Below are 57671 nucleotides of genomic sequence, written 5' to 3' on the forward strand. Positions count from 1 at the left end.
CGTCCTGCTCGCCGCACATCAGCGACAGCGGCACGGTCAGGCCGTGGTCCACGTCCATCTTGTTGACGATGGTCAGGTCGAAGTCCTGCTGGATCACCGACTGCGCAATGTGGCTGGCCAGCTCCGGATGGCCGACGACCTTGGGCACGGGGCGCGGGCCCCAGCCTTCGTCGGCGGGCTGGTATTCAGCGGCCGTGCCGATGGCAAACGTCGGGATGAAGTCCAGGCTGAACGCCGTCGCGTGGTCGTTGTAGACCAGGAAGATCACGTCGGGCTTGTTGTCCTTGAGCCATTGGCGCGAGTGCTCGAAGCCCTTGAACAGCGGCTGCCAATAGGGGTCGCCCACCTTGCCCAGGTCCATGGCCGCGCCGATGGCGGGCACATGCGAGGTGTAGACGGATGCGGTGATGCGTGCCATCAGATGCCTTTTTCCTGTCGTTCCTGCTCATGCAGGTAGCGGTTTCCATTGATGCTGCGTCCGCCGCCCAGCATCATCTGCCGGTAGTCCTCCTCGTTCATGCCGCTCATGGTCGAGACCATGTTCTGCACGCTGACGCCGTCGGTGGCGCCGATCTTCACAAGGAAGTAGATGTTTCCGCCCAGCGCAATGCAGCGGTTCAGGTCGCGGTCCAGCACGGCCTGTCTTTGCTCGGCCGTCATGGCCCATTCGCCCAGATAGGCGCGCTCGTCAGCCCGAAAGCGCTCGCGGTTCTCGGCCTTCATCAGCGACATGCAGAACTGGTTGAGCCAGTAGCCCTGGCGGGATTGCTCGGCGTCGAAGACCGTGGTTCCCGGTACGTCGAGATAGGGTTTGTCCAATGCCATGGAAGTGTTTCTCCTGCGCTTGAGCGCTTGAGCGCTTGGGCGCTCGGGCGCTCGGGCGCGTGCTCACGGATAGGGGTTCAAGGATCAAGCACCAGGCGCTCGCAGCGCGCCACCCATCGGCGCCAGGGCGCGGCCGGCACCCGTGGCCCACACGGCCAGCGCAGCGGCAATCAGCGGCAAGGCAAAGACGTAGTACAGCGAGGCAGGCTGCCAGCCACCGTCCAGCAGCAGGCCGGCCATGGTGGGCGCCACGATGGCGCCTATGCGCCCAATGCCTATGGCCCAGCCCATGCCGGTGGCGCGCACCTGGGCCGGATAGGTGGCCGGCACCAGCCCGTACAGCCCGGCCATGGAGGCGAACAGGAACACGCCCACGCCTACCGCTGCGGCGAACGCCCAGCCCAGGCTAGCCGAGGCCAGGCCGAACAGCGCGGTGAACAAGGCATTCAGCAGCAGGCTGCCCATGGCCAGATGCCGCAGCCTCACCTTCACTGCCAGCAGGCCGAACAGGCTGCCGCCGGCAATGCCTCCCAGGTTGAGCAGCACGCCACCCGTCACGCCCTGCTGTGCCGACAGGCCGGCCTGCACCAGCAGCTTGGGCGTCCAGCTCAGCGAAAAATAGACGCTGAACATCAGCAGGAAGAAGCCGGCCCAGAGCATCAGCGTGGGGCGCGCCAGGCCGTTCCTGAACAGGGCAGCCACGGTGTTGCCCTGCCGGAATTCGCCGCCGGCCTGTGCAGGCAGCTGCAGCAAGGCAGGATGGCCCATCAGCGCCATCAGCCGGTTGAGCTTTTCCAGCGCACGTGCCGGGCGGCGGCCCAACAGAAAGTCCACCGACTCCGGCAGCCGCCACAGCACGATGGGCACCATCAGCGCCGTGGCCAGGCCGCCGAACACGAAGACCGAGCGCCAGCCATGGTGTGTCAGCAGCCAGGCGGCCATGAGCCCGCCCAGCGTGGCGCCAATCGGATAGCCCGTGGCCTGCAGCGCAATCGCCGTGCTGCGCCATTTGTTCGATGAATACTCCGAGGTGATCACCCCCACGCTGGCCAGCATGCCGCCAATTCCCACGCCCGTCATGGCGCGCAGGGCTGCCAGTTCCACATAGCTGCGCGCTGCGGCAGAAAGCAGCATGCCCACGGACACCACGACCAGGCACAGCACGATGACGGGTTGCCGGCCACGGCGGTCGGCCACGGGCGCCAGGAACAGCGAGCCTATGGCCATGCCGATCAGCCCGGCACTGAACAGCACGCCCAGCTGCGCCCCGTTGAGCTTCCACTCGGCAGCGACGGCCGAGGCGGTGAAGGCCATCACCAGCACATCGAAGCCGTCCAGCATGATGAGCAGGATGCAGATGGCCACGGCGAGCCACTGGAACGGCGCCATGGCGCCCTCGTCCATCGTCTTGCGGATATCTTTCATACAAGTCCTTGTCGGAGCAGGTTGTCTCTTTGCCCTGGCAGGCGCTTTGCACCCAGGCCAGGTTCTGTTGTGGGGAAACTGGGGGTGGCCTGCGTTCGGAGCGCACAGCGCCGACATTTCCCAGTGCAAAAAGTATCTCCACGCCAGCCTCTCCAGGCCAATGCCGACGGACGCGCAAGCTATGCGTTCTATTGATGGCTAAATGCAAAAAGGCCGGCCACCCAGAGGTGACCGGCCTTCGTTCATCAAGAATCCAGGGCCTGAGCGGGCTGCCTCAGGTGCACTCCCCTGTCATGCCAGCCTCCCCAGCCCCGCCAGCAGCTTGTCGAGCGTGACCGGATAGTCACGCACGCGTACGCCGGTGGCGTTGTAGATGGCGTTGGCAATGGCCGCGCTCACGCCGCAGATGCCCAGCTCGCCCACGCCCTTGGCCTTCATGGGCGAGGCCATGGGATCGACCTCGTCCAGAAAGATCACTTCCTGGTGCGGGATGTCGGCATGCACGGGCACCTCATAGCCCGCCAGGTCGTGGTTGACGAACAAGCCCAGGCGCGTGTCCACGGCCAGCTCTTCCATCAGGGCCGCTCCCACGCCCATGGTCATGGCGCCGATGACCTGGCTGCGGGCCGTCTTGGGATTGAGGATGCGGCCGGCCGCGCAAACGGCCAGCATGCGGCGCACGCGGACCTCGGCGGTGAATGCGTCCACGGCGACCTCCACGAAGTGCGCGCCAAAGGTGGACTGCTGCATCTTCTTGTCGAGCACGCCGAATTCGATGGCATCCTCGGCCGTCAGGTCGCCGTCGCCGTCGCCGGCAGCGCTGGCCAGGGCCCGGCGCTTGCCGCCCGCCTGCACATGCCCATCCGCGAATTCGGCCGTCCCCGGGTCCATGCCCAGCTTGCGCGCCACGGCCTCGCGCAGCTTCACGCAGGCGGCATAGACGCCGGAGGTGGCACTGGCCGCACCCCATTGCCCGCCCGAACCGGCCGACACGGGAAAGCCGGAATCGCCCAGCCGCACGCGCACCTGCTGCAGCGGCAGGCCCAGCATCTCGGCCGCCGTCTGGGCAACGATGGTATAGCTGCCCGTGCCGATGTCGGTCATGTCGGTTTCCACGGTGAGCATGCCCTGCCTGTCCAGGCGCACGCGGGCGGCGGACTTCATGACAGGCGCGCCTCGGTAGGCGCCGGCCATGCCCAGGCCGATCAGCCAGCGCCCTTCGCGCCGTTGGGCCGGCTGGGGATTGCGCTGGCTCCATCCGAACCGCTCGGCGCCCGTGCGCAGGCACTGCACGAACTCACGGCGGGAAAACGGCTTGTGCTCCTGGGCAGGGGTGCCCTCCTTCGCCTCGGGTTGCGGCTTCTTGCCGCTGTCCGGCACCACCTGGGTGTCGTTGCGGATGCGCAGCTCCACGGGATCGATGCCGAGCTTTTCCGCCAGCTCGTCCATGGCAACTTCCAGGGCCATGTGCCCCGTGGCTTCGCCGGGGGCGCGCATGGCATTGGCCTCGGGCAGGTCCAGTACGGCCAGGCGCGTGGCGGTCATGCGATGGGTGCCGGCATACATGCGGCGGGTCTGGTCCACGGCACCGTCCGCCGATCCTCCGGGCTGGTCGCCCGACCAGCTTTCGTGGCCGATGGCGGTGATCCTGCCATCCTGCCCTGCCGCGATGCGCACACGCTGGATGGTGGCCGGGCGGTGCGTGGTGTTGTTGGCCATCAGCGGGCGCTGCAGTGCGACCTTGACGGGCCGGCCTGCCGCGCGCGCCCCCAGTGCGGCCAGCAGTGCATCGGCCCGCAGGAACAGCTTGCCGCCAAAACCGCCGCCAATGAATGGCGAGACCAGGCGCACCTTGTCCTTGGGAATGCCCAGCGTCTTTGCCAGCTCGCCCTGCCCCCAGGCAATCATCTGGTTCGAGGTCCATACCGTGAGCTGGTCGCCCTTCCATGCGGCCAGCGTGGCATGGGGCTCCATCATGGCGTGCGACTGGTCTGGCGTGGTGTATGTGGCGTCCACCTTCACGGGGGCCGAAGCGAAGGCGCCGTCGAAATCGCCAATGGCCGTGTCCGGCGCATCGCCATTGATGCTGTCGGGTGGCACGGCGGAGTCCTTGGCCTTGGCCAGGTCATAGGCGCCGTTCACCGGCTCGTAGTCCACCTGCACCAGTTGCGCCGCGGCACGCGCCTGCTCGAAGGTCTCCGCCACCACCAGGGCCACGGCCTGGTGGTAGTGGGCCACCTGGGGGCCTGCCAGCAGCGGCGCGGTATTCATCTTGCCCTGGCCCAGCTTGCCAGCGGTCTGTGCCGTGACGATGGCCAGCACGCCGGGCGCGCGGCTTGCCTGCGCCAGCCCGATGCTGCGGATGCGGCCCTTGGCGATGGCCGAACCCACCACATAGCCATAGGCCGGGTGCTGGACCACGTCATGCCGCTCATAGGCATACGGCGCCGTGCCGGTGGTCTTGAGCAGGCCGTCGATGCGGTTCATCGGCTGGCCGATGATCTTGAGCTGGTCAATGGGGTTGACCGTTGCGGGGGTGTCGAATTTCATGGCGTCAGTTCCTGGCCTGGTCCAGCACGGAGGCAAGCGTGCGCTCGGCCAGCGTGAGTTTGAAGGCGTTGTCGTGCGTGGGCCGGGCGCCTGCCAGCAGGCGGTCGGTGACGGCCTTGGCGCCCTGCGGCATCAACGCTTCGGCAGCCTCCAGACGCCACGGCTTGTGCGCCACGCCGCCCAGGGCCACGCGCCCGCTGCCGTCGCGCTGCACGATGGCGGCCACAGACACCAGTGCAAACGCATAGGAAGCGCGGTCACGCACCTTGTGATAGATGTGCGTGCCGCCCGGCGGCGGCGGCAGGGTGACGGAGGTGATCAGTTCGCCGGCCTGCAAGGCCGTCTCTACATGCGGCGTGCTGCCGGGCAGCCGGTGGAAGTCGGCAATGGGGATGACGCGGGCCTTGCCGTCGGCCTGGACGGTTTCCACCGTGGCGTCCAGCGCGCGCAGCGCCACGGCCATGTCGCTGGGATGGGTGGCAATGCAGGCCTCGCTGCCGCCGATCACCGCATGCTGGCGGCTCACGCCGGCAATGGCCGAACAGCCGCTGCCCGGCACGCGCTTGTTGCACGGCATATTGGTGTCGTAGAAATACGGGCAGCGCGTGCGCTGCAGCAGATTGCCGCCTGTGGTGGCCATGTTGCGCAGTTGGCCCGAGGCGCCGGCCACCAGGGCGCGCGTCAGCACGCCGTAGTCGCGGCGCACGCGCACATGGGCGGCCAGGTCGCTGTTGCGCACCAATGCGCCAATCCGCAGCCCGCCTTGCGCGGTGGACTCCACGGTATCCATGCCGGTGCCGTTCACATCGACCAGATGCACGGGGGTTTCTATCTGCAGCTTCATCAGGTCCAGCAGATTCGTGCCCCCGGCGATGAAGCGGGCGCCCGGCCGGGCCGCCACGGCGGCGGCAGCCTGCGCGGGGGATTGGGCGCGTTCGTAGGTGAAGGCAATCATGTGCGCCCCTCCCCCGCCACTTCGGTGATGGCATCGACGATGTTGGAATACGCCCCGCAGCGGCACAGGTTGCCGCTCATGCGTTCACGCAGTTCATGGGCCGACACCAGGGGCTGGGCCACGATGTCTTCGCTGGCATGGCTGGGCATGCCTTGCCGGATCTCGTCGAGCATGCCCACGGCCGAGCAGATCTGCCCCGGCGTGCAGTAGCCGCACTGGAAACCGTCGTGCCGCACGAAGGCGGCCTGCATGGCATGCGGGGATTGCGGCGTGCCAAGACCTTCGATGGTGGTCACGGCGGCGCCCTGGTTCATCACGGCCAGGCTCAGGCAGGACACCACGCGACGGCCATTGACCAGCACCGTGCAGGCCCCGCACTGGCCATGGTCGCAGCCTTTCTTGGTGCCGGTCAGGTGCAGATGCTCGCGCAGGGCGTCGAGCAGCGTGGTGCGGGTGTCCAGGTCCAGGCGGTGTTCCTTGCCGTTGACTTGCAGGGTGACGGGCAGCTGGACCCCTTCGGGGATGGAGGGAGGCTGCACTTGCGCGCCGGCCGATCGGGGCACGGCCGTTGCCGCAGCCGTGGAGGCACCTGCAATCAGCAGGTCCCTGCGCGAAACGGAAAGCTGGGTGTTGTGTTCCATGGGGCGTCCATCGTGTTGGCTCTTCGTGGGGCGTGCGCACTGCTGCGGACACGCCACTCCAAGCATCGGTTCGGGACGCGCCCCGGGTTGTAGGTGATGGTCCAACGTCCGGGACATCGGGTTGTCCGATGACGGATCAGCGCATGCAGACGTGCGAGGGCCCCCGGCCCATGCAAAGGCAGCGCCAGCAAGGCGCCCCGGCCTTTGCCGATGTGCCCTGCCCCGGCTTTGCTCCGGCGCTGCGCCTAGGCCGCAGGCGGCACGTCGCCGCGCTGCATGCGCTCGAAGGCCTTGTCGATTTCCTCGGAGCGTATGGCGCCCGCAGCCGGCACGGGACGGCCCGCGCGCTGGGCGTCGATCTGCTCCTGCATGCGCGTGGCCACCTGCATCAGCACGCGGTGCAAGCCCAGCTGCTGGCGGCGGGCCTGGTCCAGGTGCGTGACCACGGGCTCCAGGGACTGGGCCAGCGACCGGGTCAGCAGTTGGCCCAGCATGTGGACCAGGGCCTGACGGTCCTGGGCGGCCTGCACCTCCGACGGGGTGCCGGCCTGGGTGCTGGCGGGCTCGCTGGCCGCCCTTTGCGCCATCAGCTCGCGTATGCCGTGCAGCGAGTCGCCTGCGGCGCTTTGCGTCTGCAGCAGCCGGGCCAGCAGTGCCTGCAGCGCTTGCAGGAGCTGGGACTGTTCAGCGGCGCCTTCCTGCATCGCCTGCTGCTGGGGCTGGGCCACCGACTGGGCCACCTCGCGCGTGGCGGCGACCAGATCGACCAGCTGCGCCGTCACGCGCGTGGCAGCGTCGGCATTGGCGCCGCCTGCGGCCTGGCGGCGCAGGAACTGCTGGCGTATCTGCTGCCAGCGGGCGCTGTCCTCGTCGCTCATCTGCCCGCGCAGCTCGGCGAGCTTGAGCAGGTTCTCCTCGGCGCCCGTGGTCAGCATCTGCGCTTCGCCCTGGTAGTGGTCGGCCAGCATCTGCTGCATTTCCTGGTCGTTCATCACCGGGGTGATTTTTTCGGCCAGCTTGTTCATGTTGCGGTAGCTGCCCTGCAGCCTGAAGGCGGGTTCGGTGCGGTAGCCGTCGTCCTGCGCGGCGCTCTGGATGTACTGCTGGTTGACCTTGAACACCAGCTCGCGCACCTGCACCATGCGGGCCAGCACGGCCTCGATCTCGCGCAGCTCGGCCGATGAATAGTCGTGCGACAGCGCGTTGCCCGAGACATCCCTGCCCTGCGCCTTGTCCAGCAGCAGGTACAGGTCCTGCAGGCTGCGCGTGGCCATCGGCGCCAGCACGGCGTTCGAGGTCATGCTGTTTTCGATATAGCTGAGCTTGAACACCTCCTGCATGCCGCCCAGCACATCGCCCAGGTTGTAGATGTCGGCACGGTTGGCCAGCATGTCTGGGATCTTGAAGACCTCGCCCGACTCGGTGTACGGATTGCCCGACATGACCACGCAAAAGCGCTTGCCGCGCATGTCGTGGGTGCGGGTCTGGCCCTTCCACACGCCCTCGATGCGGCGCGTGCCGTCCGACAGCGAGATGAATTTCTGCAGGAACTCGGGGTGCGTGTGCTGTATGTCGTCGATGTACAGCATCACGTTGTTGGCCATCTCCAGCGCCAGGTTGAGCTTTTCCAGCTCCTTGGCCGCCGTGGCGTCCGGCGCCTGGGCCGGGTCCAGCGAGCGCACCGAGTGGCCCAGCGCCGGGCCGTTGATCTTCATGAAGATCAGGCCCAGGCGGTTGGCCACGTACTCCATCAGCGTGGTCTTGCCGTAGCCGGGCGGCGAGATCATCATCAGCAGCCCCATCTGGTCGGTGCGCTTGTTCTCGCCAGCCACGCCGATCTGCTTGGCCAGGTTGTCGCCGATCACGGGCAGGTAGATCTCGTTGATGAGCCGGTTGCGCACAAAGGACGACAGCGGCCGGGCCTTGAATTCATCCACCCGCACGCGCGAGCGCCAGTCCTGCAGCAGCTGCTGGCGCAGCGCCTGGTAGCGGCCGAATTCGGGGACAAAGCTGCGGAAATGGCGCGCGGCGCGCTGGCCCAGGTCGTCGATCTGCAGCCACATGCGGCCGTCCGCAATGCGCGGATGCTGGCCCAGCAGGCCCGGCACTTCATGGCGCAGGTCCACATTGCTGACCTTGCAGGGCAGTGGGCCGGCGCAGCACAGCCAGGCGGCGGCTTCGCCGCAATAGGCCAGCCAGGCCTGCCCTTGCCCGTCGTCCAGCGCGCGGCAGGCGGTCTGCAGCCAGTGCAGCGCGCTGCGCCAGCGCTGGTCCAGCGGCGCCAAAGGCTTGTCGTGCCGGTCCTCGCCCTGCCAGTAGGCCTGCATTTCCTCCCAGCGCTGCAGCGGCTGGGCCTGCTGCTGCACGGCGGCCTGCAGTGCGGCAATGGCCGACTGGCTGTAGCTGGAGAAGGAAAAGCGCACGGCCTTTTGCGCCAGCTCGGCCTGCAGGTAGTCGGCGGCGCCGTGGATGAGGCTGTCGATATCGCTGTCTGCGGGCGCCGCCTGTCCTGGCAGCAGGTCGCGCAGCAGGCCCCGCTCGTCGGCATAGGCGCGCAGGCGCTCGGCAATGTCGGCGCGCAGGCTCAGCTGTTCGGCCTCGCTGCCGAACATCTGCTGCATGGCCTGGGCCTGCTGGGCGCGCAGCGGCCACTGCGCCATGGCGGCAGCCAGCTGCGGCTGCTGCACCTGGGCATGTGCGCTCCAGAACAGCAGGGCCAGCGCGCGGGCACCGGGCGCAAAGCGCAGCACGCCGGCGGCATCGCGCAGGGGCAGCAGTACCTGCAGGATGCGGGCCGCATCATGGTCGTGGATACCGCGCTCATAGCCTTCGCGGTAGCGCGGCGCGGAAAATTCGCGGATGGCCTGGGTCAGTGCCGCCTCGTCGGGCAGCAACTGGGCCAGCCGGGCCTCGCTCCAGCCGTCGCGGCGCTGGCGTGCGGCCTGCACCACTTCCAGGGCCAGGTATTCACCGCGATAGAAGTCTGCCGATTCGGCCGGCGTGGAGGCATCCCAGTAGGCCTGCAAAGCGGCCAGCTCGGGGTTGTCCACGGGCTCGAAATACTCGGTGCCGACCAGGTGCAGGAACAAAGCGCCGTTGCGCGGCAGCAGGGTCAGGTCCAGTTCCTGGTTGCCCACGCTGAAGCGGTGGCGGCCCAGGCGAATGATGGCGCCGCCGCCTTCGTACAGCTCGCTGCGGTCCTGCAGCGCGCGAAACGCCTGGTCGCGCAGGTTCTTGACGCGGCCGTCGATATCGTCGGCCTTGACCGGGTCGTGCAGTTGCTCTCGCAGGCGCTGGGACAGCTCCTTGAGCTTGCCGATCAGCGGATCGCCTGCAAAGAACGCATGCAGCGCGTCGGCACTGGCCAGTTTCTCGGTGCGCTTGGGCAGGCTCTGCACGATGCGCAGGGCCGCGTCCAGCACGCCTTGCGCCTTGCGCTGGCGCTCGTCCTGCAGCGACTGGCGGCGCGCCTCGAAGCTCTCCAGCACTTCCTCGCGCTTGGCCATGATGTCGCCGAGGAACTGCTCGTGCTCGCCGAAGCGGCTTTCGATCTCCTCCAGCTGCACCAGCAGGCGCGCCAGCTGCTCGTCGCATTTCTCGGGCGTCTGCGCCAGGCCCAGGGCGCTGACGATGCTTTGCGAGAACAGCGCCAGCTGGGCCGCGAACTGGGCCACGTTCTCGGCGCCGCCCAGGCCCGACCTGCGCTGCTCGGCGCGTGCACGCACCTGGTTCAGGCGCGCATAGACGGCCGAGATGCGGTCCACCACCTGGGTGCGCTGCGTGGCGTCGTCGATGGACAGGCTGCCCATCAGCTCGGACAGCATGTCCAGCGCGGCCGCCATGTCGGCCATGCGCGCCAGCGGCTCGTTGATCTGCGCCACCGTGGCTGCCGCCTGCGCAGCCTGGTCCAGCGCCTGCAGCTGATCGGCATAGGGCTGCATGGCCTCGTCGGTGGCAATGAAGGCGGCCGTGCGCTGGGAGACATCGGCCTGGGCCTCGTTGACGCCCTGCACCATGGTGTCGATGGCGGCCTGGTCCACATAGCGCAGGTCGCGCGTGGCCATGAGCTGGCCGCGCAGCTGGCCCAGCTGGGTGAGCGCATCCACGTATTCGCCAATGCCCTTCCAGTCCGCCAGGCGCAACTGCTTGAGCAACCGGCCATGGCGGCCGGACACCTCGCCCATGGCCTTGGCCGAGGCATTGCGGATGCTCTCGACCTTTTCGTACTCGTCGATGACCGCATCACCCGTGGCGACGATGCCCAGCAGGGTCTCGTGCACCCCCTTGAGCTGCGGCGCGCCCAGCCAGTGGTAGCGCTCGAACAGGCGGCGCGCGGCGTCGATCAGGCGCTCGTAGCGCGGCAGCGAGACCTCGGTGGCCGCGATTTCCTTGCGCACGCTGTACAGGTCCGAGATGCCGCTGACCAGCTCGGCATTGCCTATGCGGCCCAGGAAGCTGTCGCGCTGCGGCTGGCGCGCCGCGTAGTCGTCCGAGGCGAAGGGCGTGCGCCAGACCTGCATGGGGTGCACGCGCGAGGCTTCGTTGCTCTCGGCCGCGAAGATGACGATGCGCCCGTCGTCCATGCGCGCATGGCCGTGGCCGATGATGGGCGGCTGCAGGGCGCGCTCGATCAGGTTGTACTTGAACAGCGCCATGCGCCCGCTCTCGGGCTCGTAGAACACGTAGAGCACGTCCTCGCCGTTGGGCGATCGGATGCTGCGCCGGTAGCGCATGCCCTGCATGTTCTGCTCGAACGAGCGGTTCTCCCCGCTTTGCAGGTAGTAGCCGCCCGGGAAGATGATGCCGTGGTCCTGCGGCAGCTGGATGCAGGCCGCGCCGATGGCATCCATGCGCAGCACCTGGCGGGAGACGGTGTTGAAGATCAGGTAGCGCCACTGCTCTTCGCGGTAGGGCAGGATCTTCAGCAGGATCAGGCTGCCGACGGCGGCGTACTCGAACACGGCGTCGTCCAGCGACTGGTTCTTCTCCTGCACGGGCTCGCTGTAGATGCCCAGTCCGTCGTTGGTGTTGTTCTCGACCTTGATGGTCAGCGTGCCGCCCAGGGTCTCGACGAAGACCTTGTCCAGCACGTTGATGTGCGGGTGGCGCCCCTGCACCAGTTGCTCGCGCCCGGCGCGCTGCCATTCGAAGTCATGGGGCGCAGGCAGTTCGATGTCGCGCTCGCCGCGGTTGTCTATGTAGCGTATGGGCTGGCCGTCCACGGGCACGGACCAGCGGAACACGCGCACATCGGACAGGCGCTCGCCGATCTGGAAGCTCGCCAGCAGCTTGCCGTCGCGCACGGCCAGCTGCATCAGCCGCGTGTTCTTGTAGTAGGCGTACAGCTCCTGGAAGTCCTGCACGAAGCTCTGTATGCCCAGGAAACTGTCCTTGAGGTCCACGGGAGTGACCTCGTAGCCCTGCTCTCCCTCGTGCAGGCGGTACAGGCCGAACACGTCTTCCACGCGCGTGGACTGCTTCAGGCCCATGAAGACGTTGTAGCCGAACAGCAGGTAGCCGCCGACCTGGGCGATGTCGCGGCCCAGGCAGTTGTTTTCGGTGCGCACGCGCATGCGCCCGATGACTTCCATCTGGCTGCGGCCGAATTCCTCCAGCCGCTCCTCGTTGAGCTGGCGCACCAGCGCCTCCAGCGCCTGCCCCTGGCCGTCCAGGCGCTTGGCCAGCACTTCGTAGGAGCCGCCGCTGGCGACTGCCTGGTCCACGGCGGAGGCGGCAGTGTCGGGGGAGAGGGGCGGTGAGGACGGTGTGGACGATGGGGACGGTTGGGACGGTTGGGACATGGGCGTCACGGGCTTTCGCGTGTCAGGGACCATTCACGCCTTTCCCCGCCGGCCGGCAGACGGGCGGGCAGGCAGGCGAAGACGAAGGCGGATGCGGGAGGCTGGGCAGCCGGCGGAGGGAGCGGCCGGGCGGCCGCCCCGTTCAGTCGGCCGTTGAATCGACCGTTCAGTCGACCCTCTGCGTGGGCGGCAGGCCCTTGCCGTCGCCCAGCGCGTTGAGCAGCGATGCGCCGCCCTTGCCGCTGAGGAACTTGCCGATCAGGTCCTGCACGATGGGGCTCTTGCCCGCCACGCCTTCCACGGCCTTGCCCACGGACAGCGCCTTGGCGAAGTTGTCGAAGAAGGCGCCCTCGCCCCCCACGATGTCGATGTTGGCCTTGCTGAGCGCGGCCGACAGCACCTCGGACTGGTCCTTGGCCACGCTCTTGTTGGCTTCGATGGCGGCCAGCGCCTGCTCGAAGTTCTTCTCCAGCTGCATGCGGAACTCCTCATGCGAGCGCGCCTGGTCGGACAGCGAGGCCAGCGCGGTGAACTTTTCGGTCAGGCCCTTGGCCTCGGCGAAGAGCTTGTCGCGCAGCACATCGGCCTCGGACGTGCCCACGTCGCGGGTGACCAAGGCCTTGGTCGCGCCCACCTGGGCCTCGCCGCGCGCCTGGGCCAGCAGGCGCTCTTCCAGCACCTTGGCATCGGCCAGGCCCTGCTTTTCGTTGGCGTCGGCCGTGGCCTCGATGACGCGCGCCTCGGCCAGGCCCTTTTCCTGCTGGCCCTTGGCCTCGGCCATCATCTTCTCGGCGATCACCCTGGCCTGCGCCAGGCCTTCCTTTTCCAGGGCGGCGGCCGTGACTTCGCGCACCTTGGCATCGGCCAGGCCGGGCGCGGCGCGCTCGACCTCGATGGCCTCGGCCAGCTTCTTCTTGGCCTCGGCGGTCTTGCTGGCCGCCTCCAGCTCGGCCTGGGCCATGGTCGTGACTTCCACGGCCTTGTGGCGCGAGGCGGCCTCTTCGGCCTCCGCCTTCTTGACCTGGCGCACCAGGTCTTCCTCGGCCTGGGCCTGGGCAGTCAGCACGGTGACCTGCTTCATGCGCTCGGCCTCGGAGACCACGCGCACTTCCTTGATGCGTTCCTCTTCCTGGGCCACGGACTTTTCCACCACCACGCGCTCGCGCACCACATTGGCGATGTTGGCCTTCTCGACCTCGATGGCCTTTTCCTTCTCGATGCGCTGCAGCTCCACCTCGCGCTGGCGGGCCACGATCTCCAGCTCCTTGGCGCGCGTGACCTTCTCGACCTCGATCACCACCGCACGCTCACGGTTTTGCTGGGCCACGGCCACTTCGCGCTGGCGATTTTCCTCGCGGATGTCCAGCTGCTCCTGGGTCTGGATGCGGGCCTGCTCGGCCTTCAGGCGCTCTTCTTCCTGCACCTTCTGGGTCTCGGCCTGCTCGCGCGCCTGGATGGTGGCGATCTCGCGCTTTTGGCGGGCCTCGGCGTCGGCCTGCTGGCGCTCCAGCGCCAGCATGGCTTCCTTGGTCTCCACGTTCTTCTTGGTGATGGCCAGGTCGGAGTTGCGCTCGAGCTCGTTGGTGACGATGTTCTGGTTGGCCGTCAGCTCGGTGATCTTGCGGATGCCTTCGGCATCCAGGATGTTGTTGGGGTCCAGCGAGGACTTGGGAGTCTGCTCCAGATAGTCGATGGCCACGTCCTCCAGCACATAGCCGTTGAGGTCGTTGCCGATGACATGGATGATCTGGTCGCGGAAATCCTGGCGGTTCTCGAACAGCTTCACGAACTCGATCTGCTTGCCCACGGTCTTGAGCGCCTCGGAGAACTTGGCGTTGAACAGCTCGTTGACGGCCGTCTTGTCCGAGGCCCGGTCCACGCCGATGGCCTTGGCCACCTTGAGCACGTCCTCGGCCGTTTCATTGACCCGCAGGTAGAAGGCCACGGTGATGTCGGCGCGCATGTTGTCGCGGCAGATCAGGCCTTCCTTGCCGCGCCGGTCGATCTCCAGCGTCAGCAGCGAGATCTGCATGAATTCCTTCTTGTGGATCACCGGCAGCACCAGGCCGCCCGTGAACTTGACCTTGGGCTGCGAGGTGGTGTCGTTGATGATCAGCGCCGTGCCCTGCGGGACCTTGATGTAGAAGGCCTTGACCAGGGCGAACAGCCCGAGGATGACGACGAAGACGGAACCGATCACCACCCCGGCGACGATGTACCACTCCATGTTGCTCATGTTCATGCGAATCTCCCCTGTGAATTGCTATCTGTGAAAACGCTGAAAAACGCAAAGGCCGCGCCCGCCGCACGGGCGCCCGGGCCAATGGGAATCAATGGGAACGAATAGGAAGGAATTCCTGGAAATTCCTGGAGCTAGCGCGGCAGCTCGGTGCCGTCGAACTCGGCCTTGCTGACCACGCGCCAGGCGTTGTGCTCGGGCAGGTGCTCGATGAGCACGATCTCGGTGCCCCGGCCCAGTGCGCGCTCGGGCGAGCGCATCTGCACGTTCAGGCCGGCGCCGCCGTCCTCCACGCTGCCGTAGCCCTGCGTGCCGTCCACCACGGCGCTGCGCACCAGGCCGGTGCGGCCCAGCAGCACCTTGGGCTCCTCTGCAGGCGCCACCTTGTTGACGATGCCCCGCAGCGGGCGCAGCACCAGCACCGTGGCGGCAAAGCCCAGCACGGCAGCCGCCACGGCCACCAAGGTGCCGGTCAGCAGGTTCACCAGGGTCCAGCCCTGGGGCATGGGCACGAAATGGCACAGCACATAGGAAGCCAGCCAGGACAGCAGGAACAGCGCGGTGAGGATGACCGTGAGCGGAATGCCGCCCAGGCCCACCTTGAGCAGCAGCCCGGCCAGCGCGCTGGCCGAGTGCTCCACGCCGTGCGCATGGTCGCTGCCGTCGAACAGCACCCAGTGGTCCAGCGAGTCCACCTCCAGCAGGCCCAGCATGGCGATCAGCCAGTACAGCAGCATGAACAGCAGCAAGGCGCCGAAGATGAAGGTCGGAAAGCCGAACGCGTATTGCAGGAATGCAGACATGTTTTATCTCCTCCCTTCAAACCCGGCAGCCAGGACGGCGGGCACGACGCGGCCTGCCCGGACCACGGCCGCGCATCAAGCGCTTTTTCCGCCAGCGGCTGCGCGCTGCGCCTTCAGGCGTTCCAGCACCGATTGCGCATTGCCCGCCTGGGGCGTGATGCCGGCGGCACGCAGCTTGGCATCCAGCGCGTCTTCGCTGCTGTCGCGCGCCAGCTCGGCCGCGCTTTCCATGCGCGCACCGCGCTCGGCCTGCTTTTGCTTGATGCGTTCCAGCGAATCCAGCGCGCTTTGCACGCGAGTCTGCGATCCTGCATAGCGGCCGGCCACCGTGGCCTGGGCGCGCTGCACGCTTTCCGTGGCCTTGACGGTGTCGGCCTGCTGCTTGAGGCGCTTGATATGCGTTTGCGCCGTCTGTATGGCCACGCGCAGCTGCTCCACGCTTTGCGTGTAGGCATCCAGCTGGGATTGCTCCTCGTCGCGCTGCGTCTCCAGCACGGAGACCTTGCCGGCCACTTCCAGCGCCAGCGCCTCGTCACTGGTGTCCAGCGCCTTGACGGCATAGCCCTCGTACTCGGCAATGCGTTCCTGGGTCTGCTTGAACTTGCCGGCCGCCAGCTTTTGCTTGGCCATGATGTCGGCCAGCGCTTCCTTGGACTTGTTCAGGTCGCTGTCGGCATCGCGGATTTCCTGGTCCAGGATGCGCAGGGCCTGGCTGTCGGTCACCGCCTCGCCGGCCTCGTGCGCTGCGCCGCGCAACGCGGTCACCAGCTTGTTCCAGATGGTCATGATGATCTCCTTGGGGCTCAGTGTCTTCAACGGGCAGGCTTCAGGCCTGCACTGGCGCGGGCACCGGCGCAGGGGTCAGATAGTGGGCCAGCGCCTCGGTGGCCTGGATGACGCTGTCGGCCAGGGTGAGGATTTCGGAAATGATGTCGCCCTCGCTGCTGCTGGCATGCAGGGCGGCGAACATCACATAGCCCTCGCCGCCATGGGCCTGGGGTTCCAGCGCCATGGTGGTGAAGGGAAACAGCTTTTGCAGGCGCAGCATCTGCTCGTTGAGGCCGGCGCGGTCGTGCACCTGGTCGGCGGGCCAGAGAAAGGCCTCCACCACGAGCTGGTCGCCCGACAGGGCCACGTGGACCGGCAGATCGCCGAATTCGGGCAGGCTGATGAGCAGACTGGCGTCCGCGCCTTCAAGCACCTCGATATGGAGCCGGCCGCCCTGCACCAGCGTTGATTGCTGCAGATCGCCCGCCAAGGCGTGAATATCCCGATATGCCTGTCTGCTGTTGTCCATGCTGCCCTCCTTGTGGATGAGAACCATTGAATCCGGTTGCAAGCCGGACACGCGCATTTGCTTTTCCAATTGCTGCAATGCAGCACCGTACTCTGGAAGAATCCAGACCTCCTTTTTCACCAGCCCCTGCTCGCGCAGCCGTTGCCGGTGCAGACGCTGGTAGTGGGCTGATGTCTTTTGTTCCATGCGGACACCATAGCGACCATTACATGTGATGTCTACATGTAATGAAGATCAATTTGTAAACGGATATGTAAAAGGAGTGCCGCAATGGAAGGCATTGCAGACGCACTGACCATGCCTTTGCGTTGCTGCAAATGCCCGTTCAGTATTCATTTTTTCTACTGAAAATCATTTATCGACAATTTTTCCTATCACCCACGGGAGAGCTCCTGCACAGGGGCGACAGCTGCCGCGAAAGGCTGCCGAGGCACTGCACAATGGCCGCTGTCGCAGGCAGACCCGGCCCTTGGCTGCCCGGCGCACGCTACGGAAACCTCTGCATGCCCGCCTTTCGGCTCTCACTTCGCACGGCAGTCACGGCCCCCTTCATTGCGGTGTTTGTGGTCACGGCCGGGCTATTGGCGGCTTGGCAGCAGCGCCAGGTGGACCAGCTCATCAATCGCGAAAGCCTGCGGCTGCTCGACTCCCTGTCCACCACCACGCGCCACCAATTGGCCGACTATCTGGAGACTCCGCTGCGCGTGCAGCAGGCCCTGGCCGAGACCGTGGCCCGGCAGGCGCTTTACACCCCCGGAGACCTGCGGCCCATCTATGGCTATCTGACACGCTCATTCACCGAGCTCTATGCCCAGCACCACCAGATCAGCCTGTTGAGCTTTGGAGGCGTGCAAGGCGAATACACGGGGGTGCGGCTGGAGCCCGATGGCCACTACCGCCTGATTCTTCAGGACCGCAGCACCCAGGGAACCTTGCAGATTTTCGAGGGACTGCAGCCGGGCCCGCCCATGTCCAGCCTTGCCGGCTACGACCCCCGCGTGCGTCCCTGGTACCAGCCCGCCATTCGCGAAGACGGCCCGCACTGGTCGCCCATCTACACGGTGACGGGGGACCGGGGTGATGCCACGATTTCCGCAGCCACTGCGGTGCGTGTGTCCGGCCAGTTGGCCGGCGTGCTGGCCGCCGATGTGCGGCTGAGCAGCATGAACCGCTTTCTGCGCGACGAGCCCCTGCGCGGCAATGGCCATATCGCCGTGGTCGATGCGCAGGGCTACATGGTGGCGCACTCCTCCGAGCTGTCGGTACTGAAACGCCGCGAAGGCCCCTATGACCCGCCCGTGCGCCTGCGCCTGTCCGAAAGCCCCGACCTGGCGCTGCGCTCGCTGGCAGCCCGGCTTCCCGAGCACCTGCCCGGGCATGCGCGCGAGGGCTCGACGCCAGCCCGGACAGGCCCTGACCGTGTCATCAACCTGAGCTTCACGGAGCAGGGCCAGATCTACCACGGGCAGGTCACCCCCTTCCACGATGTGCGCGGCATCGACTGGCGGATCCTGGTGCTGCAGCCCGAGTCCGATCTGGTCAGCAGCATGCGGGAGGACAGCCGCCAGACCCTTTTCCTGGCTGTCGGCCTGGCCTTGCTGGGGCTGGCGCTGGGCCTGTGGTGCCTGCGCAGGGCGCTGCGCCCCCTGGCCGTGGCGGCCGACGCGGCCAACCGCCTGGCCCAGGGTGACTGGAGCGCGGTGAAGGCGCTGCCGGACACGTCCGTGGTGGAAACCTCGTCCCTGGTCTCGGCATTCCACAACATGGCGCAGCGGCTGCAGGAATCCTTCGAGCACATGCGCACCCTGCTGCAGTACGACAGCCTGACGCAGCTGCTCACGCGCGCCGGCCTGATCGAGCGGGCCGACGCGGCCGCCAACGCCGGCGCGCCCGTCCCTGCCGCGCTGTGCCTGCTGGAGCTGCAGAACTTCCGCAGCGTGCGCGACGATGTGGGCCATGGCACGGGCGAGCAGTTGCTGCGGGCCGTGGCCGAGCGGCTGCTCAACCACCATCTGCAATTTCCGGCCCTGCTGGCGCGCACGGCCAGCAATGAATTCGCCGTGCTGTGGCTGCACGAGTGCACGCCGCTGCAGGTACAGGACAAATGCCGCCATCTGCTGGAGATCTTCGACCAGCCATTTTCAGTGGGCAAGGACGACATCGTGCTGCGCGCCTGCGCGGGCGCCGTCAGCGGCGAGCTGCTGCCGGGCGCGCTGCCCGAGTGGCTGCGCAACGCCAGCATTGCGCTGGGTGAGGCGCAGCGCGGCTCGCACCCCTTCCTGCTGTTCGAGCCCAGCCTGGCGCAGAAAATGCTGGGCCGCACCCAATTGGCCATGGAATTGCGCCAGGCGCTGGAGCGCAACGAACTGCGCGTTTTCTACCAGCCCGTGGTGGATCTGGCCACGGGCCGCATGGTGGGTGCCGAGGCCCTGGTGCGCTGGGAAAGCCCGACGCGCGGCAGGGTGCCGCCGGGCGTGTTCATCCCGGTGGCCGAGGAGTCGGACCTGATCCTGAGCGTCGGCGAATGGGTGCTGCGCACGGCGGCGCACGATATTGCCCTGCACCTTGCACACCTGCCGGCCGACTTCGAGCTGCACGTCAACATGTCGGCGCGCGAGCTGATCCAGTCCGACTTCGCCTGCACGCTGGAGCAGGCGCTGGCCACCAGCGGCCTGCCCGCCCGGGTGCTGACCCTGGAGCTGACGGAGTCCATGCTGCTGGACGACAGCGACGCCACGCTGCAGCGCATTGCCGCCATCCGCGCGCTGGGCGTGAAGATCGCCATCGACGACTTCGGCACCGGCTACTCGTCCCTGGCCTACCTGAGCCGCCTGCGCTTTGACTGCATCAAGATCGACCAGAGCTTTGTGGGCCAGCTGCCGGCTTCCGAGTCCGACAAGGCTATCGTGACCGCCGTGCTGCGCATTGCCCAGGGCTTTGGCGTCAAGGTGGTCGCCGAAGGTGTGGAAGAACAGGCCCAGGCGCAGCTGCTGCACGAGCTCGGCTGCGAGCATGCGCAGGGCTATCTGTTCGAGCGGCCCGTGCCGCTGGCGCAGATGCTGGACTACCGCGCCCCCTGGCGCGAGTGAACAGGTACAGTCAGCAGCCCGCAGACTGTCGGCTTTGGCTGACGCGCACCGCTTGCATGATCCGGTGCACCGGCAGGTGCCATCCACGGAACAATCGGCGCCTGTTCCAGCCCGCTTCCTTCCATGACGCCCTCATCTTGCGACAACCAGCCGCCCAGGCTTGATCCCGCCGGCCCCATCCACCTGATCGTGCCGCTGCGCCCCGGCGCCGACCTGGAGCAGCTGCGCGCCCGCCTGACCGGCGTGCCGGCGCTGCAGCAGCGCAGCGTGCATTGGCATGTGCCGGGCGCAAGGGCCGACATCGTGCAGTTGGCCGCCAGCGCCGTGGACAGTGCCCGCAGGGACGGCGGCCTGGTCGTGGCCGCCGGCGGTGACGGCACCATCAATGCCGTGGCCTCGGCCGCCTGGTCGCGTGGCGTGCCCATGGGCGTGGTGCCGCTGGGCACCTTCAACTACTTCGCCCGCGAGCAGGCGCTGTCACTGGAGCCGGCCCAGGCCGTGCAGGACATTCTCCAGGCGTTGCAGGCCGGCCAGATGCGGGCCGTGAACGTGGGCCTGGTCAACGAACGGCTTTTCCTGGTGAACGCCAGCCTGGGCCTGTACCCCCGCCTGCTCGACGAACGCGAACGCGCGTCCACCCGCTTCGGCCGCACCCGGCTGGTGGCCATAGCCGCCTCCATCTGGAGCATCCTGCGCGGCGGCAGCGTGCGCCGCTGGCGCGTGGCCCTGCGCCCCGACCGGGATGCGCCGTTGCAGCAACAGGAGCACCTGGCCACCACCCTGTTCGTCGGCAACAACCCACTGCAGCTGGAGCGCGTGGGGATTGACGAGGCCCGCGCCGTGGCCGATGGCCGGCATCTGGCCGCCGTGCTGCTGCTGCCCCAGGCCAGCGAGGCCCCGGCGCGCGTGGTCTGGAATGCGGTGATGGGACGGCTGGCCCAGGACGATGCCGTCGCCAGCCTGGCCTGTACCGAGCTGGTGGCGGAGCCAGCAGGACGGCGTCCTCGCCGCATGAAGGTGGCCTTCGATGGCGAACGCGAATGGATGGCACCGCCCATCCGCTTTCGCCTGGGCGAGAAGCCGCTGTGGCTGGTGGTGCCTGCCCCGGCAGAGCCCGCCTCCTCCTGACCGCCGAATGAGGAACAAGGAGCGCCCATGGCCTTGCTCATGCATTTGTCGGACCTGCATTTCGGCGCCCACGATCAGGCCGTATGCGCCGCCGTGGCCAGACTGGCGGCCCGGCTGCCGGTAACGCTGCTGGTGGTCTCCGGCGACCTGACCCAGCGCGCCACGGCCGCGCAATTTGCCCAGGCGCGGGAGTTTCTCGACAGCCTTTCCGTGCCCCGGCGACTGGTGGTGCCCGGCAACCACGACCTGCCGCTGCTCGCCTGGTGGGAACGGCTGGGTGGCCACGCCCACGACCGCTATGTGCGCTGGATCGATTCCGAACTGCAGCCCTGGTGCGCCGTGCCAGGCTTTTGCGTGATCGGCGTGGACACCACACGCTGGTGGCGCCACCAGCGCGGCAGCCTGTCGGCCGGGCAGATCCTGCACGTGGCGCAGCGCCTGGAGCAGGCCAGCCCCGCCGACTGGCGCATCGTCGTCAGCCACCACCCGCTGGCTGCGGCCCACGAAGAGGACCGCAGCCACCGTCCTCACCGCGCCGCGCAGGCCCTGGCCCGCTGGCGCGATGCCGGAGCGCAACTGGTGCTCTCGGGCCATGGGCATGACCCCGGCCTGGTCCAGCCCCTGCCCGGGCTGTGGGCAGCGCAGGCGGGCACCGCGGTCTCGGTGCGGCTGCGCGCCCATGCGCCCAACAGCCTGTTCACCCTGGAGCATCGGGATGGCGCCACAGGCCAGGACTGGCGCCGGCAGCTCACGCGCTGGGACTATTCGCGGCAGGCCGGTGAATTCCTGCCCGTGCAAAGGCATGTGCTGGATCCCCTGCCCACTGTCCGGACTTGAGATCGCACAGGCCGTTCGTGGGACTTGCCTTTGTATTGCACAATCCATCGCCTGGCACGCACAGAAGGCAACCGTCGACCAAGTTTGCATGCTGTCCTACGTGATGGAAGGCGGCGGGTGTGGATGATCAGCCCTCGTCCATGCTGCCTTTTTGATAGCAGCATGACGCACTGCAACAAAGAGATATGCGAATCCTGTACGTTGAAGACAATGCCGACCTGCGAGAAACCATTGGCCTGCTGATGGAGAGCGAATCCCGTTTCGTGACCAGTTGCGCCACTGCCGAGCAGGCCCTGGAACTGGATGCGGGCCAGCCTTTCGACGTGGTGGTCTCCGATGTCAGTCTGCCGGGCCTGTCCGGCACCGATCTGGCGCGGCAGCTGCTGCAGGCCGATGCGCAGCGCTGGATCATCCTGTGCTCCGGCTACGATCTGGGGCCCTACCCGGCCGCCTGGGGTCCCCAGGTGCGGACCTTGCTCAAGCCCTTCGAGATCGAGGACCTGGAAACGCTGCTGGACTCCATACAGGAAGCGCTGCACACCAGGCCCGTCCACTGAGCCCATTTTCCCGAGACCGGCCTGCCGGTCCATCGGCTCCCGCCGTCACAGCACGGCCTTGGAGCCTCCCGCTGCCATCTCGCGCGGCAACTCCACCCTGAAGCTGGTCACGCCATCGGCGGAGTGCACATCGATGCGCCCGTTGTGCGAACGCACGATCTGGTGCGCGATGAAAAGCCCCAGGCCCAGGCCCTGGTGCTGGCCCGGCTTGCGCTCTCCTCCGCGAAACGGGTTGAACAGGGTGGGCATCAGCTCCGCAGGAATGGTGCCGCCGTTGCGCACCGTGATGACCACGCAATGGTCCTGCCTGCCATCGGCCGTCACCTGCACAGGCTGCGCCGGATCGCCATGGTGCATGGCGTTGCCCACCAGATTGGTGAGCACCTGGCACAGGCGTTCGCCATCCCAGGTGCCATCGAGATTGCCCAGCATCTCGCTGTCCAGGCGCCGCTGCGGAAAACCCGTCTCCACTTCCTGCAGCGTGCGCTGCAGCAGCGCTTGCAAGCTGGTAGGCCGCGGTGACAGCGGCAGGCCTTCCGCCTGGCGGATGCGGGTGACGTCCAGCAGGTCCTCGATCATGCGCGACATGCGCTGGCTGCTGCTGAGCATGCGCTCGGCCATGCTGGCCACCTTGCCCGTATCGGGCTGGCGCGTGAGCAACGTGGCGGCGGCCTTGATGGATTGCAGCGGCGTGCGCAGGTCGTGGCTGAGCACGGCCATGAACATCTCGTTGATGCGCAGCGCCTCAGTGCGTTCCTGCAGCTGATGGGCCAGTGCCTGCTTGCGCTGGTGCAGCTCGAAGAACACATTGGCCTTGGTGGTCAGCATGTGGGGATCAATGGGCTTGTACAGGAAGTCCACGGCGCCGCTCTCATAGCCACGGAACTGCCAGTTGTGCTCGCGCGAGCCGGCCGTCATGAAGATGAGCGGGATATGGCGCGTGCGCTCGCTGCCGCGGATCAGCTCGGCCAGCTCGAAACCGTTCATCTCGGGCATCTGCACATCCAGCAGGGCCAGGGCCACGTCGCTGTGGTTGAGCAGCAGCTCCAGCGCCTCGGGGCCGGACTGGGCCTTGAGGAATTCGATGCCGTCGCGTTGCAGCAGCGCCTCGATGGCGATCAGGTTCTCGGCGATGTCATCGACGATCAAGCATTTGACGCGATCTGTATGGGGCATGGATTCTCTCTCGGTATTTAGTCTTGTGGGGGCGTGCCGGCTGGACATTCAAAGCCTTCCCTGGCGGTGCAGCGATGCAATGAGGGAGGCAATGCCTTCGGGCGCCAGCGCCTGGGCCTGCGGCACGCGGGCCAGCGCCGCCAGCGGCATGGTGGGCATGCGGGCGCCGTCGGGCGCCTGCACCACGGCCAGGCCACCGGCGGCGTGCACGCTGGCCATGCCCTGCGCGCCGTCGTCATTGGCGCCGGACAGCAGCACCGCCAGCAGCCGCTCGCCATAGCAATCCGCAGCGGACTCGAACAGCACGTCGATGGAGGGCCGCGAAAAATGCCAGGGCGCATCCAGCGACAGCGCCAGCCGGGGGCCGCTGTCCACCAGCAGGTGATAGTCGGCCGGGGCGAAGTACAGGCACCCAGGCTCGATCCATTGCTGGTCCTGCACCTCGCGCACCGGCACGGCGCAGCGCGGGCCGAAGAGCTGGGCCAGCAGGCTGCGGCGATCGCGCGGCAGGTGCAGCACCACCAGCACCGAGGCGCGCAGGCTGGCCGGCAGCGCGGGCAGCACCACCGATAGCGCGTCGAGCGCGCCGGCCGAGCCGCCGATCACGATGGCCTCGTAGGCTGTGGCGGCGTCGGAGGCGGGTGTGTTCGTGGTCACGGGCATCACAGCCCGGCCTTCTTGCGGTAGATGCGGTCCTCGAGCACGAAGTCCTCGAAGGCCTCCGAATGCCCTGAAAACCGCAGCGACTCCTTGGAGCCCAGCCCCAGGAATCCGCGATGGCACAGCGCTTCGCGGAACAGGCCCAGCGCCCGGTCCTGCAGCTCGCGCTCGAAATAGATCAGCACGTTGCGGCAGGACACCAGGTGCATTTCGGCGAACACGCTGTCGGTGGCCAGGCTGTGGTCGGAGAACACCATGTGCTCGCGCAGCCCCTTGTCGAAGACCACGCGGCCGTAGCGCGCCGTGTAGTAGTGCGACAGCGAGCTGTGCCCGCCCGAGCGCGCATGGTTGTCGGTGAAGGCCGCCACGCGCGACATGTCGAACACGCCCTGCTCGGCCGCGCGCAGCGCATGCGGATTGATGTCGGTGGCATAGATCAGGGTGCGGTCCAGCAGGCCCTCCTCCTCCAGCAGGATGGCCAGCGAATACACCTCCTCGCCCGCACTGCAACCGGCCACCCAGACCTTGAGCGAGGGATAGGTGCGCAGCAGCGGCACCACCTCGGTGCGCAGCGCCCGGAAATAGCTCGGGTCGCGGAACATGTCGCTGACCTGGACCGTGAGGTATTCCAGCAACGCCGGGAACACGCTTGCATCATGCAATACGCGGTCCTGCAGCTGCGACAGCGTCTGGCAGCCGAACTGCACCAGGGCCGTCTGCAGGCGCCGCTTGAGCGAGGCCTGGGCATAGCCCCGGAAGTCGTAGTGGTAGCGGTGGTAGATGGCGTCGATCAGCAGGCGCTGCTCGATGTCGGCGGTGCGGGCTTTTTTCAGCTGAGGCATCGCGTCCTCCTTGCTACTTGGGCATCCACACCCGCACCAGCGACAGCAGCTTTTCCACGTCCAGCGGTTTGGCGATGTAGTCGTTGGCACCGGCGGCCAGGCATTTCTCCTGGTCGTCCTTCATGGCCTTGGCGGTCAGGGCGATGATGGGCAGGCGGCGCCATTGCGGCCGGTTGCGGATCTCGCGCATGGCGGTGTAGCCATCCATCTCGGGCATCATGATGTCCATCAGCACCAGGTCGATACCGGCCTGCGCCGCGCCGCGAGACTCCAGCGCCTCCAGCGCCTCGCGCCCGTTGCGCGCGATCTCCACGCGGATGCCCGTGGGCTCCAGGATGCTGGACAGCGCAAACACGTTGCGCACATCGTCTTCCACCACCAGCACCGTGCGCCCTTCCAGCGCAGACTCGCGGCTGCGCGCGACCTGCAGCATCTGGCGGTGCTCGGCCGACAGCTCCGACTCCACCTGGTGCAGGAACAGCGTGACCTCGTCGAGCAGGCGCTCGGGCGAGCGCGCGTCCTTGATGATGATGGACTTGGAAAAGCGCCGCAGCTGCTGCTCTTCATCGCGCGACAGCGCCCGGCCCGTGTAGACGATGACAGGCGGGAAGGAAACATCGTCCTGGTCCGTCATGCGCTGCAGCAGCTCGTAGCCGCTGATGTCAGGCAGGTTCAGGTCCATCACCATGCAGTCGAATGTGGAGCCGCGCAGATGATCCAGCGCGGCGGCCGCCGTGCCCGCGCAGACGATGTCCACATCGCTGCGGCTGAGCAGGTGGCGCACGCTCTCGCGCTGGCGCTCGTCATCCTCCACCACCAGCACGCGGCGCAGGTCCTGGGTGAACTTGGCCTCCAGCCGCTGCAGGGCGTGGACCAGTTCCTCGCGCTTGACGGGCTTGAGCGCGTAGCCGACGGCACCCCGCCCCATGGCTTCCTGCGAATAGTCCGCGACCGAGACCACGTGCACGGGAATGTGGCGCGTGGCCGGGTTGCGCTTGAGCTGGTCCAGCACGCCCAGGCCCGAGAAATCGGGCAGGTTGATATCGAGCACGATGGCGTTGGGCTGATTGTCGGCCGCCATGGACAGGCCGTCGGACGCCGTATTGGCCACGTCGCACTCGAAATCCATCTCGCGTGCCAGCTCCGACAGGATGTCCGCGAAGCGCAGGTCATCCTCGATCACGAGGATGCGGCGCCCGCTCTGACCCCTCTTGCGCAGGGCGTCCGTTGCCGCCGACGCGGCAGGTGCCATGGCAGGCGACATGGGCGGCGCGAACGCAGGTGCGGCGGGCGCAACGTTGGCCGTTGCGAGCACGGGCACGGACGACGCTGCCAAGGCCTCTCGCAGCCCCTGCGGCTGAGGCTGCGGTGCGGCAGTCGCGGCCGTGGCCGGGCCGGACTCGGCCGACTCCAGGCTCACGGGCACGGTCAGTGTGAAAACGCTGCCCTGGCCAGGCGTGCTGGAGACGGTCAGCGTGCCGCCCAGCAGCCCCGCCAGATCACGCGATATCGACAGGCCCAGGCCCGTGCCGCCGAACTTGCGGTGCGTGCTGCCATCGGCCTGGCGGAAGGCATCGAAGATGAATTGCTGCTGCTGCTCGGCAATGCCGATGCCGGTATCGCGCACCGCGAAAGACAGCATGCCCTGGGGCGCGCAGGACACCTGCAGGCCCACCGAGCCCTTGGCCGTGAACTTGAGCGCGTTGGACAACAGGTTCTTGAGCACCTGGGCCAGCCGCATGGGATCGGTCTGCATGGTGGCGGGCACGCCCGGGTCCACCGTCCAGGTCAGCTCCAGGCCCTTTTCGCGGGCAATCGGGCGCAGCGGCTCCATCAGCGTCTGCAGCGCCGTGGCAATGGTCACGGGCTCGGCGACCACGGTGACCTGGCCGGCCTCGATCTTGGACAGGTCCAGGATGTCGTTGATCAGCGCCAGCAGGTCGCTGCCTGCGGCGTGGATGGTCTGCGCGTACTTGATCTGCTCGGCCTGCAGATTGCCCGGCCTGTTGTCGGCCAGCAGCTTGGCCAGGATCAGGGTGGAGTTCAGCGGCGTGCGCAGTTCGTGGCTCATATTGGCCAGGAACTCGCTCTTGTACTGGCTGGCCAGCTCCAGCTCGCGGGCCTTGTCGGTCAGCGCGCCCTGGGCGCGCAGCAACTGCTCGCGCTGGTACTCCAGCTGCTGGGTCTGCTCTTCCAGGTGGGCATTGGTCTGCTCCAGCTCGGTCTGCTGGTGCTCCATCTGGGTCTGCGACTCCTGCAGGATGCGGCTTTGCTGCTCCAGCTCCTCGTTGCTCACGCGCAGCTCTTCCTGCTGGGCTTGCAGCTCTTCCGACTGGCGGCGCGTCTCCTCCAGCAAGGTCTCCAGGCGCGAACGGTCCAGGCCCGAGCGAATGGCCACGGCCAGCGATTCGGAGGCGCGCTCCAGCAGGCTGCGCTCGGCTTCGCCCACGGGGCGCAGAAAGCCCAGTTCGATCACGGCGAACACTTCGCCGTTTTCCATGGCGGGCACCAGCATCAGTTGCAAGGGGCTGGACTGGCCGGTGCCCGAGGAAATCTGCAAATGCTGGGCAGGCACATCGCTGACATGCAGCAGCTTGCGCGACGCGGCCGCCTGGCCCGCCAGCCCCTCGCCGGGCAGCAGCTTTTGCTGCAGTCGCTCGCGCGGCAGGGCATAGCCGCCGAACAGGCGCAACCCGCCATCGGCGCAGTCCACCACATAGCCGGCGCCCACATCGGCACGCAAATAGTTGGCCAGGTACTCCAGCGCCTTCTGGCCCAGGTCTTCCAGCCGGTGGTCTCCCTGCAACTGCTGCCCCAGGCCGGAAAGACCGGACGTCACCCACGACTGGCGGGCCTTGACGCGGTACTCGCGCACCGTCAGCGCGGCCGATGCCAGGATCAGGCCCAGCAGGATGAGGGAGCCGCCCCAGGAATAGTAGGTCGAGGTGGTGGATGCCTCCACCCACAGCTGGCGACGCTGGGCCAGCTCCCGTGTCTGGTGCGTGTAGAGGTCGTCGATCAGCTCGCGCAGCCGGTCCATGGCGTTCTTGCCCACGTCCAGGCGCACCAGGGCCATGGCGGCGTCCAGATCGCCGGACTTGCGCAGGTCTATGGTCTCCTGCAGCTCGCGCAGCTTCTGGGCCGATATCTCCTCGATCTGCGCCAGCAGCCGGTGCTGGTCGGAGTCATTGAAAGTGCGCGCCTTGAGCGCCTCCAGCTGCTGCATCAGCACATCGCGTGCCTGCTGGTAGGGCTGCAGGTAGGCCGGGTCGCCCGTGAGCAGAAAACCGCGCTGCCCGGTCTCAGCGTCCTTGAGCGAAGCATTGAGCTGGCTGAGCTGGCGCATGGCCAGTGTCGTGCGGTCCATGGCCACCACGGCCTGGCCTCGCGTCTCAGACGCCCTGAAATTGACGAAGGCAATGACCAGGGTGGCCAGTGCCGCCGCGCCAAAGCCGGCAACAAGTGTCCATGGAATGGCAAAGCGCTGGGTGCTCTGATTGCGGGAGGATCGTGGCATGCAGTGGAGTTTCTGGCAGGAAGGGACGGGGAATCCGCCAAGGACTGTAAACGTTTTGCGCAGCCCTCGGCAGCACTGTGGCGCAGCTTGCGCTGGTTTCGGCGACGCGCGACGCCCGCAGGCGCCATTGCAGCCGTTAACATGGCCCGATACTTTCCTTCCGACACCCCGCTGCGGGCGTCGGCCCACTTTCCAGGACCCATTGCATGAAAACCTTTGCCATCACCGTCGCATCGCTGGCCGCTGCCGCTTCGCTGGTGTCCACCAGCGCCAGCGCTGCGGCTTCGATCTTCCTCAACGACACCATCGCCGCGCGCATTCCCGCCAGGGACCTGCCCGATGCCAAGGCCGCCGTGGCCAAGGTGCTCAACGAGGCCGCCGACGGCTCCGTGACCGAATGGACCAGCGGCCCGAACCGAACCAACCAGCGCGTGACGTTGGCCTTGCAGCCGCAGCAGACCGTGCAGACCGGGACGGCCGGAAGCTGCCGCCTGCTGTCGGCCGATGTGCGCCTGAAAAAGACCTCGGAAAACTGGCGCTTCTGGTTCTGCAAGCAGCCCGACGGATCGTGGAAGGCCAGCGGCAGCCAGCCCTGAGCAAGGATTGCGGTGGTCGGCGACCGGGAATCCGGCATGGACCTACGCCACCAGCCCTGGGCGCGTGGGAGCATGTCGGCCGGAAGATAGACCACCGGAGAACAACCATGCCCCATGAATTTGTGCATACCACGACACTTGCCAGACGGCTGGCCCTGGGCGTCGCCGCAAGCTCTTTGCTGACGCTGGCCGCCTGCTCGGGCGAGACCTCGTCGCAGCGCGCGGGATTTCCCATGGCCGAAGTGCCGCGCTTCAACCAGCCGCCACCGGACAAGCCCCTGCTGGGCCAGCCCGTGATCACGGCCGAGCAGGTCATGCCCCATGCCAAGGGCGACCCGCATGAGCCGTTGCCGGCTGCCGCGCCGCTGCCCGCCCGGGCGTCTGAACCGGCAAGCGGGTCAGGTGCCACCAACAAGGAAGATGCAGGCGGCGTGAACCCGGCCGCTGGCCAGGCCGCCGCCATCACCGACGGCCAGGGAGAGGGCTCCAAGTACGAACTGGGCGCCCCCAAGTAACCTGGCCGGGCTCAGAACGAGGTCCAGTCCCCATCGTCCTTGCCAGTGGCGGGCACGGACTGCCGGGAGGCCGGCAGCTTGGCGGCTGCAGGCTTGGCGGCGGGTGCGCCCGGGGACGCAGCAGCCGCAGGCGCGGCCAGCGGCCTGGCAGGAGCGCGCATCTGCGCTGCCGCAGGCTGTGCACACCCGGCAGGGGCCGGGGCTGGGGCCACCGCCGGACGAGCAGACGCCGCGCCCTCGATACGGAATACGCTCACTGCAGCGGCCAGCTGGTGCACCTGGGATTTGAGCGAGCCGGTTGCAGCGGCCGCCTCTTCGACCAGCGCCGCATTCTGCTGTGTCACCGTGTCCATCTGGGAAATCGCCTGGTGCACCTGGTTGATGCCGCTGCTTTGCTCCTGGCTGGCGGCGGTGATCTCGGCCACCAGGTCGCTGACCTGTTGCACGCTTTGCACGATGCCGTCCATGGTGCGTCCGGCCTCGGCCACCTGACGCGTGCCCGCCTCCACCTTGGAGACCGAGTCGGCAATCAGGTCCTTGATGTCCTTGGCCGCCGAGGCGCTGCGCTGCGCCAGCGCGCGCACCTCACCGGCCACCACGGCAAAGCCGCGGCCCTGCTCGCCGGCACGCGCCGCTTCCACGGCGGCGTTCAGCGCCAGGATGTTGGTCTGGAAGGCAATGGAGTCGATCACGCCGATGATGTCGGCAATCTTGCGGCTGGACTCGCTGATGCCGCCCATGGTGTCCACCACGCCCGCCACCACCTTGCCGCCCTGCACGGCTGTCTGCGACGCCGAAGCGGCCAGCTGATTGGCCTGGCGCGCGTTCTCTGCGTTCTGCTTGACCGTGCTGGTCAGCTCCTCCATGGCAGCGGCCGTCTGCTCCAGCGAGCTGGCCTGCTGCTCGGTGCGCGAGGACAGGTCCTGGTTGCCCACGTCGATCTCGCCCGAAGCCGTGGCAATGCTGTCGGCACCCGAGCGCACCTGCCCCACGACCTGGGCCAGGTTGTCGTTCATCTGGCGCAGCGCCTGCAGCAACTGGCCGGTTTCGTCGCGCGAATCAACGGTGATGCGGCTGGTCAGGTCGTTGTTGGCCACGGTGCGCGCCACGCGCAGGGCCTCGGCCAGCGGCCTAGTGATGCCGCGCGTGATCCACCAGGCGGCCAGCGCGCCCAGCACGAAGGCCAGCGAGACCACCGTGATGATGGCGGCTCGGCTGGCCGAGAAGCGCACCAGCACATCGGCGGCGGAGCTGTCGATGGCCGCGCGCTGCATGTCCAGCAGGCGCTGGACCATGTCGATATAGCGCTGCGTGGCGGGCTGGTATTGCTGGGTGAACAGACGCTCGGCGTCTTCGGCGCGGCCCTCGGCCTTGGCCTTGGTCACCACGTCGCGGCCCGCCAGATAGCCGGCGCGCGCCTTCTTGATCTCGACCCAGATGTCCTTTTCCTCCTGGGTCTGCAGCAGCGGCTCGATGCGGTCCTGCAGCTTGCTGGACTGGCGCGAGGACTCGGCTGCGTCTTCGGCGAAGAAGGTGGCCAGCGAGGGATCGCTGCTCTTGGCAATGGCCGTGGTGCGGCGCGAACCCGAGTGGATGTTGCGGAACCAGTCGCTGATCATCCGCTCCTTGGCCAGGGCCACCTCGGTGATTTCCGTGGTCGAGCGGGCCATGTGCCCCATGCTGACGATGCTGGTGACACTGATGAGCAGCATGATCAGCAAAAGAATGGTGAAACCGCCTCCGAGACGAAGGCCTATGCGCAGATTTTTCATGATGGGGAAACAGGATGCGGGACGGAACGCGGCGAAAACTAGTTCTTGAGGTAGGCGTCCAGCACCATGCGATTCCAGTTGGCCGAGCCGACCAGGGAATCGCCGAGCTTCTCGGCCGTCGCCACCACGGCGCTTTGCTGCTGCTGCAGCGCCTTGACCCGGTCGCCCAGGCTTGCCATGGACGAACTCAGGCGGCTGCCCGTGGACAGTGCATCGTTGGCGCTGTTTTCCACCGCCTTGCCAATGCCGGCCAGGGCCGAGGTCACGCCTGCGGGATCTGTGGCCATGGACTTTTCCAGGGCCTTGGCGTCCACCGCCAGCGTGCCGTCCTGGCGCTGGACGATGCCGATCCTGGCCAGGCTGGGCGAAGTCGCGCTGCCCGTGACACTCATGATGGCCGCACGCAGCTCGCGCAGCGCGCGGGTGGCACCCACATCGGTGGTGGAGCCGGCGGCCGCGCTGGCATTGCCCTTGGCCGCGCTGGCGTTGTAGCGCGCCACCAGCTTTTCCAGCGCACCTTGGACCGACTGGGTGGTGCTGGTCGCCGTGAGGGCCGCCATCTCCTTGCCCGCCGTGGCCAGATCCACCAGGGACGACTTGAACTGCCCCAGCGCCGACAGCGAGGTAGAGCCCGCCTGGGCCTGGGCTGCAATGCGCTCGTGCGCCTTGGACAGCGAAGGCGCCAGCTTGCGGACTTTCTCCGCTTCGGTGGTCTCCGTCTTGGTGCTGTCCGTCTTCGTGGCGCCGGCCTGCGCATCGCTCTTCTTGATGGCCGAGTCCGAAGCCGTCTGCGCCGTGGTGCTGCTGTTGAGCCTGGACTGGGCTCGGGCCAACAGGCTTTGCACATTCAGGTTGTCGGTTCTGATGCTCATGTTCTCTTCCCTGTAAATTTGCGGATGGTGCGGGCGCAGGGCCCGTCCACGGTTTGGCAGGGAGACTACCGGGACGCCGCCGCCGCAATGCAGGGATAAGCGGGCCGCTTACCCGCGACTTGCAGCCTTTGCCGGGCCGGATGCACGCCCGCCTTCGCCCAGCGGCCCGTGCGCCCATGAAAAAGGGCCTCCGAAGAGGCCCGTTCCACACATCCCGACCATCAGGCCGTCTGCTGCAGGGCTCCGTAGCGCTCGCGCGCCGTCTGCAGCATGTAGAAGGTGATGCGCTTGACCTCGGCACGGCTGTCGGCGATGTGCTGCTTCAGGCAGGACTGGGCCAGCGCGGCATCGCCGGCCTCGATGGCGGCAAGAATGGCGGCATGGTCGTCATAGGTTGCCGAGACGCGCGGCAGCTTGATCACATCCAGGCGGCGGATGATGCGGATGCGCTCTGTAATGTCCAGGTGGATGCGCGCCATCTCCTGGTTGCCGGTCGCGGCCACCAGGCCGGTATGGAAGGCCTCGTCCAGCGAGGCCACGACGGCGGGGTCGGTCTCGCGCTGCTCCTCGGGCACGCACCAGACTTCGCGCAGCGGCTGCAATGACTGCAGCGATTCGCCCACCAGGCTGGCCACGGCGCTGGTCTCCATCAGGGTGCGCACCTCGTACAGATCCTCGAAGTACTTGAAGTCGAAGGCCTTGATCTGCCATCCGCTCTTGAAGTGCACATCCACATAGCCATCGCGCTGCAACCAGAACAGCGCCTGGCGCACGGGCGTGCGGCTGACCTGCATGCGCGTGGCGATCTCGCCTTCGCTGAAACGGTCGCCAGGCAGCAGGCGGAAATCGAAGATGTCGTTCTTCAGGCAGGCGTAGATCTGCGCAGCCAGCGAATGCGCGCTGCTCGCAGGCCCCTGGCGCGTCTCGCACACCGGCGAGGAAACAACCGCGATGCTCATGCGACTGCCACGCCCGCTGGAGCACGCAGGCCTTGCCGCTGGCCGCCGCCAGGGGCTGGCAACGACATGCCCGGAGCCCTGAAGAAGGGCCAGGCCTTGCCTTCGACACCGGACTCGCGCATGGCCGAAGACAGGGTATACGCCGACCGCAGCAGCAATACCATTGCCTGATTTGCGATCAGGCAATGGGCAATGGTCCATTCACGCATTTAGTACTCTTTCTTGTACACAAGTTGGCAGTGGGATTTATTAAAGAAACGAATTGCGTTTTAATAATTGGACCTACAAGAATATCCTCGACAACGGCCGATCTTCGTGTATGCTCCGCGACTTGCCGCCGCAAAGGCCGTACACACAATAGCGTTTGGCAACCCCCGGCACCAGGCATTCAAAGTGACTGGACCAACACCAACAGGAACCCACTCGCGGTAATCCTGCGCATATTTGCGCCAATCCATTTTTTCCAGAGAGTTTCTGCACACACCTGGTGCAACGAGCACATCAATTTCCCCATGCCTGCGGCCATGGGTTTGTGTATTTGTTAAATATTGCAAGATATTGAGGCATTCAGCCTCTGACAGGAATGGAAGGCGGCTTTCTGTCAAGGAACTGACATGTGAATCTGCTAGCAGCGGCCTTGCGCGTGCAGAGACAAGGCACGTCCTGCCCGATATCCATCCACCGCTCGATTCCAGCTTTCCATACTGGAAAGCCTCCATCGATGGATGGAGGCCATATTCCCGCGCATCCACGGCAAACCCACGCCGGATGCATCCGACGCGGGTTTGCCGCAGCAGCAAGCCTGCGCAAGAAGACTCAGGCTTCGCGGTTTTCCTTGATGTTGAAGCCCATCTGGCTCTCGGCGCCCTTGCCGCCCTGGTTGGTCTGTTCCCAGTACTGGGTCTTGACCTTGGCAGCCTGGAACGAGTAGTTGACAGTCACGGTGTCAGAGGAGTTGGCGCCGCTGACGGTCACGTTCGTCACCATGACGTCGGTCAGGGTGATCTTGGTGAACTCGATCTGCGAGCCACCGGCCTTGCACAGCGAGATGTCGACCTGGCCCAGGTGCTTGCCCGTGGCGCAGTGCTTGAGCACGGCGGGGTAGCACTTGTCCACCTTGGCGATGACGTTCAGGTCATGGAAGCTCACCTTGCCGGCGCCGGCACCGCCGCCGCTGGCCATGGTGTTGGGCTGGGTCGCGCCCCAGGTGAAGGAGTCGATGTCGGTCCAGCCCTTGTGGTTGGAATCCTGGGATTCGCCACTGGCGCCCTCGACCTTCATGAACATATCAACGGACATTGCACACCTCTCGAATTAATGGATTAAACGTTCGCATGCAACCCAATAGACCGACTGCATCGGATGGTTCACACGCGAACAAAGGGGAAAACCACTCCCGGGCAGAGCGCACGAAACCGATTCACTGAACATGTGATTCAGATCAGTGCGGCGCATACCCTGGATGGTCAAGGAATGTATTGACAATCGCCTGCAATCCTCACTGTCGTGAACCGCCCTCCTTTGTTGGAGCCGCGATGATAGTGGATAAGATCGGAAAAATACAAACAATTGGCCCGACTGAATTGTTACGGCCGATACATCTGAAAAAAAATGTATCCATCGCTTATCCATTCGATACGTGTCATGGCTTTTTGCAGAACTCAAGCTACACTCACGCCGCATTCGGAGTCCGATTGAAATACGATCTTGTATTCATGACGAGTCCATGACGTTCGTCTTTGGCCCCCGGCTTCAGACAATTGGCTGATCGAGGAAAACCAGCGGTTGCATAGACAGATTGCCGGTGCGATGCCGGCTTTGTGCTTGTCCAATGGCCTCGAACAGATTCGGCACCCTGGCACTGCGACAGACCTCGCCCGCCAGCGTGTGAAACAACATCTTGGGTGGGATTGCATGGATAGCGAAGCAGCATGTTCGACCAACTGCCTTCCGGCAGGTGTCCAGATTGGCGAATACCGCGTGCTCGATGTCATCGGCGAAGGCGGTTTCGGCATCGTCTACAAGGCCCGTGACCTCTCGCTGGACCGCGAGGTCGCGATCAAGGAGTACATGCCTTCGGCACTGGCCGGACGGCAAAGCTCCCATCAGGTGCATGTGCGCTCGCAGCACCGTGGCGCCTTCGACGCCGGGCTGCGCAGCTTCATCAACGAGGCCCGCCTGCTGGCGCGCTTCTCCCACCCCACCCTGGTGCATGTCTACCGCTTCTTCGAAGCCGGCGGCACGGCCTACATGGTGATGCGCCACTACGAGGGCCAGACGCTGGGCCAGGTGCTGAAGGCATCGTCCGGCCGCATGGATCAGGCCGGGCTCAGCGCGCTGCTGATCCCCTTGCTGGACGTGCTGGAAGTGCTGCATGCGCAAGACTGCTTCCACCGCGACATCGCGCCGGACAACATCTTCGTGCAGCGCGATGGCAGCCCCGTGCTGCTGGATTTCGGCGCCGCGCGCCGCATCATCGGCGACATGACCCAGGCGCTGACCATGGTGCTCAAGCCCGGTTTTGCGCCCATCGAGCAATACGTGGACGACGGCGCCATGCCCCAGGGCGCGTGGACCGACATCTACCAGGTCGGCGCCCTGATCCACCAGGCCGCCACGGGCCGCATCCCGGCCACCTCGGTCGCGCGCATGGTCACCGATCCCATGCAGCCGCTGACCTCCGAACAGGTCCCGGGCTACTCCGACGCTTTCCTGCAGGGCATGCAACGGGCGCTGGCCGTGCGCCCCAAGGACCGCCCCCAATCCATTGCCGAGCTGCGCAGCCTGCTGGGCCTGTCCACCGACGCCCGGGCAGCGCCTGCGCCGGGGGAGCCCAGCCCTATCTACATCCCGATCACGCCGCCTGCGTCCGTACAGGCCGCCATGGCCACCCAGTCGGCAGCCGTGCAGGCGCCGCGCTTCGTGCCGATCACGGAAATCTTCGTTCCTGCAGCAGCGCCGCAGGCAGCGCCCGCGGCCACGGTCATGCCCTTGCCTGCGGTCCAGCCTGTTGCATCTGTTGCACCGGTCCCTCCTGTCGCCACGGTCGCACCGGTGCCGCCCGCTCCCACCACGCCTGGGGGTTTGGCAACAGGCGGCCCTGTCCAGCCATCTGCAGCCGCAGCCGCGCCCCAGATGACGCCTCAGGCATCTGCCGCCGATCCCATGGGCCTGGACAACGGTCCGTACATCGACATCGACCAGGCACTGTCCCCCGCTCAGCCTGCGCAGCCCCCGGTTCAGGCGCAGGCGCCTGCATCCCAACAGCCCGCCTCCGCACCCGCCGTTCAGGGCGCGCCCGCAGGGGTGCAGCCTCCGGCCGCTGCCGTCCAGGCAGTGCCCAAGGCCAGGCGCAGCAGCATGGCCGTGCCGATGGCCATCGGCGCCCTGGTGCTGGCGGCCATCGCGGGCGGCGGCGTGCTGTGGTACGACCATTCCCAGGACCAGGCCCGTGCCAAGACCCTGGCGGCGCGCGACAGCCTGGCCTGGCAGCAGGCCCAAAGCCAGTCCAGCCTGGCCCGCCTGCAGGACTACCTGGACAGCTTCCCCGAAGGACAGCACCGCACCGAGGCCCAGGCGCTGCTCAAGCAGTTGCTCAACGAGGCCTCGCTGGCCTCCACGGAGCAGGTGCAGCCGATGACCCCGCCGGAGCAGACCGCGCTGGCTGAACTCCCCCCTTCCCAGCCCGAGCAAGGGGCGCCCGTCGCCCCCGTCACGGTGGCCGCGGTGCCCGAGCCGTTGTCCACCGAGCCGCCCAAGACCGAAGCCCGCCCCGCCAAGCCCGCAGCGGCCACGGGCAAGGTGGTGTTCCGGGTCGTGCCCTGGGGCTATGTCTCCGTGAACCGCGCCCCGGCGCGGACCAGCCCGCCGCTGACCCAGATGGAGTTGCCGGAGGGCGAGTACCGCATCGACATCAGCAACCCGGGTGCGGCCTCTACGGTGACCAAGACCATCACGGTCACCAAGGGCGAGTCGGTGACCGTGAACCATCTTTTCGAATGAGCGCGGCGCATGGCTCGACTGATGAACCACCGCTGGCGATGGATGCTGTGCACTGCAGTGCTCGGCCTGCCCTGCCTGGCGCATTCCCAGGCGGCATGCGAGGAGGCCGCGCCGGCCCAAACCGGCTCGGCAGGACGCCCGCAGCTGGCGCAGGGCATTGCGCTGTTCGAGGCGCGCGACCTGGCCCAGGCCGAGCGTGCGCTGCAGGCTGCGCTGTTTGGCGGGCTGGCGGATCCCATGGAGCGGGCCTCCGCCCACAAGTACCTGGCCTACACCTATTGCACGCACAAGGAATGGGCGCGCTGCGAGGCCGCCTTCGACGCCGCGTTCTCCGCCCACCCCGGCTTTGCGCTGCAGGCCTACGAGACCACGGGTACGCCGTGGCGGGACGCCTACAGCCGCGCCCAGGAACGCTGGACCCAGCGCTGCCCTGCCGCCCAACGGCTGCGCGTGGCACCCGCAGCGCCCACGGCCGGCGGCTTTGCACTGAACAGCCGCGTGATCACATCGATCACCGCACTGACATCGGGCTCGGCCCCGGTGCGCTCCGCCGCACTGGCCGCACGGCCTGAGACGCCACGGACAGATCACAACCTGCGCCTGAGGGTCAGCCCCTGGGCCAACGTGCTGATCAACGGCAAGCCGTCCGGCGTCACCCCTCCCGTCGTGCTGCTCAAGCTGGCGCCAGGCTCCCACACGGTGGAACTGCGCAACCCCGGCTTCGAGAGCTATCGGCAGGTGATCCGCATCACCGACGGCCAGTCGGTGACCCTTTCCCATGACTTTGATGCCCGATGACCATGTCCATGCATATCCCTCACTCCCTCCAGCGCCTGACCCTTGCCCTTGCCGTTGCCTTCGGGCTGGCCGCCTGCGAAACCGCACCCAAGCCGGTGGAGCCCGAGCCAGCATCGCCCGTGGTGCAGGCGCCTGTCGAGCCCGTCAAGCCCGTGGACCCGGTGGTGATCAAGGAGCAGGAGCTGGTCGAGGCCATCCAGCTCTACGTGGATGGCCGCTACGAGGATGCCATCACGGCCCTGACGCCCCTGTCCACCGCGCAGGAGCTGCCGATGAGCAGCCAGGTCAAGGCGCTCAAGTACATCGCCTTCAGCCACTGCGTGGAAGGCCGCCGCAAGCCCTGCCGGCAGCACTTCGACATGGCCCTGGCCCTGGACCCCACCTTCCAGCTGACCGAGGCCGAAAAGGGCCATCCCACCTGGGGCCGGGAATTCAACAATGCCCGCGCCGCGCTGCGCAACAAGCGCCCGGCGCCCGCGCGCAAGGCCTCCTGAGGCCTGCCGAGGCCCCCGACGCTTCCTGAAAACTGCCTAGCCTAAGACTCCATGGACAAAATCGAACTCAGGGTCGTGGACCACGATGGCGTTGCGGTCGACCGCCACTGGTATGCCGTATTCGGCATGGCAGGCGGCACGATCGGACGCAGTGGCCAGAACAAGCTCATCATCTCGGATCCGGACGCTTCCGTGGCGCGCGTGCACGCCATGGTCAGGCTCGATTCCGAGGGAGCCTTTGTTGCGAACCTGAGCGAGCGTGATCCCATCTGGGTGGCAGACCAGCCCGTGCGCTCGGGCCAGGAAGTGGCCCTGACACTGGGCGCGCGCATCCGCATCGGCGCCTACACCCTGGCCGCCGTGGCGCCGGGCACCCCTTTCGAGGCACCGGCCTCGCCCGGTGCAGCCGTGCCGGCGCCTGCCAGCGCAGCATTTGCAGCGGCTGTGACGCCCTCAGCACCTTCTGCGCCCTCAGCACCCTCAACGCCATCGGTTCCCTCGCCGGTCACGGCAATCCCGCAGCCACCGATCCAGCAGCCCCTCGCAGTTGACAGCCCGCTGCAGCCGCAAGCAACGGGGCCGGCAGAAGCTGCGCCACTGGCAGACGTTCTGCCTCCAGCCGCCGCCGGCATCGCCGATCCCTGGGAAGGCCTGACGGCGCTGAGCCTGGATGACATCCAGACCCCGCCTGCGCCTTCTGCCCAGAGTGCAATCCCCCCCGAGCAAGCGGCCATGGCGATGCCGCAGCCGGCCAGGCCGCAGCACCGCCCGCTGCTGATTCCCAATGATTTCGACCCCTTTGCACCGCCGCCCGAGCAGGCTCGGCAGCAGGAAGAAGGCTGGGCCGGCCTGCCCTCGCACGGCAAGGGCGAGCTGATTCAGCAGCGCCATGACGGCATGGTCCAAACGCTTCCCCTCAAGGGCCTGAGCACCGAGGCACTGCATGACGCCTCCCATACCGGCCTGCCTTCGTGCTTCGAGGCATCGCAAAAGCTCGATCCGCTCGCGCTGTTCGACCAGGGCGGCCTGCCCGCCGACGCAGCGCCGCTGCAACAGGCATCGGGCCGGGGCTCCGAGCTGGGCCAGGCCTTCAACCTGCCGCGCATGCAGCCGCCTGCGCAGCCTGCTGCACAGGGTGCAGCGGCGCCGGCCCAGCCGGCCGGCCTGGAGCAGTCATTGGCGCCTGCGGCGCAGACACAGCAACCTGTACAGGTTCAGGCCGCACCAGCTGCCGTACCAGTTGCCGTATCAGCTCCCTTACCTGCCGCTGCACCAGTTGCTGCACCGATGGCCACGGCCCCCGCTGCCGCGACGGCCCCCGAAATCCCCGCCGAGCCCGTCGTGCTCGACGGACTGCTGCCCACCAACGGGCTGGACCTGGACATCTTCCAGTCCGGCGCAGGCCAAGCTGCGCCAGCCATCGTTTCTGCCGCAAGCGCTGCCACCGCTCCCGCCAACACCAGCTCCAGCGCCCACTTCAACGCAGCCTCCAGCGCCCACTTCAACGCAGCCTCCAGCATCCTCGGCCAGGGCGCCGCCGCCATTCCCGTCGGCACCCTGCCCTGCACCGCCGCGCCTGTCGATGCTCCGGTGCAGCCCCAGCCGGCCGCCAGCGCCGCCCACGCCGACCTGCAGGCCCTGGCCACGGCCTTCATGGAAGGCGCGGGCCTGAACCCGGCCAAGACCCATTTCGAGGTCACGCCCGAATTCATGCGCACCTTCGGCGAAGCCCTGCGCATTGCCGTGCAGGGCACCATCGACCTGCTGGCGGCGCGCTCCGAGATCAAGCGCGAGTTCCGTGCCGGCGTCACCATCATTGCCACGGGCGCCAACAATCCGCTCAAGTTCCTGCCCAATTCCGAGGGCGTGCTCATGCAGATGGTCCACCAGACCTTCCCGGGCTTCATGAAGCCGCTGCCCGCCATGCAGGACGCCTTCCAGGATCTGCACGTGCACCAGCTGGCCCTGATGGCCGGCATCCGCGCCGCCTATGCCGAGGCCCTGACCCGGTTCGATCCGACCGAGCTGGAGCGCCGCACCGAAACCAACCCCGGCCTGCTGGACAAGCTGCTGACCAATGGCCGCAAGGCTGCGCTGTGGGACGACTACAAGCACAACTTCGACGTGCTGCGCCGCCATGCCGAGGACGATCTGATGGCCTTCTCGGGCCGCACCTTCGTCGAGGCCTACGAAAACGCCGAGCAGTCCGTGAAAGGCCAGCCGTGATCGCCTACCTTGACGGAGACGGCCACCGCTACAGCATCCAGGTGGCCAGCGCATCCCACAGCGGCAGGCGTTCCAGCAACGAAGACGCCATGGGCCTGATGGACCTGGGCGCCGGCGGCCTGTGCTGCACCCTGGCCGATGGGGCTGGCGGGCACGGGCATGGCGAACTTGCCGCCCAGCTCACGGTCCAGGCCGTGCTGGAGGGCTTCCGGGAGAACCCGCTGTTCGCCCCTGCCAGCCTGGCCTCCCTGATTTCCCAGGCGGAGCACCGCGTCAGCGGCCAGCAGTCCACCTCGGCCTCGCGCATGCACATGAGCGCCACCGTGGTGGTGCTGTGCATCGACCCCGGGCAGGGCCGCGCCCTGTGGGCGCACTGGGGCGACTCGCGCCTGTACTGGTTCCGCGCAGGCCGCATGCACCTGCGCACCGAAGACCACAGCCTGGTGCAGCAGCTGCTGCACGCCGGCCTGTACGAAGAGAACGACCCGCGCCGCCTGCCCAACCGCAACGTCCTGGCCGGCGCCATCGGTGCCGAAGGCCAGGTGCCGCCTAGCATCCGCTCCGCCGCCGTGGCCCTGGAGCCCGGCGATGTCTTTTTGCTGTGCTCGGACGGCCTGTGGGAAGGCATGCACGAGTCGGAAATGGAGCAGCTGCTGGCCGCGAGCCAGCGCCCCGACGAATGGATACAGCGCATGGTCGGCCGCGTCGTATCCAGCGGCAATCCGCACCAGGACAACCTCAGCGCGCTGACGGTGTGGATCTGCCCGCGTGACACCAATGACTGATATCGAGACAGGAGAAGCCATGTGGAAATCGCATGCACCGCATGTACCGCAAGCGCGCCGTCAGGCGCTGCAAACGCTGGGCGCCTTGGGCCTGGGCACGGCAATGGCGACCGGCCTGGCCGGCTGCGGCTCCCTCAATCCCCTGAGCCGCGCGCCTGAAGTGGCGCCCACGGCCGTGCCCGCCGCCGTGTTCGAGGTGGTGGCCGACATGGACATCAACCCCGACCGCGAAGGCATCCCCAAGCCCGTGCTGCTGCGCATCTACGAGCTGCGCGCCTCCGCCGCCTTCGACCGCGCCGGCTTCTTCGACCTGCAGGACAAGGACGACGGCCAGCTGGGCAGCGACTTCGTACGGCGCGAGGAATTCCTGATCGCGCCCGGCCAGCGCCAGGTGATTGAGCGCAAGGGCAACCCCGATGTGCGCGCCTTCGGCCTGTTCGCCGCCTACCGCGATCTGGAGCGCAGCACCTGGCGCGCCTCGGCCGCCGCGCCCAACTCCGTGGAGCTGCGCAGGCGCTGGTGGGGCATGGGCTCCACCGAAAAGCTGCAGCCCGTGCGCTACCAGGTGCACCTGACCCGCGAGGAGGTCACCGTGCGCATCCAACCCGCATCCCAATAAACGCACATCTATCCACCATGGTCTGGCAACGCAAAGTCATCTGGGCCGAAGGCATGTTCCTTCGGCCCCAGCACTTCCAGCAGCAGGAGCGCTTCCTGTTCCGGCAACTGCAGTCGCGCAGCCTGCCGGGACAGCCCTTTTTCTGGGGCTTCTCGGAACTGGAGCTGGACACCGATCTGCTGCGCATGGGCAAGCTGGGCATACGCTCGGCACACGGCGTACTGCCCGACGGCACGCCGTTCCAGCTGCCGGGCGACGACGAGGCGCCCACCCCGCTGGACATCGGCAAGGACCTCAAGGACGTGGTGGTGCACCTGGCCCTGCCGCTGCGCCGCCTGTCGGGCAGCGAGGTCACCTTTGGTGAAGGCACGCAAAGCCCCGCGCGCTATCTCAGTGACGTGACCGAAGTGGCGGACAGCAACGACGTGGGCGCCCAGCCCGCCGAGGTGCAGCTGGGCCGGCTGCGCCTGAGCCTGCGCCCCGCCCACGAGCTGACCGAAGGCTGGGTCAGCCTGCCCGTGGCCCATGTGGTCGAGCGCCAGGCCAGCGGAGGCGTGCTGCTGGAGCCCGGCTTCATTCCCACCGTGGTCAACAACGGGCCCAGCTCGGTGCTCAATACCTTCTGCAAGGAAATCCACGGCCTGCTGCGCCAGCGCGGCGAGGTTCTGGCCCAGCGCATGATCCAGCCCGAGCGCGGCGGCATCGGCGAGGTCGGCGACTTCCTGCTGCTGCAGCTCATCAACCACTGGACGGGCGCCGCCCAGCACTGGGTGCGCACCGGCAGCATCCATCCCGAGCGCCTGTTCGAGGAACTGCTGCGCCTGGCCGCCGAGCTGACCACCTTCGACCACGAGCGCCGCCGCCCCGAGGTGCTGCCCGCCTACGACCATGACGACCTGCGGCGCAGCTTTCCGCCACTGATGCTGGAGCTGCGGCGCAGTCTGTCCTCGGTGCTGGAGCAAAACGCCATCCAGATCCCGCTGCACGACCGCCAGTACGGCGTGCGCGTGGCGCTGATCCCGTCCACCGAGCTGCTGACCACCTGCGACTTCGTGCTGGCCGCCCATGCCCAGACCACGCCGGAATTCCTGCGCACCCACTTCCCCACCCAGACCAAGCTGGGCCCGGTGGAGCGCATACGCGACCTGGTGAACCTGCACCTGCCCGGCGTCACGCTGCGGCCGCTGCCCATCGCCCCGCGCGAGATCCCCTACCACGCGGGCTACAACTATTTCGAGGTGGACACCACGCACGACCTGTGGAACCAGCTGCAAAGCTCCGGCGGCCTTGCCATGCACGTCTCCGGCGAATTCCCCGACCTGCAGCTGGAGTTCTGGGCCATCCGCCGCTGACGGCGCGACGCATCTTCCGACATGAACAGTTCCAACATCAGCCACCAAATGCCCTGGGGGAGAGACGGCGACGCGGGCCGTGCCGAAGGCGCAGCCAGCGCCTCGCCCGCGCCTGCCGGCCAGGAGCCGCTGCGCTCCAATCTGCCCGACGTGGTCAGCGGCGGCAACCCGCTGGTGGCCGCCGCCAACCAGCTGCTGAACCTCATCCCCCAGATCCGCGCCATGGTCACCAACGAAGACCCGCGCGCGCTGCAGCAGCTGCTGCTCGAACACATACGCGAGTTCGAGCAGCGTGCCGGCGCCAGCGGCGTGCCCATGGAAACCATCATCGGCGCGCGCTACTGCATCTGCACCGTGCTCGACGAAACCGCCGCCCAGACGCCCTGGGGAAGCGCAGGTATCTGGCCTCACTACAGCCTGCTCGTGGCCCTGCACAACGAAACCTGGGGCGGCGAGAAGTTCTTCCAGCTGCTGGCCCGGCTGGTGCAGACGCCGCACCAGCACATCGACCTCATCGAGCTGCTGTACTACTGCGTGATGCTGGGCTTCGAAGGCCGCTACCGCGTGATCGACAACGGCCGCGCCCAGCTGGAGACGCTCAAGGCGCGCCTGCTGCAGCTCATCGAATCGACGCGCGGCGACCGCAGCAGCCTGCTGTCCGTGCACTGGCGCGGCGTGCAGCGCCTGGCCTCGCCGCCCTGGGCCATGGTGCCGCTGTGGGTGGCGGCAGCCATCACGCTGCTGCTGGCGTTCTTCATCTACCTGTGGTTCAGCTACCGGCTGTCCAACAGCTCGGATGATCTGTTCGCCGCCATCAACGAGATCCGGTTCCCGCGCACCTCGGCGGCTGCCACCGTGGCCACCATCAAGCCGCGGCTGCGGCAGTTCCTGGAGCCCGAAATCCGCGAAGGCCTGGTCAGCGTGCGCGACGAAGCCGACCGCAGCACCGTCATCCTGCGCGGCGACGGCCTGTTCGACCCGGCTGCCACCGTCGTCAAGCCCCGCTACGTGCAGGTCATCCACCGCGTGGCCGCGGCGCTGGACGAAGTGCCGGGCAAGGTCATCGTCAATGGCTACACCGACAACCTGCCCATCCGCACGGCGCGCTTCCCGTCCAACTGGAACCTGTCGCAGGAGCGCGCCCAGGCCGTGTCCCAGATGCTGGGCGGCTCGCTGCGCGACCGCCAGCGCCTGCATGCCGAGGGCCGTGCCGACAGCGACCCCGTCGCCCCCAACAACACGGCCGAAGGCCGGGCGCTGAACCGGCGGGTGGAAATCGTCCTGCTGGTCGCGCCCCAGCAGCGTGACCAGCAACTGCAGGCCCTGCCTGCCGCACCCGAGACCAGGAACTGACCCCCATGATCCGTCGCATCGCCTCATGGCTGTTCAACCGCTACATGCTGGAGCTTCTGGGCCTGGTGGCCCTGAGCCTGCTCATCTGGTTCGTCGGCCCCCTCGTCTTCATCCAGCCCTACCAGCCGCTGGGCAGCCCCACCGTGCGCTGGTGGTTGATCGCCGGCCTGTTCATCCTCTGGTTCCTGCGCCTGCTGCTGAAATGGTGGCGCGCACAGCGCATGAACGAGCACCTCATGACCGGCCTGTCCCGCCTGACCTCGCCGCGCGAGGCGGACGGCACGCCCGCTGCCGGCTCCGAGGAAGTGGCCGAGCTGGAGTCCCGCTTCAAGGAAGCCCTGGACACGCTGAGCAAGACCCGCTTCGGCCAGACCGAAGGCGGCCTGTTCGGGCGCTGGAACAAGCGCTACATCTACCAGCTGCCCTGGTACCTGATCATCGGCTCGCCGGGTTCGGGCAAGACCACGGCCCTGATCAACTCGGGGCTGGACTTCCCGCTGGCGGCCCAGTTCGGCAAGCGCGCCATCCCCGGCATGGGCGGCACGCGCAACTGCGACTGGTGGTTCACCGACCAGGCCGTGCTGCTGGACACGGCCGGCCGCTACACCACCCAGGAAAGCGATGCGGAGCAGGACAAGGCTGCCTGGAAGGGCTTCATGCAGCTGCTCAGGCGCTTTCGCGGACGCCAGCCGGTCAACGGCGTCATCGTCACGCTCAGCGTGCAGGAGCTGCTCAGCAGCAGCGATACCGAGCGTGCCCAGCTGGCCCAGCTGATCGGCCTGCGCCTGAGCGAGCTGTGCGAGGAGCTGACCATCCGCTTTCCCGTCTACGTGCTGGTCACCAAGAGCGACCTGCTGGCGGGCTTCAACGAGTTCTTCGGCGCCATGAGCCGCGAGGAGCGCGCCCAGGTCTGGGGCTTCACCTATCCCTATGACGAAAAGACCCAGCGCTCGCCCGCCAGCGACCCGCAGGCCGCCAGCGCCCTGTACATGGAGGAATTCGACGCCCTGGTCGCCCAGATCAACCGCCTGCTGCCCCAGCGGCTGATGACCGAGCCTGACCTTGCGCGCCGCAGCCTGCTCTACGCACTGCCCCAGCAGTTTGCCGGCCTCAAGGAGGTGGTGCGCGACACGCTGGATGCTGCCTTCTCCGCCTCGCGCTTCAAGGAAAAGCCGCTGCTGCGCGGCGTCTACTTCACCAGCGGCACGCAGGAGGGCATGCCCTTCGACCGCGTGATGTCGGCCCTGTCGCGCCGCTTTGCGCTGCGCGGCCGCCTGCCGGCCGATGCCGTGCCCCAGCAGGGCCGCAGCTACTTCCTGGAGTCGCTGTTCAAGGACGTGATGTTCAACGAGTCCGGCCTGACCGGGCGCAACGCCAAGAAAGAGCGCCAGCTGCGCCTGCTGCAGGCCGCCGGCCTGTGCGCCCTGCTGCTGGCCCTGGGCGGCGCGGCCCTGGCCTGGACGCTGAGCTACGAGAACAACCAGCGCTACCTGAACGAAGTGGCCGACAACGCCGGCACGCTGCGCCAGGCCGTGGAGGAATCCAAGGCCACCGATCCCGACAACGTGGTCGCCCTGGTGCCCATGCTCAACCACGCGGCGCGCGTGGCGCAGAGCAGCCGCTTCGAGGAATCAGCCCCGCTGGGCTGGCGCTGGGGCCTGCTGCAGGTGCCCAAGGTGCAGACGGCCGCCCACGCCACCTACCTGCGCCTGCTGGAAGACGCCTGGCTGCCGCGCCTGAGCAGCCATGTCGCGCGCTCGCTGCGCCAGGTCAGCACCGGCAGCCCCGAGGCCAGCTACGAAACGCTCAAGGCCTATCTCATGCTCTACGAGCCCGACCACTTCGACGCCACCTTCGTCAAGGCCTGGCTGCGCAGCGATTGGGAAAACACCCTGCCCCAGCATCTGGTGCAGGCCGGCCTGGTGGACCAGCTGTCCGAGCACCTGGACCGCCTCATCGACGGCCGCGTGGTGGTCTCCGCCCAGCCCATCGACGCCAACCTGGTCGCCGAAGTGCGCCAGCGCCTGGCCCAGATGTCGCCCGCCCAGCGTGCCTACAGCCGCCTCAAGCAGCTGCTGAACACCGGCGACAAGCTGCCGCCCGACTTCAGCGTGGTGCGTGCCAGCGGTCCCGAGGCGCCCCAGGTCTTTGCGCGTGCCAGCGGCAAGCCGCTCACCCAGGGCATCAGCGGCCTGTTCACCTATGACGGCTACCACGGCCTCTTCCTGCACGAGCTGCCCAAGGTCACCACCTTGCTGGCCAAGGAGGAAACCTGGGTGCTGGGCCAGGCCGAAGGCCGGCGCAGCGTGGCCCAGGAAGTGCTCACGGGCCAGCTGGCCAACGAGGTCAAGCGCCTGTACCTGATGGAGTACGCGCGCCTGTGGGAAACCTTCCTGGCCGACATCCGCCCCATACGCACGGCCTCGCTGGAGCAGGCCGGCGAGCAGGCCCGCCTGTACTCGTCCGCCAACTCCAGCCTGGAGCAGTTCATCCGCGCCGTGGCCCGCGAGACCACGCTGGCCCGCCGCCCGGACCAGCAGGAAGGCGGCAGCTCGGGCAGCACCAGCAGCTGGCTGGGCGAGAAACTGCAGCGCATCCGCGAGGAACAGCACCAGCTCAGCCGCCTGACCGGCAAGCCGCTGAACGTGGGCGGCATGCTGGCCACCGGCACGCTGGAGGCCGACATCGTGGACTTCCGCTTCCGCGAATACCGGCGCCTTGCCACCAGCAACGGCTCGGGCCCGGCGCCCATCACCGCCAGCCTGCAGGTGCTCAACGAGGCGGCGGCCGTCATCGCCTCGGCGCGCCAGCAGGTGATCCAGGGCGGCGGCGTGCCTCCCTCGCTGAGCGGCACGCTGGAGAAGGTGCGCTCGGAGGCCAAGCGCGTGCCGCCTCCGCTCAACAGCATGTACGAGGCCCTGGCCACCTCCACCTCGTCCTTCGTGGGAAGCAGCGTGCGCAGCACGCTGGGCGGCAACCTCAACGCCACCATCGGCGACTTCTGCCGCCGAGCCATCCTGGGCCGCTACCCCTTCACGCGCAGCGCCACGCGCGACGTGACCACGGACGACTTCGCCCGCCTGTTCGCCACCGGCGGCACCATGGACGAGTTCTTCCGCACCCAGCTGCAGACCATGGTGGACATCTCCACCGTGCCCTGGACCTTCAAGCAGGGTGTGGACGGCACGCCGGTGGGGGGCTCTGCCTCGCTGGCCGCCTTCCAGCGCGCGGCCTCCATCCGCGACGTGTTCTTCCGCGCAGGCGGCAACACGCCCGGCATCCGGCTGGAGATCAAGCCGCTGGACATGGACGCCTCCATCTCCCAGATGGTGCTGGACGTGGACGGCGAGATCGTGCGCTACCAGCACGGCCCGCAAATCCCCAAGGCCGTCTCCTGGCCCGGCACGCGCGGCACCGGCCAGGCCCGGCTGCAGATCACGGCGGCCGGCGCGCAGAACACCGGCATCGTGACCGAAGGCCCCTGGGCCCTGCACCGCCTGTTCGACCGCGCCCAGATCCTGCCGGGCAACTCGCCCGAGCGCTTCACGGCCATCTTCACCATCGACGGGCGCAAGCTGCGCATGGAAGTCACCACCAGCAGCGTCCTCAACCCATTCCGGCTCAAGGCCATGGAGGAATTCGAATGTCCGGACCGGCTGTGAACGCCATGACTGTCCAGCGGCCATGCGCCGCCTGGTGGGGCAAGCTGCCCAGCCAGGGCGATTTCGTCGGCAGGCGCATGCCCCACGCACTGACCATGCGCTGGGACGAATGGCTGCGCAACGGCATGGACCAGTTGCGCAGCGATGCGGCCGATGGCTGGTCCACGCGCTTCGTGCACTCGCCGCTGTGGTTCTTCCTGTGCCCTGCCTCCATCCTGGGCCAGTCCATGGTGGGCGTGATCGGCCCCAGCTCCGACCGCATCGGCAGGCTCTTTCCGCTGGCCATCATGGCCACGGTGGACGGCAGCTCCGGCATACCGGCGTCGGACCAGGACATCGAACGCTTTCTGAGCGGCGCACGCGATGCGCTCATCGACGCGCGGCGCCTGCCCCTGTCGGCCCAGCAGCTCGACGAGCGGCTGGCCACCCTGCAATGGCCGTTCCAGCAGGAGCGCAGCGCGCCGGACAGCACCTCCATCCACAGCCTGCTGGCCGACCTCGACATGGGCGCCTCGCAGGGCAACGCCGCGCGCCTGCCGCGCATGGACTGGCGCGCCTGCATGCGCCCGGGCTCCACCACCTCCGTCTGGTGGATCTCGGCCACGCCGCGCCACGCCCCTGACGAAGTGGTCCAGCACGAAGTGCTGCACCGCCGCCTGTTCACCCGGCTGTTCAAGGGCGCCTGAACCCGCATAGAGCGCACGGCCCCTGCACACCAAACCCCAAGCCACATCGAATCCCGCCCATGGCCAATATCCAGGACCTGCTGACCGAGACCGCCGCCGAGCCGCCCTGCGGCCCGGACCTTACCTATGACAACGATTTCCAGGCCATGGAAAGCGCTGCGCAGGGCAAGGTAGAACAGCAGTTCGGCGACACCGTCATCCCCGCCGAGCCACCGGACTGGCGCGACGTGGAGCGCCAGGCCTCGGCCCTGATGCAGCGCACCAAGGACCTGCGCGTGGCCGTGCTGCTGTGCCGTGCCTGGACCATCCTGCACGGCCTGCCCGGCACGCTGCAGGGCCTGCAGCTGTGCGCCGCCCTGCTGGAGCGCCACTGGGAGCATGTCCACCCCCTGCCCGAGGACGGCGACGACTACTTCATGCGCATGAACGCCCTGGGCACCCTGTCGGACGTGACGGGCTTTGTGCGCGACCTGCGCAACGCCGACTTCCTGCGCGGAGCCCTCGGCCAGATCAGCGTGCGCGACGCCGAACTGATGGCCAAGGGCAACGTGCCCGAGGACCTGCCGCACCTGACCGCCGACGAGCTGCGCATGGCCTCGGCCCGCGCACATGCCGAGGGCCACGAAACCCTGCTGGCCGTCACCCCTGCGCTGCAGGAACTCGACCGGATCCGCACCTGCTGCGAACAGCACCTGCCCAGCCACCAGCAGCCCGAGCTCGACGGCCTGCGCCAGCTGCTGCTGGCACTCGGTCAATGGCTGCCCCAGACCACGGGCGACGCCGACACGGCCGCCGAAGCCAATCCGGCCGCACAGGCCGGCACCGGGGACGGCCTGGCATCCCAGCCCGCGCCCGGCACCCCCCACACCCCGGCACGCAACCGCGAACAGGCGATTGCCCAGTTGCTGGAGATCGCCGCCTTCGTGGAGCGCACCGAGCCCTCCAACCCCGCCCCCCTGCTCATCCGCCGCGCCGCCCGCTTCATGCGCATGGGCTTCATGGACATCCTGCGCGAACTGTCGCCCGACAGCCTGGCCCAGGTGGAAGTGATCACGGGCGCCCACCTGCAGGAGCAGCAGACATGAAGGCCAAATGCTGTTTCATGGCCCTGGGCGTGGGTCTCTCGACGCCAGCCTTCGCAGATGCCGGTGCACGGCATGCAAACGCCATCGAGCGCATCACGATCCGCGACGGCACCGCCAAAAGCGAAGACCCCCGCATCCATTGCGATTCACTGCGCATTGACGAAAAGCGCGCGCGCTACTTCCTGCGCCACGCCAAGTCCAGCAGCCAGTTCAATTACGCGCATGCCTATGAAACCGGTAGCTGCAGTGCCCGTGCCGTCGTGCGCTTCAAGGGCGGCCGCCAGGTCAATCTGACCATCGACAGCGGCACCGGCTGGGGGACGACGGAGAACAAGCGCTCCATCGCCTACCTCTACTGCGAGGAATGCACGGATCTGCTGGACCCGGACTTCGCTTTCAAGGAGCCGGCTGCCCCATGACACCCACCCCGTCCACCTGTTTCCACACGGCCTCTTGCGCCCTCAGCCCTTCGGTCCGCCGCAAGGCGGGACTCCAGGCTTTTTACTTCTGCGACCCATTTTTTTCTTGAAAGGAACACCCGCATGTCGCTCACCAAAACCGGCAAGAGTGGTCAGAAATTCATCGCGCGCAACCGTGCGCCGCGCGTGCAGATCGAGTACGACGTCGAGATCTACGGTTCGGAAAAGAAGGTGCAGATCCCCTTCGTGATGGGCGTGCTGGCCGATCTGTCGGGCAAGCCCGTCGATCCGCTGCCCGAGATCGCCGACCGCAAGTTCCTGGAAATCGACATCGACAACTTCGATGCGCGCATGAAGTCCATCAAGCCCCGCGTCGCCTTCCAGGTGGACAACACGCTGACGGGCGAGGGCAAGCTCAACATCGACCTGAGCTTCGAGAGCATGGAGGACTTCTCCCCCGCCGCCATCGCGCGGCGCGTGGGCGCGCTCAACTCGCTGCTGGAGGCACGCACCCAGCTGCACAACCTGCTGTCCTACATGGACGGCAAGCAGGGCGCCGAGGAGCTGATCGGCAAGGTGCTCAAGGACCCTGCGCTGCTCAAGTCGCTGGCCGCCGCGCCCAATATCACTGCCCCGCAGGCCTCGGGCCCTGCATCCGAGGCTTGAGGCAGCACATCAGGAAGGCAAGCACGTCATGAATACCGCAACCCAACTCGAACAATCGACCCAGGCGCTGGCCGGCAGCGAATTCGGCAGCCTGCTGCAAAAGGAATTCAAGCCCAAGACCGACCAGGCCCGCGAAGCCGTGGAAGCGGCCGTGCAGACGCTGGCCCAGCAGGCCCTGGGCTCGGCGATCACGCTGTCCAACGATGCCTACCAGACGGTGCAGGCCATCATTGCCGAGATCGACCGCAAGCTGTCCGAGCAGATCAACCGCATCATCCACCACGACGACTACCAGAAGCTCGAAGGCGCCTGGCGCGGCCTGCACCACCTGGTGACCAACACCGAGGTGGACGAGATGCTCAAGATCCGCGTCATGAACATCTCCAAGAAGGAGCTGCACCGCAACATGCGCCGCTTCAAGGGCGTGGGCTGGGACCAGAGCCCCGTCTTCAAAAAGGTGTACGAAGAGGAGTACGGCCAGTTCGGCGGCGAGCCCTTCGGCTGCCTGGTGGGCGACTACCACTTCGACCACAGCCCGCCGGACGTGGAGCTGCTCGGTGAAATGGCCAAGGTGGCCGCCGCGGCCCACTGCCCCTTCATCTCGGGCGCGGCGCCCGCCATCATGCAGATGGAATCCTGGCAGGAGCTGGCCAACCCGCGCGACCTGACCAAGATCTTCACCAACACCGAGTACGCCGCGTGGCGCAGCCTGCGCGAGTCCGACGACGCCAAGTACATCGGCCTGGCCATGCCCCGCTTCCTGGCACGCCTGCCCTACGGCGCGCGCACCAACCCGGTCGATGAATTCGATTTCGAGGAAGAAACCGACAGCGGCGACCACGGCAAGTACTGCTGGGCCAACTCGGCCTACGCCATGGCGGTCAACATCAACCGCTCGTTCAAGTACTACGGCTGGTGCACCTCCATCCGCGGCGTGGAATCGGGCGGCGCGGTGGACAACCTGCCGGCCCACACCTTCCCCACCGACGATGGTGGCGTGGACATGAAGTGCCCCACGGAAATCGCCATCAGCGACCGCCGCGAGGCCGAGCTCGCCAAGAACGGCTTCATGCCCCTGGTGCACCGCAAGAACTCGGACGTGGCCGCCTTCATCGGCGCCCAGTCGCTGGCCAAGCCCGCCGAGTACTACGACTCCGACGCCACGGCCAATGCCAACCTGTCGGCGCGCCTGCCCTACATGTTCGCCTGCTGCCGCTTCGCGCACTACCTCAAGTGCATCGTGCGCGACAAGATCGGCTCCTTCCGCGAGCGCACCGACATGGAGCGCTGGCTCAACGACTGGATCATGAACTACGTGGACGGCGACCCGGCCAACTCCTCGCAGGAAACCAAGGCCCGCAAGCCCCTGGCCGCCGCCGAGGTGCAGGTGCAGGAAGTCGAGGGCAACCCCGGCTACTACACCTCCAAGTTCTTCCTGCGCCCCCACTACCAGCTGGAAGGCCTGACGGTGTCGCTGCGCCTGGTGTCCAAGCTGCCTTCCGTGAAGCAGGGCGCGAAGTAAGACTGCCCGCCCACCTGGCTCCTGGTGCCGACACGCTCGCACCAGGGCCAGGCCCCATAACAAGAAACAGGCCTGGAGAAGCTTTCCCCTCCAGGACCCAACTCAGAGAGGCTTTTCATGCCCTGGAATGTAGACAACGCCGTCGCCACCCTGCAGACCAATGCCCGCGCCAGTTCGGCCGGCTACTGCGCGCGCTATGTGCGCGATGCGATCGGCGCTGGCGGCATCGCACTGCAGCGCACGCGCGATGCCAAGGACTACGGCACCAGCCTGGTGGCCGCCGGCTTCACACGCTACGACGCCATGCCCGAAGGTGGCTACAAGAAAGGCGATGTGGCCGTGATGCAGGGCTTCACCTCATCGCCCGCCGGCCACATGCAGATGTTCGACGGAAGCGTCTGGATCTCGGACTTCAAGCAGAACGGCTTCTGGGCAGGCCCCGGCTACCGCACCCACAAGCCCGCTTTCAAGATCTACCGCCATCCCTGATGCGCCTGATGCGCCCATTGAGCCACGCCATGAACGCCTGTTCCAAAGCTTTCTTCACCCTGCTGCTGGCCGGCACGGCCTGCGCCACGGTGCAAGCCGCACCTGCCACGGCAGCGGACATCACCACCCTGTTCACCGACGCCCTGCATTGCCGCATCGAGTTTCCCGATGGCCGCGACGAAGCGCTGGCCCAGCGCCTGCGCGCGCAGGGCGTGACCGTGGTGGACCGCGCGCCCGGCGAAAGCCTGGACCTGCTCTACCTGTTTGCCACGCCGCTGGAGATCGATGGCACGCAGGTGTCCTCCATCACCGTGCGCGGCGGCAGTGGCAGCATTGTCGCGGCGCGCGCCACGGGCAGCCTGCAGGCGCTGGTCCAGCGCACCAAGGCCCGGCCGCAGGCGCGCAGCAGCTGGGATCTTGAAGGCTTTGGCGAGCTGCCCGCCCAGTACGCACGCGCCATGCCGCTCAGAAAGGGCCTGGACGAGACGCCACCGCGCATCGTCATCGGCCATGTGGCCGGCGAGGCGCCCGACGCCGTGCGCTGGGGCTGCCGCTCCTACGACGACTGACCGGGGCGCAGCCGCACCCCGCCCCTCTCTTTTTCCTGCGTTTTCACCATGCCCCTGCCCAGCTTCACCTCACAGCTTTCCCTGGACGAGCAACTCAAGGCCCTGAAGGACCAGATCCGCCAGGCCCCGGCCTCGGCGCCCCTGCGCGTCTACTACTTCCAGCTGCTGTGCGTGCTGGGCGAATGGCAAAAGGCGCTGGAGCAGTTGCAGCTGTGCGCGCAGCTCGACCCTTCGTGCGAGCCCATGGCGCGCGCCTACCGCGAGGCCATCCGCTGCGAGGTGCTGCGCGCCGAGGTCTTCGCCGGCAAGAAAAAGCCCTTTCTCATGGGCGAGCCCGCGCAATGGCTGGCCTGCCTGATCGACGCCCTGGCCCATGAAGGAGCAGCTGCCCAGGACCTGCGCGCCCGCGCCCTGGACGAGGCGCCCGCCACCGCAGGCCACATGGGCGAGCACCGCTTCGAATGGCTGGCCGACAGCGATACCCGCCTCGGCCCTGTCTGCGAGCTGCTGGCCCACGGCAGCTACTACTGGCTGCCCTTCGACGCCATTGCACAGATCGGCTTCGAGCCCGTGCAGGACCTGCGCGACCTGATCTGGCTGCCCTGCGAGGTCACGCTGCGCGAGGGCGGCGCGCTGCAGGGCTTCATGCCCGCGCGCTATCCGCTGGCGCCCGGCGATGACGACGCCGTCCGCATGTCGCGCCGCACGCAGTGGAGCCCGCTGGACTCAGGCTCCTCCGAGCCTGACGAATCCTCGGGCCACGTGGCCGGCCACGGCCAGCGCACCTGGGTCACCGACTCCGAGGACTTTCCCATGCTGCAGGTGCGCCAGCTGGCGCTGGAGACCGCCACGCGATGACGGAGCAAGCCATGCACGGAACAGTCGCCCCCGCGTCCCCGCAAGCCCTGCGCTGCCCGTTCTTGCTGCTGGCTGCCTTGCTGTGTCTGGGCCCGTGGCCTGCATCGGCCTCCAGCCACGGCCCGGCCAATGCCCTGCGCTGCGGCTGGTTCGACAATCCCACGCCCGCCAATGCCTCGCTGACCGATCGCGATACCGACTGGACCGTTGGCGTGCAGGGCGGCCATCAGGCCCAGGGTGACTGGCCCCGCTTTGCAAACCGTGACTGGGTGCGTACCGGCCATGGCAGCCACGGCTATGGCTGCGCCTGCATGAAGGTGTCCACCGATGACAAGGAGCAGATCGTTCAGATCTTCTCTGCCCGTTCGCGCCCTCTTTCCGCCTGCCGCCAAGACCCGGCGTTGAAGGCGAAGGAGCCCGTGAACCCCCTGGCGGCTGCCCGGCCGGCCGGTTCCTGAAGAAACAAGCCATGCGCCCCAGTCCCCTCAACCCCATGCCCACGCTGCGCACGCGCCAGAACCAGGCGACAGCAGCCAAGGACCGGCTGCAGCCCGCCCTGCTGGACCGGCTGACCGACCATGAGCCCCATCTGCGCACCGAGCGGCCCGATGCGGTCTTCGTGAACGAATCCCGCCTGCGCGAGGCCCTGCTGCGCGACCTGGGCTGGCTGCTCAATGCGCGTGATGCCTGGGACCACGTGGAGATGGAGGGGCTGGAGCATGTGCAGCGCTCGGTCATCAACTACGGCATGCCGCCGCTGGCCGGCCAGCTGCTGTCCGAGCTGGACTGGGGCCATGTGGAACGCAGCATCCGCGAAAGCATCCTGGCCTTCGAGCCGCGCATCCTGCCCAAGACGCTGGCCGTGACGCTGCTGGCCTCCACCGAGCAGCTCAACCACCACAACACGCTGCAGTTCGAGATCCGCTGCCAGTTCTGGTCCATGCCCTATCCGCTGGAGCTGTTGCTCAAGACCAGCCTGGACCTGGAGACCGGCCAGGTCTCGCTGCAAAACCTCAGGGCCTGAGCCCGGACGCCGCCACACACACCATGAATCCCCGCCTCGTCGAGTACTACAACCGCGAACTGGCCTATCTGCGCGAGCTGGGCGCCGAGTTCGCTGCCGCCTTTCCCAAGGTCGCGGGCCGTCTTTCGCTGCACGACACCGATGTGGCCGACCCCTATGTGGAGCGCCTGCTGGAGGGCTTCAGCTTTCTGAGCGCACGCATCCAGCTGAAGATGGACGCGGAGTTCCCGCGCCTGTCCCAGCGCATGCTGGAAATGGTCTGCCCCCATTACCTGGCGCCCACGCCATCCATGGTGGTGGTCCAGCTCAAGCCCAGTGCCAAGGAAGGCAACCTGGTCGATGGATTCACCCTGCCCTCGGGCAGCGTGCTGCGCACCCACAAGGTGCAGGAAGAGCAGACCATCTGCGATTTCCGCACCGGCGGGCCGCTGACGCTGTGGCCGCTGGAGATACGCCAGGCCCGCCTGGGCGGCCCGGCGCTGGACCTGCCCCATGCGCTGGTGCCCCAGTTGGGCGAGGCCGGCGGCCACCTGCGGCTGCAGCTGGCCACGCTGGATGCCTCGCAGTGCATGCAGGTGGCGCTGGACCAGCTGTGGGTGTACATCCATGCGGGCGACGTCGTCGCTTCCCATCTGCAGGAGCTCATCCACACGCAGACGCTGGCCATCGTGGTCCACCACCCGCAGGACCCGCGCCAGGTCTGGGACGTGCTCCTGCCCGATGCGCTGCGCGCCGAGGGCCATGACAGCGAACAGGCCCTGATTCCCTATTCGCACCGCGCCTTCCAGGGCCACCGGCTGCTGCACGAGTACTTCGCGTTTCCCGCGCGGCAGCGGTTCTTCTCGATCAACGGTCTGTCGCGCAGCATGCGCCGCATTGCCCACGACGGCGTGGGCATCACGCTGCTGCTGCGCCGCGCCGCGCCCACGCTGGAGCCGCAGATCGACGCGGCCAAGCTGCTGATGCACTGCATTCCGGCCATCAACCTGTTCGAGTACACGGCGGACCGCCTGCACGTGGCCTCCAACGTGCACGAATACCACGTCGTTGCCGACCGCATGCGGCCGCTGGACTTCGAGGTCTACGGCGTGCAGGCCGTCACCGGCCACCACGAAGGCAAGACGCAGGACCGTGAATTTGCGCCGCTGTACGCCTCCACTCACGGCCTGCACTCCACCGAGCAGGCCTACTTCACCACGCGGCGCGAGCCCCGGCTGTTTTCCGAACGCAGCCTGCGCAGCGGCCCGCGCACGCAGTACCTGGGCTCGGAAGTCTTCATCTCGCTGGTGGACCAGCGCGAGGCGCCGTTCTCCGACGAGCTCAAGCAGCTGTCCATGCATACCCTGTGCACCAACCGCGACCTGCCCCTGCTCATGCGCGTCAACCAGCCGGGCGGCGACTTTGCCCTTCAGGAGTCGGCACCGGTGGACTGGGCCCGCGTCATCGCCGGCCCCAGCGCCCCGATACCGGCCGTGGCCGATGGCGGCCTCACCTGGCGGCTGATCTCCCACCTGAGCCTGAACTACCTGGCCATGACCGACCTGTCCGACGAGGAAGGCGCCGCCACGCTGCAGGAGCTGCTGCGCCTGTACCTGGACCTGGGCAACCACCAGCTGGCCGGACAGATCGCCGCCATCCAGGGCATGCGCATCGAGCCCATCACGCGCCGCCTGCCCCAGCACCGCCAGCTCGTCTACGGGCGCGGCGTGGGCGTGCACCTGAGCGTGGACGAGCCGGCCATGGCCGGTGTCAGCCCCTGGCCCCTGGCCAACATGCTGGAGCGGTTCTTTGCCCGCCACGTGGGCGTCAACAGCTTCACCGAGCTGCAGCTGCACTCTCGCCAGCGCGGCCCCGTCGCGCACTGGGCGCCACGCCCCGGACAACGGCCCGGCATATGAGCAACGCCGCGCACGCTCCCCTTGCCCAGCCGGTGCCCGATCAGGACCCGGAGCTGCCCACCGTGCAGGCGAACGCGTCCGAGGACGCTCGGGCGCGCCTGTTCTGGC

46 protein-coding genes and 1 pseudogene (1 of these 47 running past the window's edge) are annotated in these 57671 nt (G+C 67.4%); 27 read left to right on the top strand and 20 right to left on the bottom strand.

Translation table 11 applies throughout. The features are described from left to right. The 11 genes and pseudogenes from ACF8NF_RS12435 to ACF8NF_RS12485 form a co-directional block, all read right to left on the bottom strand. Positions 1-418 (bottom strand): annotated as a pseudogene (locus ACF8NF_RS12435) (protocatechuate 3,4-dioxygenase); the annotation flags it as partial. Next, positions 418-825, bottom strand: coding sequence for a protocatechuate 4,5-dioxygenase subunit alpha (ligA, locus tag ACF8NF_RS12440; RefSeq protein ID WP_016453399.1), 408 nt, complete (start codon positions 823-825; stop codon positions 418-420). The gene ligA and the pseudogene ACF8NF_RS12435, both read right to left, overlap by 1 nt. 84 nt (positions 826-909) lie before the next feature. Continuing rightward, positions 910-2250 carry an MFS transporter gene (locus ACF8NF_RS12445; RefSeq protein ID WP_343740814.1) on the bottom strand — a complete coding sequence of 447 codons (1341 nt, stop codon included), beginning with the start codon at positions 2248-2250 and terminating at the stop codon, positions 910-912. 291 nt (positions 2251-2541) lie between these two features. Beyond that, the gene (gene paoC, locus ACF8NF_RS12450; RefSeq protein ID WP_343740815.1) at positions 2542-4800 is read right to left on the bottom strand and encodes an aldehyde oxidoreductase molybdenum-binding subunit PaoC; all 2259 of its coding nucleotides are present in this window, start codon (positions 4798-4800) and stop codon (positions 2542-2544) included. A 4-nt stretch (positions 4801-4804) separates the two neighbouring features. Then, positions 4805-5755 (bottom strand): xanthine dehydrogenase family protein subunit M, encoded by a 951-nt coding sequence (locus ACF8NF_RS12455; protein ID WP_046988194.1) that lies wholly within the window; start codon positions 5753-5755, stop codon positions 4805-4807. Next, complete coding sequence (paoA, locus tag ACF8NF_RS12460) at positions 5752-6396, bottom strand: aldehyde dehydrogenase iron-sulfur subunit PaoA (RefSeq protein ID WP_209801741.1); 645 nt, start codon at positions 6394-6396, stop codon at positions 5752-5754. Before paoA ends, ACF8NF_RS12455 begins: the two co-directional genes overlap by 4 nt. A 245-nt stretch (positions 6397-6641) precedes the next feature. Continuing rightward, positions 6642-12197, bottom strand: coding sequence for a DNA repair ATPase (locus ACF8NF_RS12465; RefSeq protein WP_392450669.1), 5556 nt, complete (start codon positions 12195-12197; stop codon positions 6642-6644). Positions 12198-12363: 166 nt separating this feature from the next. Further along, a complete protein-coding gene (locus ACF8NF_RS12470) occupies positions 12364-14439 on the bottom strand; it encodes a hypothetical protein (protein WP_252652013.1) in 2076 nt (691 codons plus the stop codon). Positions 14440-14570: 131 nt separating this feature from the next. Further along, on the bottom strand, positions 14571-15239 hold the full coding sequence (locus ACF8NF_RS12475; RefSeq protein WP_016446961.1) for a hypothetical protein: 669 nt from the start codon (positions 15237-15239) through the stop codon (positions 14571-14573). A 75-nt stretch (positions 15240-15314) separates the two neighbouring features. Beyond that, a complete protein-coding gene (locus ACF8NF_RS12480) occupies positions 15315-16025 on the bottom strand; it encodes a PspA/IM30 family protein (RefSeq protein WP_043790677.1) in 711 nt (236 codons plus the stop codon). 40 nt (positions 16026-16065) lie between these two features. Beyond that, the gene (locus ACF8NF_RS12485) at positions 16066-16536 is read right to left on the bottom strand and encodes a YjfI family protein (protein ID WP_227469518.1); all 471 of its coding nucleotides are present in this window, start codon (positions 16534-16536) and stop codon (positions 16066-16068) included. Positions 16537-16976: 440 nt separating this feature from the next. Between ACF8NF_RS12485 and ACF8NF_RS12490 the strand changes: the two genes are divergently transcribed. The 4 genes from ACF8NF_RS12490 (at position 16977) to ACF8NF_RS12505 (ending at position 22147) form a co-directional block, all read left to right on the top strand. Continuing rightward, positions 16977-19625, top strand: a complete 2649-nt coding sequence (locus ACF8NF_RS12490) for an EAL domain-containing protein (RefSeq protein WP_126311357.1) — start codon at positions 16977-16979, stop codon at positions 19623-19625. A 123-nt stretch (positions 19626-19748) separates the two neighbouring features. Beyond that, positions 19749-20753, top strand: coding sequence for a diacylglycerol kinase family protein (locus tag ACF8NF_RS12495; RefSeq protein WP_016446965.1), 1005 nt, complete (start codon positions 19749-19751; stop codon positions 20751-20753). Positions 20754-20780: 27 nt separating this feature from the next. After that, a complete protein-coding gene (locus tag ACF8NF_RS12500; RefSeq protein WP_070080415.1) occupies positions 20781-21590 on the top strand; it encodes a metallophosphoesterase in 810 nt (269 codons plus the stop codon). 185 nt (positions 21591-21775) lie between these two features. Beyond that, the gene (locus tag ACF8NF_RS12505) at positions 21776-22147 is read left to right on the top strand and encodes a response regulator (protein ID WP_016446967.1); all 372 of its coding nucleotides are present in this window, start codon (positions 21776-21778) and stop codon (positions 22145-22147) included. A 45-nt stretch (positions 22148-22192) separates the two neighbouring features. On the opposite strand, the gene ACF8NF_RS12510 is transcribed toward ACF8NF_RS12505, so the two are convergent. From ACF8NF_RS12510 to ACF8NF_RS12525, 4 genes are read right to left on the bottom strand one after another with little or no spacing between them, the layout of a single operon-like run. After that, a complete protein-coding gene (locus tag ACF8NF_RS12510; protein WP_016446968.1) occupies positions 22193-23323 on the bottom strand; it encodes a hybrid sensor histidine kinase/response regulator in 1131 nt (376 codons plus the stop codon). A gap of 48 nt (positions 23324-23371) precedes the next feature. Next, positions 23372-23986, bottom strand: coding sequence for a chemotaxis protein CheB (locus ACF8NF_RS12515; RefSeq protein WP_016446969.1), 615 nt, complete (start codon positions 23984-23986; stop codon positions 23372-23374). Then, on the bottom strand, positions 23986-24825 hold the full coding sequence (locus ACF8NF_RS12520; RefSeq protein ID WP_046241552.1) for a protein-glutamate O-methyltransferase CheR: 840 nt from the start codon (positions 24823-24825) through the stop codon (positions 23986-23988). Before ACF8NF_RS12520 ends, ACF8NF_RS12515 begins: the two co-directional genes overlap by 1 nt. A 13-nt stretch (positions 24826-24838) precedes the next feature. After that, a complete protein-coding gene (locus ACF8NF_RS12525; protein ID WP_392450670.1) occupies positions 24839-28342 on the bottom strand; it encodes a response regulator in 3504 nt (1167 codons plus the stop codon). Positions 28343-28548: 206 nt separating this feature from the next. On the opposite strand from ACF8NF_RS12525, the gene ACF8NF_RS12530 reads away from it, so the two are divergent. Both ACF8NF_RS12530 and ACF8NF_RS12535 read left to right on the top strand, forming a co-directional pair. Then, positions 28549-28938 carry a hypothetical protein gene (locus ACF8NF_RS12530; protein ID WP_016446972.1) on the top strand — a complete coding sequence of 130 codons (390 nt, stop codon included), beginning with the start codon at positions 28549-28551 and terminating at the stop codon, positions 28936-28938. A gap of 107 nt (positions 28939-29045) precedes the next feature. After that, positions 29046-29453, top strand: coding sequence for a hypothetical protein (locus tag ACF8NF_RS12535; RefSeq protein ID WP_016446973.1), 408 nt, complete (start codon positions 29046-29048; stop codon positions 29451-29453). 11 nt (positions 29454-29464) lie between these two features. Here ACF8NF_RS12535 and ACF8NF_RS12540 read toward each other — a convergent pair whose 3' ends face one another. From ACF8NF_RS12540 to ACF8NF_RS12560, 5 genes are all read right to left on the bottom strand, one after another. After that, positions 29465-31225: a methyl-accepting chemotaxis protein gene (locus ACF8NF_RS12540; RefSeq protein ID WP_392450671.1), complete on the bottom strand. Its 1761-nt coding sequence runs from the start codon at positions 31223-31225 to the stop codon at positions 29465-29467. 38 nt (positions 31226-31263) lie between these two features. Next, positions 31264-32097 (bottom strand): flagellar filament capping protein FliD, encoded by an 834-nt coding sequence (gene fliD, locus ACF8NF_RS12545; protein ID WP_017407064.1) that lies wholly within the window; start codon positions 32095-32097, stop codon positions 31264-31266. A gap of 221 nt (positions 32098-32318) precedes the next feature. Beyond that, positions 32319-33056 carry a GntR family transcriptional regulator gene (locus tag ACF8NF_RS12550; protein ID WP_016453385.1) on the bottom strand — a complete coding sequence of 246 codons (738 nt, stop codon included), beginning with the start codon at positions 33054-33056 and terminating at the stop codon, positions 32319-32321. Next, the gene (locus ACF8NF_RS12555) at positions 33053-33265 is read right to left on the bottom strand and encodes a hypothetical protein (RefSeq protein WP_126311363.1); all 213 of its coding nucleotides are present in this window, start codon (positions 33263-33265) and stop codon (positions 33053-33055) included. Before ACF8NF_RS12555 ends, ACF8NF_RS12550 begins: the two co-directional genes overlap by 4 nt. A gap of 607 nt (positions 33266-33872) precedes the next feature. After that, positions 33873-34355, bottom strand: coding sequence for a type VI secretion system tube protein Hcp (locus tag ACF8NF_RS12560; protein ID WP_016446977.1), 483 nt, complete (start codon positions 34353-34355; stop codon positions 33873-33875). Between the two features lie 615 nt (positions 34356-34970). On the opposite strand from ACF8NF_RS12560, the gene ACF8NF_RS12565 reads away from it, so the two are divergent. From ACF8NF_RS12565 to tssG, 21 genes are all read left to right on the top strand, one after another. Next, positions 34971-37058 carry a protein kinase gene (locus ACF8NF_RS12565; protein ID WP_392450672.1) on the top strand — a complete coding sequence of 696 codons (2088 nt, stop codon included), beginning with the start codon at positions 34971-34973 and terminating at the stop codon, positions 37056-37058. Positions 37059-37067: 9 nt separating this feature from the next. Further along, complete coding sequence (locus tag ACF8NF_RS12570; RefSeq protein ID WP_392450673.1) at positions 37068-37856, top strand: PEGA domain-containing protein; 789 nt, start codon at positions 37068-37070, stop codon at positions 37854-37856. 8 nt (positions 37857-37864) lie between these two features. Beyond that, complete coding sequence (locus ACF8NF_RS12575; protein ID WP_267179153.1) at positions 37865-38350, top strand: TssQ family T6SS-associated lipoprotein; 486 nt, start codon at positions 37865-37867, stop codon at positions 38348-38350. Positions 38351-38401: 51 nt separating this feature from the next. Next, positions 38402-40576, top strand: a complete 2175-nt coding sequence (gene tagH / locus ACF8NF_RS12580) for a type VI secretion system-associated FHA domain protein TagH (RefSeq protein ID WP_392450674.1) — start codon at positions 38402-38404, stop codon at positions 40574-40576. Further along, complete coding sequence (locus ACF8NF_RS12585) at positions 40573-41361, top strand: PP2C family serine/threonine-protein phosphatase (protein WP_046240040.1); 789 nt, start codon at positions 40573-40575, stop codon at positions 41359-41361. The genes tagH and ACF8NF_RS12585 overlap by 4 nt, the downstream gene beginning before the upstream one ends. Before the next feature lie 19 nt (positions 41362-41380). Continuing rightward, positions 41381-41980, top strand: a complete 600-nt coding sequence (tssJ, locus tag ACF8NF_RS12590; RefSeq protein ID WP_016446983.1) for a type VI secretion system lipoprotein TssJ — start codon at positions 41381-41383, stop codon at positions 41978-41980. A gap of 17 nt (positions 41981-41997) precedes the next feature. Beyond that, positions 41998-43332 carry a type VI secretion system baseplate subunit TssK gene (gene tssK / locus ACF8NF_RS12595; protein ID WP_016453380.1) on the top strand — a complete coding sequence of 445 codons (1335 nt, stop codon included), beginning with the start codon at positions 41998-42000 and terminating at the stop codon, positions 43330-43332. A 21-nt stretch (positions 43333-43353) separates the two neighbouring features. Then, positions 43354-44685, top strand: a complete 1332-nt coding sequence (locus ACF8NF_RS12600) for a DotU family type VI secretion system protein (RefSeq protein ID WP_016446985.1) — start codon at positions 43354-43356, stop codon at positions 44683-44685. 5 nt (positions 44686-44690) lie between these two features. Beyond that, positions 44691-48347, top strand: coding sequence for a type VI secretion system membrane subunit TssM (gene tssM, locus ACF8NF_RS12605; RefSeq protein ID WP_392450675.1), 3657 nt, complete (start codon positions 44691-44693; stop codon positions 48345-48347). After that, entirely contained in the window at positions 48329-49033 is a 705-nt protein-coding gene (gene tagF / locus ACF8NF_RS12610; RefSeq protein ID WP_016453379.1) for a type VI secretion system-associated protein TagF, read from the top strand. The genes tssM and tagF overlap by 19 nt, the downstream gene beginning before the upstream one ends. A gap of 59 nt (positions 49034-49092) precedes the next feature. Next, the gene (gene tssA, locus ACF8NF_RS12615) at positions 49093-50118 is read left to right on the top strand and encodes a type VI secretion system protein TssA (protein ID WP_160853092.1); all 1026 of its coding nucleotides are present in this window, start codon (positions 49093-49095) and stop codon (positions 50116-50118) included. After that, entirely contained in the window at positions 50115-50537 is a 423-nt protein-coding gene (locus tag ACF8NF_RS12620) for a hypothetical protein (RefSeq protein WP_016446989.1), read from the top strand. Before tssA ends, ACF8NF_RS12620 begins: the two co-directional genes overlap by 4 nt. A 123-nt stretch (positions 50538-50660) precedes the next feature. Continuing rightward, complete coding sequence (gene tssB, locus ACF8NF_RS12625) at positions 50661-51203, top strand: type VI secretion system contractile sheath small subunit (protein WP_012205675.1); 543 nt, start codon at positions 50661-50663, stop codon at positions 51201-51203. 28 nt (positions 51204-51231) lie between these two features. After that, a complete protein-coding gene (gene tssC / locus ACF8NF_RS12630) occupies positions 51232-52725 on the top strand; it encodes a type VI secretion system contractile sheath large subunit (protein ID WP_012205676.1) in 1494 nt (497 codons plus the stop codon). A 117-nt stretch (positions 52726-52842) separates the two neighbouring features. Continuing rightward, positions 52843-53214: a hypothetical protein gene (locus ACF8NF_RS12635; protein WP_013802359.1), complete on the top strand. Its 372-nt coding sequence runs from the start codon at positions 52843-52845 to the stop codon at positions 53212-53214. Positions 53215-53243: 29 nt separating this feature from the next. Beyond that, positions 53244-53783, top strand: coding sequence for a hypothetical protein (locus tag ACF8NF_RS12640; protein ID WP_392450677.1), 540 nt, complete (start codon positions 53244-53246; stop codon positions 53781-53783). 48 nt (positions 53784-53831) lie between these two features. Then, entirely contained in the window at positions 53832-54641 is an 810-nt protein-coding gene (locus tag ACF8NF_RS12645) for a type VI secretion system accessory protein TagJ (RefSeq protein WP_074923203.1), read from the top strand. A gap of 11 nt (positions 54642-54652) precedes the next feature. Continuing rightward, positions 54653-55099, top strand: a complete 447-nt coding sequence (locus tag ACF8NF_RS12650) for a DUF4087 domain-containing protein (protein ID WP_016453374.1) — start codon at positions 54653-54655, stop codon at positions 55097-55099. Positions 55100-55110: 11 nt separating this feature from the next. Next, the gene (tssE, locus tag ACF8NF_RS12655) at positions 55111-55665 is read left to right on the top strand and encodes a type VI secretion system baseplate subunit TssE (protein ID WP_016453373.1); all 555 of its coding nucleotides are present in this window, start codon (positions 55111-55113) and stop codon (positions 55663-55665) included. Between the two features lie 23 nt (positions 55666-55688). After that, positions 55689-57563, top strand: coding sequence for a type VI secretion system baseplate subunit TssF (gene tssF / locus ACF8NF_RS12660; RefSeq protein ID WP_392450679.1), 1875 nt, complete (start codon positions 55689-55691; stop codon positions 57561-57563). Beyond that, positions 57560-57671: the start of a type VI secretion system baseplate subunit TssG gene (tssG, locus tag ACF8NF_RS12665; RefSeq protein ID WP_392450680.1), read on the top strand. Its footprint extends 1073 nt past the window's final position; the window shows 112 of its 1185 coding nt (coding positions 1-112); it begins with the start codon at positions 57560-57562; the stop codon falls past the right edge of the window. Before tssF ends, tssG begins: the two co-directional genes overlap by 4 nt.

Source organism: Delftia sp. WSY_22 (genome assembly GCF_043104185.1).
In the GTDB taxonomy this organism is placed as follows: Bacteria; Pseudomonadota; Gammaproteobacteria; order Burkholderiales; family Burkholderiaceae_C; genus Comamonas; species Comamonas tsuruhatensis.

What these genes read in the sequence shown, in the direction of transcription:
- ACF8NF_RS12555 (WP_126311363.1), bottom strand. Translation starts at nt 33,265, where the DNA reads ATGCGTGAATGGACCATTGCCCATTGCCTGATCGCAAATCAGGCAATG.
- paoA (WP_209801741.1), bottom strand. Translation starts at nt 6,396, where the DNA reads ATGGAACACAACACCCAGCTTTCCGTTTCGCGCAGGGACCTGCTGATT.
- ACF8NF_RS12500 (WP_070080415.1), top strand. Translation starts at nt 20,781, where the DNA reads ATGGCCTTGCTCATGCATTTGTCGGACCTGCATTTCGGCGCCCACGAT.
- tssF (WP_392450679.1), top strand. Translation starts at nt 55,689, where the DNA reads ATGAATCCCCGCCTCGTCGAGTACTACAACCGCGAACTGGCCTATCTG.
- ligA (WP_016453399.1), bottom strand. Translation starts at nt 825, where the DNA reads ATGGCATTGGACAAACCCTATCTCGACGTACCGGGAACCACGGTCTTC.
- tssJ (WP_016446983.1), top strand. Translation starts at nt 41,381, where the DNA reads ATGTGGAAATCGCATGCACCGCATGTACCGCAAGCGCGCCGTCAGGCG.
- ACF8NF_RS12530 (WP_016446972.1), top strand. Translation starts at nt 28,549, where the DNA reads ATGAAAACCTTTGCCATCACCGTCGCATCGCTGGCCGCTGCCGCTTCG.
- ACF8NF_RS12645 (WP_074923203.1), top strand. Translation starts at nt 53,832, where the DNA reads ATGCCCCTGCCCAGCTTCACCTCACAGCTTTCCCTGGACGAGCAACTC.
- tssM (WP_392450675.1), top strand. Translation starts at nt 44,691, where the DNA reads ATGATCCGTCGCATCGCCTCATGGCTGTTCAACCGCTACATGCTGGAG.
- ACF8NF_RS12520 (WP_046241552.1), bottom strand. Translation starts at nt 24,825, where the DNA reads ATGCCTCAGCTGAAAAAAGCCCGCACCGCCGACATCGAGCAGCGCCTG.
- ACF8NF_RS12505 (WP_016446967.1), top strand. Translation starts at nt 21,776, where the DNA reads ATGCGAATCCTGTACGTTGAAGACAATGCCGACCTGCGAGAAACCATT.
- ACF8NF_RS12510 (WP_016446968.1), bottom strand. Translation starts at nt 23,323, where the DNA reads ATGCCCCATACAGATCGCGTCAAATGCTTGATCGTCGATGACATCGCC.
- tssA (WP_160853092.1), top strand. Translation starts at nt 49,093, where the DNA reads ATGGCCAATATCCAGGACCTGCTGACCGAGACCGCCGCCGAGCCGCCC.
- ACF8NF_RS12480 (WP_043790677.1), bottom strand. Translation starts at nt 16,025, where the DNA reads ATGACCATCTGGAACAAGCTGGTGACCGCGTTGCGCGGCGCAGCGCAC.
- ACF8NF_RS12575 (WP_267179153.1), top strand. Translation starts at nt 37,865, where the DNA reads ATGCATATCCCTCACTCCCTCCAGCGCCTGACCCTTGCCCTTGCCGTT.
- ACF8NF_RS12525 (WP_392450670.1), bottom strand. Translation starts at nt 28,342, where the DNA reads ATGCCACGATCCTCCCGCAATCAGAGCACCCAGCGCTTTGCCATTCCA.
- ACF8NF_RS12635 (WP_013802359.1), top strand. Translation starts at nt 52,843, where the DNA reads ATGCCCTGGAATGTAGACAACGCCGTCGCCACCCTGCAGACCAATGCC.
- ACF8NF_RS12475 (WP_016446961.1), bottom strand. Translation starts at nt 15,239, where the DNA reads ATGTCTGCATTCCTGCAATACGCGTTCGGCTTTCCGACCTTCATCTTC.
- ACF8NF_RS12470 (WP_252652013.1), bottom strand. Translation starts at nt 14,439, where the DNA reads ATGAACATGAGCAACATGGAGTGGTACATCGTCGCCGGGGTGGTGATC.
- tagF (WP_016453379.1), top strand. Translation starts at nt 48,329, where the DNA reads ATGTCCGGACCGGCTGTGAACGCCATGACTGTCCAGCGGCCATGCGCC.
- ACF8NF_RS12650 (WP_016453374.1), top strand. Translation starts at nt 54,653, where the DNA reads ATGCACGGAACAGTCGCCCCCGCGTCCCCGCAAGCCCTGCGCTGCCCG.
- tssB (WP_012205675.1), top strand. Translation starts at nt 50,661, where the DNA reads ATGTCGCTCACCAAAACCGGCAAGAGTGGTCAGAAATTCATCGCGCGC.
- ACF8NF_RS12490 (WP_126311357.1), top strand. Translation starts at nt 16,977, where the DNA reads ATGGCCGCTGTCGCAGGCAGACCCGGCCCTTGGCTGCCCGGCGCACGC.
- ACF8NF_RS12540 (WP_392450671.1), bottom strand. Translation starts at nt 31,225, where the DNA reads ATGAAAAATCTGCGCATAGGCCTTCGTCTCGGAGGCGGTTTCACCATT.
- ACF8NF_RS12465 (WP_392450669.1), bottom strand. Translation starts at nt 12,197, where the DNA reads ATGTCCCAACCGTCCCAACCGTCCCCATCGTCCACACCGTCCTCACCG.
- ACF8NF_RS12560 (WP_016446977.1), bottom strand. Translation starts at nt 34,355, where the DNA reads ATGTCCGTTGATATGTTCATGAAGGTCGAGGGCGCCAGTGGCGAATCC.
- ACF8NF_RS12640 (WP_392450677.1), top strand. Translation starts at nt 53,244, where the DNA reads ATGAACGCCTGTTCCAAAGCTTTCTTCACCCTGCTGCTGGCCGGCACG.
- fliD (WP_017407064.1), bottom strand. Translation starts at nt 32,097, where the DNA reads ATGAGCATCAGAACCGACAACCTGAATGTGCAAAGCCTGTTGGCCCGA.
- tssC (WP_012205676.1), top strand. Translation starts at nt 51,232, where the DNA reads ATGAATACCGCAACCCAACTCGAACAATCGACCCAGGCGCTGGCCGGC.
- ACF8NF_RS12445 (WP_343740814.1), bottom strand. Translation starts at nt 2,250, where the DNA reads ATGAAAGATATCCGCAAGACGATGGACGAGGGCGCCATGGCGCCGTTC.
- paoC (WP_343740815.1), bottom strand. Translation starts at nt 4,800, where the DNA reads ATGAAATTCGACACCCCCGCAACGGTCAACCCCATTGACCAGCTCAAG.
- ACF8NF_RS12570 (WP_392450673.1), top strand. Translation starts at nt 37,068, where the DNA reads ATGGCTCGACTGATGAACCACCGCTGGCGATGGATGCTGTGCACTGCA.
- tssK (WP_016453380.1), top strand. Translation starts at nt 41,998, where the DNA reads ATGGTCTGGCAACGCAAAGTCATCTGGGCCGAAGGCATGTTCCTTCGG.
- tagH (WP_392450674.1), top strand. Translation starts at nt 38,402, where the DNA reads ATGGACAAAATCGAACTCAGGGTCGTGGACCACGATGGCGTTGCGGTC.
- ACF8NF_RS12455 (WP_046988194.1), bottom strand. Translation starts at nt 5,755, where the DNA reads ATGATTGCCTTCACCTACGAACGCGCCCAATCCCCCGCGCAGGCTGCC.
- ACF8NF_RS12495 (WP_016446965.1), top strand. Translation starts at nt 19,749, where the DNA reads ATGACGCCCTCATCTTGCGACAACCAGCCGCCCAGGCTTGATCCCGCC.
- ACF8NF_RS12550 (WP_016453385.1), bottom strand. Translation starts at nt 33,056, where the DNA reads ATGAGCATCGCGGTTGTTTCCTCGCCGGTGTGCGAGACGCGCCAGGGG.
- tssE (WP_016453373.1), top strand. Translation starts at nt 55,111, where the DNA reads ATGCGCCCCAGTCCCCTCAACCCCATGCCCACGCTGCGCACGCGCCAG.
- ACF8NF_RS12485 (WP_227469518.1), bottom strand. Translation starts at nt 16,536, where the DNA reads ATGGACAACAGCAGACAGGCATATCGGGATATTCACGCCTTGGCGGGC.
- ACF8NF_RS12535 (WP_016446973.1), top strand. Translation starts at nt 29,046, where the DNA reads ATGCCCCATGAATTTGTGCATACCACGACACTTGCCAGACGGCTGGCC.
- ACF8NF_RS12620 (WP_016446989.1), top strand. Translation starts at nt 50,115, where the DNA reads ATGAAGGCCAAATGCTGTTTCATGGCCCTGGGCGTGGGTCTCTCGACG.
- ACF8NF_RS12515 (WP_016446969.1), bottom strand. Translation starts at nt 23,986, where the DNA reads ATGCCCGTGACCACGAACACACCCGCCTCCGACGCCGCCACAGCCTAC.
- ACF8NF_RS12565 (WP_392450672.1), top strand. Translation starts at nt 34,971, where the DNA reads ATGGATAGCGAAGCAGCATGTTCGACCAACTGCCTTCCGGCAGGTGTC.
- ACF8NF_RS12600 (WP_016446985.1), top strand. Translation starts at nt 43,354, where the DNA reads ATGAACAGTTCCAACATCAGCCACCAAATGCCCTGGGGGAGAGACGGC.